General features: G+C 30.2%; 49 protein-coding genes (1 of these 49 running past the window's edge). 32 read left to right on the top strand and 17 right to left on the bottom strand.

The features are described 5' to 3' along the window. The 22 genes from ABIN73_05480 to ABIN73_05585 all read left to right on the top strand — a co-directional run. Positions 1 to 1,247: penicillin-binding transpeptidase domain-containing protein (locus ABIN73_05480; GenBank protein MEO0269172.1), on the top strand; the 1,247-nt coding region annotated here is incomplete at its 5' end. Between the two features lie 43 nt (positions 1,248 to 1,290). Next, positions 1,291 to 1,491: a DUF6800 family protein gene (locus ABIN73_05485; GenBank protein ID MEO0269173.1), complete on the top strand. Its 201-nt coding sequence runs from the start codon at positions 1,291 to 1,293 to the stop codon at positions 1,489 to 1,491. Positions 1,492 to 1,567: 76 nt separating this feature from the next. Beyond that, the gene (locus ABIN73_05490; protein MEO0269174.1) at positions 1,568 to 2,170 is read left to right on the top strand and encodes an isochorismatase family cysteine hydrolase; all 603 of its coding nucleotides are present in this window, start codon (positions 1,568 to 1,570) and stop codon (positions 2,168 to 2,170) included. After that, positions 2,163 to 2,957: a bifunctional hydroxymethylpyrimidine kinase/phosphomethylpyrimidine kinase gene (gene thiD / locus ABIN73_05495; GenBank protein ID MEO0269175.1), complete on the top strand. Its 795-nt coding sequence runs from the start codon at positions 2,163 to 2,165 to the stop codon at positions 2,955 to 2,957. The genes ABIN73_05490 and thiD overlap by 8 nt, the downstream gene beginning before the upstream one ends. Continuing rightward, positions 2,942 to 3,772, top strand: a complete 831-nt coding sequence (locus tag ABIN73_05500; protein ID MEO0269176.1) for an aminotransferase class IV — start codon at positions 2,942 to 2,944, stop codon at positions 3,770 to 3,772. Before thiD ends, ABIN73_05500 begins: the two co-directional genes overlap by 16 nt. 40 nt (positions 3,773 to 3,812) lie before the next feature. Next, on the top strand, positions 3,813 to 5,270 hold the full coding sequence (locus ABIN73_05505; protein MEO0269177.1) for an RtcB family protein: 1,458 nt from the start codon (positions 3,813 to 3,815) through the stop codon (positions 5,268 to 5,270). 20 nt (positions 5,271 to 5,290) lie between these two features. Continuing rightward, a complete protein-coding gene (locus ABIN73_05510; GenBank protein MEO0269178.1) occupies positions 5,291 to 6,157 on the top strand; it encodes a GGDEF domain-containing protein in 867 nt (288 codons plus the stop codon). 67 nt (positions 6,158 to 6,224) lie between these two features. Continuing rightward, positions 6,225 to 8,885 carry a pyruvate, phosphate dikinase gene (gene ppdK, locus ABIN73_05515; protein ID MEO0269179.1) on the top strand — a complete coding sequence of 887 codons (2,661 nt, stop codon included), beginning with the start codon at positions 6,225 to 6,227 and terminating at the stop codon, positions 8,883 to 8,885. Further along, positions 8,875 to 11,757 carry a DUF2723 domain-containing protein gene (locus ABIN73_05520; protein ID MEO0269180.1) on the top strand — a complete coding sequence of 961 codons (2,883 nt, stop codon included), beginning with the start codon at positions 8,875 to 8,877 and terminating at the stop codon, positions 11,755 to 11,757. Before ppdK ends, ABIN73_05520 begins: the two co-directional genes overlap by 11 nt. Next, a complete protein-coding gene (locus ABIN73_05525; protein MEO0269181.1) occupies positions 11,754 to 12,779 on the top strand; it encodes a M42 family peptidase in 1,026 nt (341 codons plus the stop codon). Before ABIN73_05520 ends, ABIN73_05525 begins: the two co-directional genes overlap by 4 nt. Then, positions 12,751 to 13,743: a M42 family metallopeptidase gene (locus tag ABIN73_05530; GenBank protein MEO0269182.1), complete on the top strand. Its 993-nt coding sequence runs from the start codon at positions 12,751 to 12,753 to the stop codon at positions 13,741 to 13,743. Before ABIN73_05525 ends, ABIN73_05530 begins: the two co-directional genes overlap by 29 nt. Further along, on the top strand, positions 13,736 to 14,527 hold the full coding sequence (locus tag ABIN73_05535; GenBank protein MEO0269183.1) for a M23 family metallopeptidase: 792 nt from the start codon (positions 13,736 to 13,738) through the stop codon (positions 14,525 to 14,527). Before ABIN73_05530 ends, ABIN73_05535 begins: the two co-directional genes overlap by 8 nt. A gap of 11 nt (positions 14,528 to 14,538) precedes the next feature. After that, positions 14,539 to 16,644, top strand: coding sequence for a TonB family protein (locus ABIN73_05540; protein MEO0269184.1), 2,106 nt, complete (start codon positions 14,539 to 14,541; stop codon positions 16,642 to 16,644). 15 nt (positions 16,645 to 16,659) lie between these two features. Then, positions 16,660 to 17,760, top strand: coding sequence for a bifunctional diaminohydroxyphosphoribosylaminopyrimidine deaminase/5-amino-6-(5-phosphoribosylamino)uracil reductase RibD (gene ribD, locus ABIN73_05545; protein MEO0269185.1), 1,101 nt, complete (start codon positions 16,660 to 16,662; stop codon positions 17,758 to 17,760). Further along, positions 17,750 to 19,459, top strand: coding sequence for an aspartate--tRNA ligase (gene aspS, locus ABIN73_05550; protein MEO0269186.1), 1,710 nt, complete (start codon positions 17,750 to 17,752; stop codon positions 19,457 to 19,459). The genes ribD and aspS overlap by 11 nt, the downstream gene beginning before the upstream one ends. After that, entirely contained in the window at positions 19,456 to 19,989 is a 534-nt protein-coding gene (pyrR, locus tag ABIN73_05555; protein MEO0269187.1) for a bifunctional pyr operon transcriptional regulator/uracil phosphoribosyltransferase PyrR, read from the top strand. Before aspS ends, pyrR begins: the two co-directional genes overlap by 4 nt. Positions 19,990 to 20,185: 196 nt before the next feature. Further along, positions 20,186 to 21,478, top strand: a complete 1,293-nt coding sequence (locus tag ABIN73_05560; protein ID MEO0269188.1) for a hypothetical protein — start codon at positions 20,186 to 20,188, stop codon at positions 21,476 to 21,478. 33 nt (positions 21,479 to 21,511) lie between these two features. Continuing rightward, the gene (locus ABIN73_05565; GenBank protein ID MEO0269189.1) at positions 21,512 to 22,030 is read left to right on the top strand and encodes a prepilin-type N-terminal cleavage/methylation domain-containing protein; all 519 of its coding nucleotides are present in this window, start codon (positions 21,512 to 21,514) and stop codon (positions 22,028 to 22,030) included. Between the two features lie 16 nt (positions 22,031 to 22,046). Then, positions 22,047 to 22,952, top strand: a complete 906-nt coding sequence (locus ABIN73_05570; protein ID MEO0269190.1) for an ABC transporter ATP-binding protein — start codon at positions 22,047 to 22,049, stop codon at positions 22,950 to 22,952. Then, positions 22,949 to 23,716, top strand: a complete 768-nt coding sequence (locus ABIN73_05575; protein MEO0269191.1) for an ABC transporter permease — start codon at positions 22,949 to 22,951, stop codon at positions 23,714 to 23,716. The genes ABIN73_05570 and ABIN73_05575 overlap by 4 nt, the downstream gene beginning before the upstream one ends. Beyond that, on the top strand, positions 23,713 to 24,534 hold the full coding sequence (locus ABIN73_05580) for a hypothetical protein (GenBank protein ID MEO0269192.1): 822 nt from the start codon (positions 23,713 to 23,715) through the stop codon (positions 24,532 to 24,534). The genes ABIN73_05575 and ABIN73_05580 overlap by 4 nt, the downstream gene beginning before the upstream one ends. Positions 24,535 to 24,696: 162 nt before the next feature. Next, positions 24,697 to 25,263 (top strand): type II secretion system protein, encoded by a 567-nt coding sequence (locus ABIN73_05585; protein MEO0269193.1) that lies wholly within the window; start codon positions 24,697 to 24,699, stop codon positions 25,261 to 25,263. Positions 25,264 to 25,444: 181 nt separating this feature from the next. On the opposite strand, the gene ABIN73_05590 is transcribed toward ABIN73_05585, so the two are convergent. Genes ABIN73_05590 through ABIN73_05605 form a run of 4 tightly spaced genes read right to left on the bottom strand, consistent with a single transcriptional unit; the run spans position 25,445 to position 29,425 of the window. Continuing rightward, positions 25,445 to 26,224 (bottom strand): DUF3782 domain-containing protein, encoded by a 780-nt coding sequence (locus tag ABIN73_05590; protein MEO0269194.1) that lies wholly within the window; start codon positions 26,222 to 26,224, stop codon positions 25,445 to 25,447. Positions 26,225 to 26,273: 49 nt separating this feature from the next. After that, positions 26,274 to 28,175, bottom strand: a complete 1,902-nt coding sequence (gene gyrB, locus ABIN73_05595) for a DNA topoisomerase (ATP-hydrolyzing) subunit B (GenBank protein MEO0269195.1) — start codon at positions 28,173 to 28,175, stop codon at positions 26,274 to 26,276. Between the two features lies 1 nt (position 28,176). Next, the gene (locus ABIN73_05600) at positions 28,177 to 28,464 is read right to left on the bottom strand and encodes a DUF721 domain-containing protein (GenBank protein MEO0269196.1); all 288 of its coding nucleotides are present in this window, start codon (positions 28,462 to 28,464) and stop codon (positions 28,177 to 28,179) included. 1 nt (position 28,465) lies between these two features. Beyond that, the gene (locus tag ABIN73_05605; protein MEO0269197.1) at positions 28,466 to 29,425 is read right to left on the bottom strand and encodes an AAA family ATPase; all 960 of its coding nucleotides are present in this window, start codon (positions 29,423 to 29,425) and stop codon (positions 28,466 to 28,468) included. A 576-nt stretch (positions 29,426 to 30,001) separates the two neighbouring features. On the opposite strand from ABIN73_05605, the gene tsaD reads away from it, so the two are divergent. The 6 genes from tsaD (at position 30,002) to ABIN73_05635 (ending at position 40,215) form a co-directional block, all read left to right on the top strand. Further along, positions 30,002 to 30,997, top strand: a complete 996-nt coding sequence (tsaD, locus tag ABIN73_05610; GenBank protein MEO0269198.1) for a tRNA (adenosine(37)-N6)-threonylcarbamoyltransferase complex transferase subunit TsaD — start codon at positions 30,002 to 30,004, stop codon at positions 30,995 to 30,997. A gap of 2 nt (positions 30,998 to 30,999) precedes the next feature. Then, on the top strand, positions 31,000 to 31,965 hold the full coding sequence (trxB, locus tag ABIN73_05615; protein MEO0269199.1) for a thioredoxin-disulfide reductase: 966 nt from the start codon (positions 31,000 to 31,002) through the stop codon (positions 31,963 to 31,965). Between the two features lie 41 nt (positions 31,966 to 32,006). Continuing rightward, a complete protein-coding gene (locus ABIN73_05620; protein ID MEO0269200.1) occupies positions 32,007 to 33,890 on the top strand; it encodes a cytochrome c-type biogenesis CcmF C-terminal domain-containing protein in 1,884 nt (627 codons plus the stop codon). 128 nt (positions 33,891 to 34,018) lie between these two features. Further along, positions 34,019 to 34,639 carry a hypothetical protein gene (locus ABIN73_05625; protein ID MEO0269201.1) on the top strand — a complete coding sequence of 207 codons (621 nt, stop codon included), beginning with the start codon at positions 34,019 to 34,021 and terminating at the stop codon, positions 34,637 to 34,639. Then, positions 34,626 to 37,265: a hypothetical protein gene (locus tag ABIN73_05630; GenBank protein MEO0269202.1), complete on the top strand. Its 2,640-nt coding sequence runs from the start codon at positions 34,626 to 34,628 to the stop codon at positions 37,263 to 37,265. Before ABIN73_05625 ends, ABIN73_05630 begins: the two co-directional genes overlap by 14 nt. Further along, on the top strand, positions 37,252 to 40,215 hold the full coding sequence (locus ABIN73_05635; GenBank protein MEO0269203.1) for an AAA family ATPase: 2,964 nt from the start codon (positions 37,252 to 37,254) through the stop codon (positions 40,213 to 40,215). The genes ABIN73_05630 and ABIN73_05635 overlap by 14 nt, the downstream gene beginning before the upstream one ends. A gap of 6 nt (positions 40,216 to 40,221) precedes the next feature. Here the strand turns inward: ABIN73_05635 and ABIN73_05640 are convergent, their stop codons facing one another. The 10 genes from ABIN73_05640 to ABIN73_05685 form a co-directional block, all read right to left on the bottom strand. Beyond that, positions 40,222 to 42,564, bottom strand: coding sequence for an OmpA family protein (locus ABIN73_05640; GenBank protein ID MEO0269204.1), 2,343 nt, complete (start codon positions 42,562 to 42,564; stop codon positions 40,222 to 40,224). A 2-nt stretch (positions 42,565 to 42,566) separates the two neighbouring features. Continuing rightward, entirely contained in the window at positions 42,567 to 43,583 is a 1,017-nt protein-coding gene (locus ABIN73_05645; GenBank protein ID MEO0269205.1) for a hypothetical protein, read from the bottom strand. Between the two features lie 102 nt (positions 43,584 to 43,685). After that, positions 43,686 to 44,426: a hypothetical protein gene (locus tag ABIN73_05650; GenBank protein MEO0269206.1), complete on the bottom strand. Its 741-nt coding sequence runs from the start codon at positions 44,424 to 44,426 to the stop codon at positions 43,686 to 43,688. Positions 44,427 to 44,436: 10 nt separating this feature from the next. Further along, the gene (locus ABIN73_05655; GenBank protein MEO0269207.1) at positions 44,437 to 44,712 is read right to left on the bottom strand and encodes a hypothetical protein; all 276 of its coding nucleotides are present in this window, start codon (positions 44,710 to 44,712) and stop codon (positions 44,437 to 44,439) included. Between the two features lie 102 nt (positions 44,713 to 44,814). Next, positions 44,815 to 45,468, bottom strand: a complete 654-nt coding sequence (phoU, locus tag ABIN73_05660; GenBank protein ID MEO0269208.1) for a phosphate signaling complex protein PhoU — start codon at positions 45,466 to 45,468, stop codon at positions 44,815 to 44,817. A 19-nt stretch (positions 45,469 to 45,487) separates the two neighbouring features. Continuing rightward, the gene (pstB, locus tag ABIN73_05665; protein MEO0269209.1) at positions 45,488 to 46,240 is read right to left on the bottom strand and encodes a phosphate ABC transporter ATP-binding protein PstB; all 753 of its coding nucleotides are present in this window, start codon (positions 46,238 to 46,240) and stop codon (positions 45,488 to 45,490) included. Between the two features lies 1 nt (position 46,241). Continuing rightward, on the bottom strand, positions 46,242 to 47,111 hold the full coding sequence (pstA, locus tag ABIN73_05670; protein MEO0269210.1) for a phosphate ABC transporter permease PstA: 870 nt from the start codon (positions 47,109 to 47,111) through the stop codon (positions 46,242 to 46,244). Continuing rightward, a complete protein-coding gene (pstC, locus tag ABIN73_05675) occupies positions 47,108 to 48,001 on the bottom strand; it encodes a phosphate ABC transporter permease subunit PstC (protein MEO0269211.1) in 894 nt (297 codons plus the stop codon). Before pstC ends, pstA begins: the two co-directional genes overlap by 4 nt. Positions 48,002 to 48,063: 62 nt before the next feature. Further along, complete coding sequence (locus ABIN73_05680) at positions 48,064 to 49,785, bottom strand: ATP-binding protein (protein ID MEO0269212.1); 1,722 nt, start codon at positions 49,783 to 49,785, stop codon at positions 48,064 to 48,066. After that, complete coding sequence (locus tag ABIN73_05685; protein MEO0269213.1) at positions 49,782 to 50,471, bottom strand: response regulator transcription factor; 690 nt, start codon at positions 50,469 to 50,471, stop codon at positions 49,782 to 49,784. The genes ABIN73_05680 and ABIN73_05685 overlap by 4 nt, the downstream gene beginning before the upstream one ends. Before the next feature lie 23 nt (positions 50,472 to 50,494). Here ABIN73_05685 and rimO point away from each other — a divergent pair, with 23 nt between their 5' ends. Further along, positions 50,495 to 51,808: a 30S ribosomal protein S12 methylthiotransferase RimO gene (rimO, locus tag ABIN73_05690; GenBank protein MEO0269214.1), complete on the top strand. Its 1,314-nt coding sequence runs from the start codon at positions 50,495 to 50,497 to the stop codon at positions 51,806 to 51,808. Positions 51,809 to 51,870: 62 nt separating this feature from the next. Here rimO and ptsP read toward each other — a convergent pair whose 3' ends face one another. Genes ptsP through fbp form a run of 3 tightly spaced genes read right to left on the bottom strand, consistent with a single transcriptional unit; the run spans position 51,871 to position 54,944 of the window. Next, a complete protein-coding gene (gene ptsP / locus ABIN73_05695) occupies positions 51,871 to 53,601 on the bottom strand; it encodes a phosphoenolpyruvate--protein phosphotransferase (protein MEO0269215.1) in 1,731 nt (576 codons plus the stop codon). Continuing rightward, positions 53,591 to 53,857 carry an HPr family phosphocarrier protein gene (locus ABIN73_05700; GenBank protein ID MEO0269216.1) on the bottom strand — a complete coding sequence of 89 codons (267 nt, stop codon included), beginning with the start codon at positions 53,855 to 53,857 and terminating at the stop codon, positions 53,591 to 53,593. The genes ptsP and ABIN73_05700 overlap by 11 nt, the downstream gene beginning before the upstream one ends. Next, a complete protein-coding gene (gene fbp / locus ABIN73_05705) occupies positions 53,850 to 54,944 on the bottom strand; it encodes a fructose-1,6-bisphosphate aldolase/phosphatase (GenBank protein ID MEO0269217.1) in 1,095 nt (364 codons plus the stop codon). Before fbp ends, ABIN73_05700 begins: the two co-directional genes overlap by 8 nt. 156 nt (positions 54,945 to 55,100) lie before the next feature. Here fbp and cysC point away from each other — a divergent pair, with 156 nt between their 5' ends. The 3 genes in view from cysC to ruvX are tightly spaced (at most 3 nt apart) and all read left to right on the top strand, a layout consistent with a single transcriptional unit that may run on beyond the window. After that, positions 55,101 to 55,712 (top strand): adenylyl-sulfate kinase, encoded by a 612-nt coding sequence (gene cysC / locus ABIN73_05710; protein ID MEO0269218.1) that lies wholly within the window; start codon positions 55,101 to 55,103, stop codon positions 55,710 to 55,712. Next, positions 55,709 to 57,307 carry a hypothetical protein gene (locus tag ABIN73_05715; protein MEO0269219.1) on the top strand — a complete coding sequence of 533 codons (1,599 nt, stop codon included), beginning with the start codon at positions 55,709 to 55,711 and terminating at the stop codon, positions 57,305 to 57,307. The genes cysC and ABIN73_05715 overlap by 4 nt, the downstream gene beginning before the upstream one ends. A 3-nt stretch (positions 57,308 to 57,310) precedes the next feature. Next, positions 57,311 to 57,671, top strand: the 5' portion of a protein-coding gene (gene ruvX / locus ABIN73_05720; GenBank protein ID MEO0269220.1) for a Holliday junction resolvase RuvX. The gene runs 47 nt beyond the window's last position; only the first 361 of its 408 coding nucleotides appear in the window; the start codon lies at positions 57,311 to 57,313; its stop codon lies beyond the right edge, outside the window.

Genomic DNA, 57,671 nt, shown 5'->3' on the forward strand with positions numbered 1-57,671 from the left:
ATTATTTTGAGGAGGTTCGTAAATATATTAATTCTCTTTCCGGAGAAGATTTTCTTTACAAGGAAGGAGTTAATGTAAAACTTTCAATGGATTTAAGATTACAGAAAATAGCGGAGAAAATTGTTGATTCTATTTTACCTATTTATGATAAGAGAGTAAGAGCCTACCATAAAGGAAGATATAAAAAATCTGATTCTTTAAAACTGGAAGTTGCCCTGATTGCAGCTGATGTAGAGACAGGTGATGTTCTTGCTCTTATAGGTGGAAGAAACTTTTTAAAGTCGCAGTTTAACAGGGCAATTCAGGCTAAAAGACAGGTAGGTTCAGCTTTTAAACCTTTTATATATCTTACAGCAATTAATTCAGGAATTTTTCCTGGTGATCCGGTTGAGGATTTACCTTATGTTATAGAAGATGATGGTTCAGGGAAACCATGGAAACCAAGGAATTTTGATGACCAGTTTATGGGTCTTATTACAGTTAGGGATGCCCTTGCTCATTCAAGAAATCTGGCTACAGTTCATATTCTTGAAAAAATAGGTCCAGAATCAGTAATTGAGTTTGCTAACAGACTGGGTATAAAAGATTATATACCTCCTGTTCTTTCAATAGCTCTCGGTTCCCCCAGTCTTTCTTTGTGGGAGATGTGCGAAAGTTATCTTACTATTGCCAATTTAGGAAAAAGGAAAAAGATGCATTTGATAAATGAAATAGAACTTTCTAATGGTAATATAATTGAAAAATTTACATATGAACCAGAAAAAGTTTTTGATGAAAGGGAAGTCTACATTTTGGTAGATATGATGAAATCCACTTTTCAGTATGGAACAGCTTATTATGCAAAAGATTACGGTTTTAAAGCAATTGCTGCTGGGAAGACTGGAACAACTGATAAATATACAGACACCTGGTTTATCGGTTTTACACCTAAAATTTTATGTGGAGTATGGGTGGGTTTTGATTCAGTTATGACAATTTTTGATAGAGCTACAGGAGCTGTGCTTGCTTTACCCATATGGTCCCTTTTTATGAAGAGAGCAAATGAAATTCTTGGAATCCCAGATACTCTTGATTTTAAAAAGCCTGAAGGAATTTTGTATGCTACAATTTGCATAGAAACAGGAGAACTTGCTACAGAGTTTTGCCCTAAGAAAAGAGTTGAAATTTATATTGAAGGAAAAGAACCAAAAGTTTTTTGCTCAAAACATTTGAAAGAAAGGTCTCCTCTCAAAAGAGGAAAATTATAAAAAAATATTGAATTTTTGAAAAAAATTTTTTATAATTTATATTATGAAAGGAAGAATAAAAGAAACTGAATTAAACCGAAAACGACACAGAAAACTAAAGATTAAAAAATTGAGAGAAAAATATTTAAAGGCTCAAACAGAGGAAGAAAGAAAAAAAATTATAGAAAAAGCATTAAAAGTTAATCCCTATTTAAAAAACGCAGAGGATTTTTTAAAGCCAATAAAGGATAAGTTGCATAAATAGATAGTATCTATCTATTTATATTAGATTTGTTTGATTTATCAAAGGGTTCAAATCCCTATTTTAATATATTTTAAATATGAGAACTAAAGAGGTTTTAGTTCCTGAGATTGAGGTAAAAAAGAATATTTTATTAAAATCTGATGAAACTTCTTTAATTATTGTTGATATGCAGAATGATTTTGTGAATGAAAAAGGAGCTCTTTTTGTTCCTGACGCAAAAAAAACTATTCCTGTTATAAATAATTTAATAAAAAAATCAAGAGAGAAAAAGGTTAAGATTTTTTATACACAGGATTATCATGAGGAAGAGGATATTGAATTTCCTATATGGGGAAAACATGCTGTTAAGGAAACATGGGGTTCTGAAATAATCGAGGAATTGAAACCTGAAAAAGGAGATTATGTTATTAGGAAACTTAGATACGATGCCTTTTTTGGAACCCCCCTTGACCATCTTTTAAGGATAAATAATATAAAAAATGTTATAGTAACAGGAACTGTTGCAAATATCTGTGTCTTACATACTGCTGGTTCTGCTGCTTTACATGGTTATAAAGTAATCGTTCCTATGGATGCCATATCAGCAATAAATGAATTTGATTTTTATGCTGCATTAAGACAGGTTTCTTTTTTATATAAGGGTATAATAACAGAGGAAAAGGAAATAAATTTTGAATAAATATCCTGTTGTTCTTACCATAGCTGGTAGTGATAGTGGTGGTGGAGCAGGAATTCAGGCAGATTTAAAAACCTTTGCTGTTCATAAAACTTTTGGACTTTCTGTTATCACTGCTATAACTTCACAGAATACAGAGGGGGTTAAATCCATTCAGGGTATAGACCCTGAGATTGTAAAAGATCAGATAGATATGATTGCAAGGGATTTTGAAATTAAAGCCTTTAAATCAGGTATGCTTTATTCAAAGGAAATAATAGAAGTTGTTGCGGATAGAATAAAATTTTTTAATTTAAAAAATTATGTGCTTGATCCTGTTGTTTTTGCAGGTTCTGGAGATAGATTACTTCTTGAAGATGCAAAAAATGCTTTGATTGAAAAGCTTTTTCCACTTTCTCTTATTGTAACACCAAATAGATGGGAAGCTGAAAATTTTACAGGAATAAAAATAGAAAGTATAGAAAATGCAAAAAGAGCTGCTGAAATCTTAAAAAGTATGGGGCCAGAATATGTGGTTATAAAAGGGGGACATTTTGGTGAAAAGGCTATTGATGTTGTATATGACGGAAAAAAATTTGAACTTCTTGAAGGGGAGAAAATTAAAAAGGAAAAAAAATTTCATGGAGCTGGATGCACCTTTTCTGCAAGTATTGCAGCAAATCTTGCCCTCGGTTTCTCACCTTTAGAGTCTATTTCAAGAGCCAAAAAATTTATTGAGGGGGCAATAAAATATTCCTTTGAAATAGGGAAAGGCTCAATTCCTGTAAATCATATATGGGTTCTGAGCTGATTTTTTATAATGGAAAATTTGTAAAAAGTAAAAATTATTATAATCTTTTAAAAGATAGAGGTTTTAATTTCGGTGAATCAGTTTATGAGGTTATAAAATACAGTAAAGGAGTTTTAATATGTTTTGATGACCACATGGAAAGAATGGAAAAAGGATTGAATGAGATTATGATTAAAAATCCATTAAACAGGGATGAATGGAAAAAAATATGTCTAAAGGTAGCTAAAAAATTCAAAAGTGATGAATGCTCAATTTATATTCAGGTAACAGGTGGTTCAACAGAAAGAGAGCATTTTGTTAAAGCAAAACCAGAGCCCAATTATTTAATTTTTGCGCAAAAAATTCCTGAAATTCCTGAAAAATTTAAGATAATATTTTATCCTGAAATAAGATGGAAAAGGGCTGATATTAAAACGATAAATTTATTACCAAATGTTATGGCAAAGTTCCAGGCAAAGAAAAGGGGATATGATGAGGCGTTATTTTTTGAAGAGGACGGCTCTATAAAAGAAGGTTCATCAACCAACATTTTTTATTTTAAAAATCAAGTTTTTTTCACTCCTCAGCTTAATGGTATATTACCAGGTGTGACAAGAAAAAGGTTTATTGAATTTTTAAAAAATAAAGGTTTTAAAGTTATTGAAAATAGAGTTTATTTATGGGATTTATTTGATGCTGATGGTGTTTTTCTTACAGGAACAACAACAGAACTTAAACCTGTGGAAGTTATTAATGGAGTTGAAATTAAAGTTTTTAAAGATTATAAAAATTTAGAGAGAGAATTTATTGATTTTCTTTTAAAAATTTCAAGTTAGTGCTTTATAATTAATTCCATAATTAAAAAGGAGGTGAAAAATGTCAGAAGTCTGGAAAGGACCTTTAAATCAAATTGATGATGTTACATTTGAAATTCCCAAAAATTACAAACCTGGAATGAGGGTTCCTGGAATTATTTTTGCTACAAAAAAACTAATGGAAAGTATAGTTCAGGATAAAGCTCCTGAACAGGTTGCAAATGTAGCCCACTTACCCGGAATTTTAAAGGCTTCTCTTGCAATGCCTGATATTCACTGGGGATATGGATTCCCAATAGGAGGTGTTGCTGCAATGGATGAAAATGAAGGAGTAATTTCACCGGGTGGTGTTGGTTATGATATAAATTGCGGAGTAAGAGTATTAAGAACAAATTTAAAAAAAGAAGAAGTAGAACCATATCTTGATAAATTACTTGATACTCTTTTCATCAATGTTCCTTCAGGAGTCGGAGCTAAAGGTAAATTAAGGGTAAGTGAAAGAGATCTGGAAGATGTGATGGTTATGGGAGCAAAATGGGCTGTTAAAAAAGGATTTGGAACAGAGGAAGACTTAAAAAGAACTGAATCATATGGAGCAATGCCTGGAGCAGATCCTTCGCCGGTTTCAAAGAAAGCAAGAGAAAGGGGTATGCCACAACTTGGAACTCTTGGCTCAGGGAATCACTTTCTTGAGCTTCAAGTCGTGGAAAAAATTTTTGATGAAGAGTCTGCAAAAAAGATGGGTCTTTTTTTGGGGCAGGTATGTTTAATGATTCACTGTGGTTCAAGAGGGTTCGGTCATCAAATAGCTGATGATTTTATAAAAATAATGTTAAATGCCATGAGGAAATATAATATTGACCTTCCTGATAAACAGCTTGCCTGTGCTCCGATTAATTCAAAAGAAGCAAAGGATTATATAAAGGCAATGACAGCAGCTGCAAATTTTGCCTGGTGTAACAGACAGATGATCGCTCACTGGGTAAGGGAAAGTTTTGAAAAAGTTTTTGGAAAAAGTTCTGAAGAACTTGGAATATATATGGTTTATGATGTTGCCCATAACATAGCAAAAAGAGAAAAACATGTTATAAACGGAAAAGAAAGATGGGTCTGGGTACACAGAAAAGGAGCCACAAGAGCTTTTCCTCCTCATCATCCTGAAATACCCGAAATTTATAAAGAGATAGGTCAACCGGTTTTAATTCCAGGAAGTATGGGGACGGGTTCATATATACTTGTAGGAACAAAAACTGCGATGGAAAAATCCTTTGGTTCAACCTGTCATGGTGCAGGAAGAGTTCTTTCAAGAGCAGCAGCAGTAAGAGCTTCAAAAGGGAGGAATATAGAGGCTGAACTTTTAAAAATTGGAGTTAAAATAAGAGCAGCATCAAGAGATACAATGGAAGAGGAAATTCCTGATGCTTACAAAGACCTTGATATTGTGGTGGATGTTGTTGATAGAGCAGGAATTTCAAAAAAGGTTGCAAGATTAAAACCTTTTGGAGTTGTAAAGGGGTAGAGGTTATTTAAAACAATATAATGGGAAAGTCCTTTAATCTGATTATTAAAAAAGGAGAAGAAATTTTAAAAATTTTTCCGATAAAAAAAAATGAGATTTTAATAGGCAGAAATCCAGAGAATGACCTTGTTCTTGATGATTCCCTTGTTTCAAGAAAACATTGTAAAATTTTTTTAAAAGAAGATTCTATTTTTATAGAGGATCTTGGTAGCACAAATGGAACATTTTTAAATGGTCAGAGAATAAAAAGGGAAAGATTAAAAATTGGAGACGAAATTGGAGTTGGAATTTATAACTTGATTTTTACCACTCAAGAAATAACACTTGATGAAAGCACAAAACAGATTTTAAATGTAAGCAAAAGACTCTATTATATAGCAAAAGAGGAGAGAGAAAAAATTTTAAAACTTGAAGAAATGGCTTTAAGAGATGAGTTAACTGGACTTTTTACAAGAAGAGCTTTCTATCAGAAGATAAAGGAAGTTCTTTTAAAAGCAGAAGAAATTTTTATTCTTTTTATTGATATTGATAACTTTAAAAGATTCAATGATATTTATGGTCATGATACAGGAGACAGCCTTTTGGTTTTTATTTCAAGGATATTAAGAGAGTTAGAAGATAGGGGATTTGTTATAAGATGGGGAGGAGAAGAATTTTTAATAATTTTACCAGATTTTAAAAAAGAGGAAGTTATTAAAATTGCAGAGGATATATTGAATAAAACAAGAGAAAGTTCCCAAAAGGAAATAGGAGAGAGAGTCACTGTATCAATAGGGATAAGTTCCTGTAAAGAAAAGGAGAATATTGAAGAATGTATAAAAAGAGCAGATAAAGCACTTTTTTCAGCAAAGAATAAGGGAAAAAATAGATTTGAATTTAAAGAGTAAACCGTTTTAAAATTAATTCTTAAAAATTAAATTCGGTTCAACTCCGAAGGATTATTTAATTTAACTTATGAAAAAGTTTGTTTATTCTTTTGGAGATAATCAAGCAGAAGGAAATGCTAAGATGAAAGACCTTTTGGGTGGAAAAGGTGCAAATCTTCATGAAATGACAAGAATAGGAATAAGTGTTCCGCCTGGATTTACAATATCAACTGAAGCCTGTGTATATTACTTTAAAGAGGGTAAACTCCCTGAAGGTTTAAAAGAAGAAGTAGAGAATGCTTTAAGGCTTCTTGAAAAAAGAACAGGAAAAAAATTTGGAGACCCTGAGAATCCTCTTCTCGTTTCTGTAAGGTCAGGTGCAAGGGCTTCAATGCCAGGAATGATGGATACAGTTTTAAATCTTGGTCTTAACGATGAAACAGTAAAGGGACTTGCAGAAAAAACGAAAGATGAAAGGTTTGCCTATGATTCCTATAGAAGGTTTATTATGATGTTTTCAGATATTGTTTTAGGCATAGACAGGAAAAAATTTGAGGAAATAATAGAGGAGAAAAAAAGAGAAAAAAATGTTAAATATGATAATGAATTAAAAGCTGAGGACTGGAAAGAAGTTGTAGAAAGTTTTAAAAAACTTGTAAAAGAGGAGAAAAAAATAGATTTTCCACAGGATCCATATGATCAGTTATGGAAAGCAATTATTGCAGTTTTTGAATCATGGAATAATAAAAGAGCAATTGAATACAGGAGAATATACAAAATACCCGATGACTGGGGAACTGCATGTAATATTCAAGCAATGGTTTTTGGAAATATGGGTGAAGATTCAGGAACTGGAGTTGCCTTTTCAAGGAATCCTTCAACAGGAGAAAAGGAAGTTTTTGGTGAGTTTTTGTTTAATGCTCAGGGTGAAGATGTTGTAGCAGGAATAAGAACTCCTCTTCCCCTTTCAGAATTAAAACATAGAAAACCTGAAATTTATAATCAATTAGTGGAAATTTTTGAAAAACTTGAAAGACATTATAAAGATATGCAGGATATGGAATTTACTGTTGAAAAAGGTAAAGTTTATTTTCTTCAAACAAGAGTAGGAAAAAGAACACCGAGAGCAGCGGTAAAAATTGCAGTAAGTATGGTTAAAGAAGGAATAATTGATGAAAAAACAGCTCTTAAAAGGGTTTCTCCAGAAGACCTCGAAAAGCTTTTACATCCGCAAATTTCACCAGAATTTGAAAAGAAGAATTCAGCAATTGCAGTGGGACTTCCCGCATCTCCTGGAGCAGCAGTAGGAAAAATTTATTTTACAGCTGACGATGCAATGGAAATGGCTGAAAAAGGAGAACCTGTTATACTTGTAAGGGTTGAAACTTCTCCTGATGATATCCATGGAATGGTTAGGGCAAAAGGTATTTTGACAGCAAGAGGAGGTATGACTTCACATGCAGCAGTTGTGGCAAGGGGAATGGGAAAACCTTGTGTTGTTGGTTGTGAAGCCCTTCATGTTGATGAAAAAGGTAAATTTATGGAAGTTAATGGAAAAATTTTGAGAGAAGGTGATTATATAAGTATTGATGGAAATACTGGAAAAGTCTATGAAGGAAAGGCTGATCTTATTGAACCTGAAATTTTTCCTGAACTTGAAGAGCTTTTAAAATTTGCAGATAAAATAAGAAGATTAGGAGTAAGAGCAAATGCTGATACTCCTCGAGATGCAAGGAAAGCAAGGGAATTTGGTGCAGAGGGTATAGGTTTATGCAGAACCGAGCATATGTTTTTTGAAGGAGAAAGAATATACGCAATGCAGGAAATGATCCTTGCTGAAAATGAAGAAGAAAGAAAAAGAGCTTTGGAAAAGCTTTTACCTCTTCAGAGAGAAGATTTTTATTTAATTTTCAAGGAAATGGACGGTTATCCTGTGACTATTAGAACACTTGACCCCCCTTTACATGAATTCTTACCAAAAGATGAAGCATCAATAAGAAAATTAGCAAAAAGAACTGGAAAAACTGCTAAGGAAATAAAGAAAATTGCAGAAAGTTTAAAGGAAATGAACCCAATGCTTGGTCACAGGGGTTGTAGACTTGGTATAACCTATCCTGAAATTACTGAGATGCAAGCAAGGGCAATTTTTGAAGCAGCAGCTAAGGCAATAAAAGAAGGAATAAAAGCAATACCTGAAGTTATGATTCCACTTGTAGGTATAAAAGAAGAGTTAGTTTTACAAAAGGAAATTGTGGATAGGGTTGCAAAGGAAGTTATGGAAAAGGAAGGTATCAAGATTGATTACAAAGTTGGAACAATGATTGAAATACCGAGAGCATGTATAACAGCAGATGAAATAGCACAGGTTGCTGAATTTTTCTCCTTTGGAACCAATGATCTGACACAAACAGTTTTCGGTTTTTCAAGAGATGATATAGGAAAGTTTTTGCCCTATTATATTGATAAAAAAATTTTAAAAGATGATCCCTTTAAAACTCTTGATCAAGAAGGTGTTGGTGAGTTTATGAAAATTGGAGTTGAAAAAGGTAAAAAAGCAAATCCAAATTTAAAAATAGGAATTTGCGGAGAACACGGAGGAGACCCTGAGTCAGTGAAGTTCTGTCATAGAATAGGTCTTACTTATGTTTCCTGTTCACCTTTTAGGGTTCCTATTGCAAGATTATCGGCAGCACATGCTGTAATTGAAGAAGAAGATAAAAACCTTGTAGAGGAACATTATGGAAAATAAAAATTTAACAAAAAAAATTTTTTTCTCTTTATCTTTTATAATAACTTTTGTTATCTATCTTAAAACAACGGCTCCAACAATTGTTTTCTGGGATGTAGGTGAATTTTTGGCAACTTCCTTGATTCTTGGAATACCTCATCCTCCAGGAACACCTTTTTATGTTATTGTAGGAAGATTCTTTTCTCTGCTCCCTATACCCTTTTTAAATGTAGTCCAGAAAATTACTCTTGCTGCTATTCTTTCAGGAGCATTTTCAGCAGGGATCGGTTATTTACTTTTATATAAAATCTTTAACAGGGTTTCTAAAAAGCTACCTGATATTTTAAAGCATTTCTCTGCTTTTATGGGTTCTTTATGTGCACCCTTTACCTTTACAACCTGGTGGAGTGGAATAGAAGCTGAGACTTATGTTCCTTCAACCTTCTTTATTGTTCTTTCAGTGTATTTACTTTTTCTCTGGTGGGAGAAAAAAGATAAAAATGATTCCCTTAGGTATATTATAACAGCCTTTTACTTATTATCCTTAAGTTCTGGAATTCATTTACTTTCTCTTATTATAGTTCCTGTTTTGCTTATTTTCATTGCAGTTATCAAAAAAGAAGAAATTTTTAATATAGAATTTTTATCCAGTATAGGAATTTTCTTGCTTCTTGCAGGAGCTTTAAGGTCAACATATGAGCCTTTCAGTTTGAAGGCTATTCTTCTTTTTGTAATTACAGGTTCTTTATTTTCTTATACTTCCATATGGAAAAAGCATAATAAAAAATTTCTTTTTAATTCTTTTGAAATAATTTACTTTATTCTATTTATTTTATCTCTGGTTTCAGTATTTCAGCAGTGGAAAATTTTAATTTTTATTTCCACAACACTTTTATTACTTTTTACTTTCCTATATACAAAACTCTTTCTTGATGCAAGGGGTTTTGCTTTAATTTTCATAATTATTGGAGCTACACCTGAATTTTATCTTTTGATAAGGTCAAGATTTGATACCCCTATAAACCAAGTAGAACCAAAAACATGGCAATCCTTCTGGGATGTTTTATCAAGGAAACAATACGAACCTATGAATATTTTTCCAAGAAGGACAAGTAATGTAAGACAGGGAGAGTTTTTTTCAACTCCTGTTTATAATCAATTCTGGTCCTTTATAGATCAGATATGGGGATTTTTTTATTATTTTTCCTGGCAATTTATTCCCTTAATTGTAATACTTGGAATAATAGGTATAATTTCGCATATATATTCTGACTGGAAAAGTTTTGTTCTGTTCGGTGGAGCTTTTATAATAGGAACTCTTGGTTTAATAGTTCAATTAAATTTAAATTATCCTTCGACTCTAATAGATTTTTTAAATTTCATAAGGCAGTTTCCAAAATTTTTATATTCTCCAAGAATAAGAGAAGTTTTGTCAATATTTGATTTAAATAATCCGAGTTTCTTACAACTTTTAAACTCAATTCCTACAGAGGTTAGAGATAGGGATTACTTTTTTATTCCTGGATATTTTTTCTTTGGTCTTTATGCTGGATTTGGACTTTTTGAAATAATAAGACTTTCTTTTGAAAATTTAAAAGAAAAATTCAGTGTTTATTTGAAATATATTTTTATTATTTTTTCAATTTTTATTCCAATCTGGCAAATAAGTGCCTTTTATCATAAAGTTGATAGAAGTAAAAATTATATTGCTGAAGATTACTCTTATAATTTACTTTCCTGTGTTGATGATGGTGGAATAGTATTTACAAATGGTGATAATGATACATTTCCTTTATGGGCTTTACAGATTTTGTTTGGCTATAAAAAGAGTGTTATTGTTGCTAACCTTTCTCTTTTAAATACTGACTGGTATAACATTCAACTCAAGAGATGGGGAGTTCCTATTCATTTTACAGAGGATGAAATAAGAAAACTTATTCCTTTCAGAACAGAAAAAGATATTGTTCTTGTCAGAGATATAATGATAAGGGATATTATTGCTGGTGTATTTGGCTATGAATTTAATGAAAATACGAAAACAAGAACATTGCCAACAGGGGTTTCAATACCTGAAATTTTCTTATGGGATGGAAGAGAATTTATGAAGGAAGTAATTGAAAAAGGTAAAAACAAAATACCTAAACCACCTTTATTTTTTTCCATGACCTGTGAAAGAAAATCTTACAAGGATTTTCAAGATTATCTTTTACTTGAAGGTATGGTTTATAGAGTTACACCTTTCAAACAGGAAATTACATCACCTTTTGGAACAGGTATGGATGTTAGTAAAACAGAGGACTTTTTACATAATAGGTTTAGATACAGAGGGATATTGAAAGATGGTAAAAAAGATGAGAGTGTTTTTAAGGATTTAACTCATGATAGATTGCTTGGTCAGTATCGTTCTCTTGCGATAGTTCTTGGTCTTTATTATCAGAGTATTGGAGAAATTGAAAAGGCTATTAAAGAGTTTGAATTTTCTGAACTTTTCCAGGGTGATGTTCAATCAGGAGAACCTGAGGAAAAAAGGGCTTGGATTGCAGTGAAACTCACTCTTGCTGATCTTTACAATAGGATAGGTAAATACGAAAAAGGTTTATTGAAGGCTCAGGATATTTTAAAAGAAGCTCAGGCTCCTGAGATTTACAGGGTAATTGGTGAAAGTTATTTAGGACTTAAAGACTTAAATAAAGCAGAGGAGAATTTTAATAAAGCTTTGAGTTTTAGATTTGCTGATCCCTTCTTAATAATGGACTTTTTGACCCTATATAATCTGAAAGGTGATACACAAAAATTGAGAGAAATTATAAAACTTACCGAGAGGATGCGTAATCTACCTGAGCCTTTTAAAAATAAGATAGATTCTTTAAAAAAAACTTTAAAAAATAAATGATTGAGTATTTAAAAGAATTATCAGAATTAAAAGGTCCTCCTGGAAGAGAGGAAGAAGTTAGAAATTTTATTAAAAAAAGACTGGAGGAAAAAGGAATAAATTTTGAAGAGGATTTTTTTGGTAATGTTTATGTATATAAAGAAGGAAAAAATAAGACAGATTTAAACATTGCGATTATAGCTCATATTGATGAGGTTGGTTTTATAATTACGGGTTATACCCAGGACGGTTTTTTAAAATTTAAACCTCTTGGAGGACTTGAAGCTGAAATATTACCAGGAACTGAGGTTGAACTTCTAAATGGTGTTAAAGGTGTGGTCTCAAGTATACCACCTCACAAAAAAAGTGGTGTAGAGTATACTTTTGAAAAACTTGTAATAGATATAGGTGCTTACTCAAAAGAGGAAGCAAAGGGAAAAGTAGATATAGGTGAAGAAGGTGTTTTTTTGACTAAATTTGAAGAAATTGGAAAAGGAGTTTATAAGGGAAAAGCTTTTGATGATAGAGCAGGGAGTTCTATTCTTCTTTCTTTAATCCTTGATGATACTTTACCCTGTGATTCTGCTTTAATTTTTACAACTCAGGAGGAAACAGGTCTTATGGGTGCAAGGATTGCTTCGAAAAGAAAAAATATTGATCTTGCATTTATTATTGAAGGAACTTTTGCTTTTGAACCATATCACCCAGAGGAGGAGTATTACCCGAAGATGGGAGGGGGACCTGTTGTAACAAAAATGGATAGATCTCTTATAGTTGATGAAGTTTTAATTAAATATATAGAAAAGGCAGCTTTAAAAAATAATATTAAGTTTCAGTGGAAAATACCTTTAACCGGTGCAACGGATGCAGGAGTTATTTCTTTGACAAATAAAGGAGTAAAATCTTGTGTAATAGCTGTTCCATGCAGATATATTCATTCAAAAGCTTCACTTTTATATGAAGAGGATTTAATAAGTGCTAAAAAACTTCTTTTAAAAACTTTGGAGGAAATTTATGGAGAAAATTTTAAAGGAATTGTGTGAAACTTTTGGTCCATCTGGATTTGAAGAAAAAGTAAGGGAAAAGATAAAGGAATTAATAAAGGATGAAGATTTGGAATTTATTGAAGATAGATTTGGAAATCTTATTTTTCATCATAAGGGAAAGAAACCATCTCTTGCTTTTAATGCTCATATCGATGAAATAGGACTTGTATGTATAGATGCTGATAAAAGGGGATTTCTAAAATGTTCTCCTTTAGGAGGGGTTTATCCGCATCTTTACACAGGACACAGAGTAATTTTCAGAAATGGTGTGATAGGAATTTTTATTGGTAAAAACTGGAAAAAAGAGGAAATAAAAGGATTTGAGGAAATAATCATAGATATAGGTTGCTCTTCAAGAGAAGAAGCTTTAAACCTTGTTCCTGTTGGTGAACCTGCTGTTATTTATTCTAACTTTATAGTGCAGGATGATAAAGTGATAGCAAGGAATTTAGATAATAGAGCAGGTGTAAGTTTGTTAATAAAATTAATAAAGGATATAAAAAATTTAGAACAGGACATATATTTTGTATTTAATGTTCAGGAAGAACTTGGTTTGAGGGGTGCAAGAGTTTTTGCTGATTACTTAAATGCTGATTTTGTATTTACTATCGATGTTTCAACTACAGGTGATACTTATACTGAACCTGAAAGATCATTCAGACTTGGTGAAGGAGCAGGAATACGGGTTATGGATTTAAGAACTGTTTTTCCGTTAAAACTTGTAAATTATCTTGAAAAACTTGCTGAAAAAAGAGGTATTAAGGTTCAAAGGGATGCCGGGAGCTGGGGAATGACAGATGCTTTCTCAATTCAAACTGCAAGAGGTGGGATTCCATCAATAGCAATAACAATTCCCATAAGATACACACATTCTCCTTCTTCTTTAATTTTGTTGAAAGATTTAAAAGAAACATATGCTCTTTTAAAAGCTATAATTGAGGAGCCTCCTTCACTTGAATAAAAAAGAAAGAGGGATTTTTTTAAAAATAATACCTGATGGTGCTTCTCAAGTTAAAGACTTTTATTTATCTCCCTCTTTAATAAAATTTTTAAAAGTTATATCAATATTTATTTTAGTTGTTTTAAGTTCAATAACACTTTTTTCCTTATGGATGCTTGGAAATTTTGTAAAGATGAAAATGCTTGAATATGAAGCAAATAAAGTAAAAATTCAAGAAAAGAAAATAAAAGAACTTGAATCAAAACTTGAAAAATTTATACTTTTTTCAAAAAAGCTTGAAAATCTTTTAAAACCTGAAGAAGTTTTAAAAACTGAATTAAAAAATATTAAGGAAAACTTAGATTTTGCGCAATCTGAAATATCTGAAAATAAAGATAAGGAACCAAAAAGGAGTGCCTTATCTTTTGATTTACCTGTTAAGGGTATTATAAGTAATTTTTATTCACCTCTTCATCCTGGTATTGATATAGTTTCTTCATCTGGAACACCTGTTAGAGCACCTTTTGATGGAATAGTTAAGGAAAAAGGAATTGATGAAAATTATGGACTCTATTTATGGATTGAACACAGTGGGGGTATAAAGACTTTTTATGGACATTTAATGGAAATAAAAGTTAAAAAGGGAGAATGGGTAAGAAAAGGTGAAATAATAGGGAGGGTCGGGAATACAGGTAAAAGTACAGGACCACATTTACATTTTGAGATATGGAGTGAAGGTTTTCCTGTTAATCCATTAAATTTTACAAATTATAATATATTTGCTTTAAAATATAGGAGTAAATAAGGAGGTGTAAAATGAGGAGTTTTATATTTTTTTTAATTTCAGTTTATTTTACATTAACGTATTCGTGCGTTAGGATAGGTAGGGAAATACCACAGAATCCTGAAAAGGGAGGTGTTCTTGCGATTGGTATTACACAGGATTTTGAATCACTTATTCCCGCATTTCCTTCAACAAGACAGGATAATTCAATTTTTGATTTAATTTACTATCCCCTTATAAGAGTTGAGAAAAATAAAGTATATCCCGGTATAGCTTCAGAATGGGAATTTTCAGAAGATCTTAAAACGATTACTTTTTATATAAGGAAGGATGCAAAATGGCATGATGGACAACCTGTGACTGCTTCAGATTTTATATTTGCCTATAACTTAATAACTTCACCAAATTCAAATTCTTTATTAAAAGGCAATTTCAGATTTGTAAAGAACATAGAAAAGATTTCTGATTATGTCCTCAAAATTGAATTCACTCATACTTACTCTTCCCAATTAATTGACTGTGAAATATACCCTTTACCTGAACACATATTAAGGGATGTTCCGGATATAAGAAACTCTGAATTTTCTATTAAACCTATCGGTAATGGTCCCTATAAAGTTGTTGATTACATAAAAGGTGATAGACTTGTTCTTGAGAGGTTTAATGGATTTTTTGAAAAAACAGGTTTTGTAGACAGAATAGTTTTTAAAATTTATGATACTCCAGCCGATGTGGCTGAAGCATTAAAAATGGATCTAATTGATATTGGTTTTTCTTTGATTCCTGAAGTTATATTACACGGGTTAAAGGATTTTGATAAAGGGAAGATAAAGAATTATGAATCAAATAGGGTTATTTTTATAGGATGGAATTTAAAAAAAGAGCCTTTTAATAATCTTGAATTCAGAAAAATTATATCAGGCTTATTAAATGTTGATTCTATAATTAAAAATGTTTTTAAGGGATATGCTTCAAAAGCAAAATCAATTATCCCTCCTTCAATCTGGGCTTATGATAGCACCTTAAAAGACTTAGAAAAATCAAACTCTCATGAAGTAGTTTCTATTTTAACAAAATATGGATATACAAAAAGAAAACCTTTTCAGATTAACATTTTGTATGATAACACACAGGAATTATATATGAAAATTGCTGAAAATATAAAAAGAGACCTGGAAAACACAGGCGTTGTGAAAATTAATCTCCTTGCACTTCCACCTGTTGAATTTGTATCAAAACTTATATCTTCAGATTTTGATGCTTTTATACTTTCCTATCCTCTCAATGAAAAAGTAGATCTAAGTCCTTTATTGGAGAGTGGTGGAATTTTTAATTTTATGGGTTATAGCAATAAAAAGGTGGATTCTCTTTTAAACCTATCAAGGATGACTTTAAATAGAAAAAATGCAAAAAAAATGCTATCCTCTCTACAAATGATACTTCAGAAAGAGTTACCTATCACCCCCCTTATAATTCCTCAGGAAATCTTTGCATTTTCTAACAGGATTAAGAATATAGAGAACTATGCTTCCGGTATTCTTATTTCTAACCTTGACCTTGTATGGATTCCCTCAGCAAGTAGAACTGAAAGGGTGAGTTTTGAAATAAAAAGGGAAATGCCAAAGCCTGAAACTGAGGTTATTTCTGAGAGAAAAATAGAAAAAGAAGAATTAAAAGCTATACCTGAAGAGCCAAAACCAGTAAAAGTTACTCAACCTGAGATAACGGCTGAGGAACTTTTACAAAAAAGAATAGCAGAGGAAGCTGCAAAAAAAGTAGAGGTACCTCCAGTTGAGGAGAAAAAAGAAGAGGTGAGTGAAGCACCAAAAGAAGAAAAAATAGAAGAGACTCCACCGCCTCAAACTCTTATTCCAGCTGTTATGCCAGTGGTGAAACAGGAGGTAAAACCCAGTTATCCGGATATTGCAAAGAAGCTGGGTGCAAGGGGAGTTGTGTATTTAAGGGTTCTTGTTGATGAAACCGGAAGAGTAAAAGATGTAAAGGTTACAAGGAGTAGTGGTTATGATTTTCTTGATAATTCTGCTGTTGAAGCAGCAAAGGGTTACATATTTGAACCTGCAAAAGACCAAAATGGAAATCCTATAGCTGTATGGGTTCCTCTAACCATAAGATTCTAAACTAAAAATTAAATTGTGAATATTTTTGATTTTATAGAAAGAAAAGATGAAAATTTTTCTACTGATGAATTTTATATGAAAAAAGTTTTAGAAATAGCAAGATTAGGTGAGGGTAGAGTATCTCCAAATCCTTTAGTAGGTGCCATTGTGGTAAAAAAAGGAAGAATTATATCAATTGGTTATCACATGGGACCCGGAACAAAACATGCAGAGAGAATGGCTCTTGATTATTTACCTTCAGATATAGAAGGTGCAACTCTTTATATAAACCTTGAACCCTGTGTTCATTATGGTAGAACACCTCCCTGTGCTCCTTATATTGTTGAAAAGAAAATTAAGGAAGTTATTATAGGAAATGTTGATCCTGATGAAAGAGTGAATGGAAAAGGAATAGAATATTTAAAAAAAAATAATATAAAAGTAAGAACAGGGATCTTGGAAGAGGAATGTAGGGATCTTAACAGGTTTTACTTTACTTATAAGATTAAAAAGAGACCATACATAACTTTAAAATTTGCAATGACATTAGATGGCAAAATTGCCTTGGCGGATGGAACATCTAAATGGATTTCAAGCGAAGAGGAAAGGGAATTTGTTCATTATTTAAGAGGAAATTATGATGCTATAGTTGTAGGTAAAGGAACTTTTTTAAAAGATAACCCTTTTTTAACTCCAAGAGAAGTTTTTTCCTTCAGAAGACCTTTCAGATTTATCTTATGGGGAAAAGAAAATTTTGAGTTTAAAAATCAGAATTTCTTTAAGGACGAAAAAGGGTTTATAGTTGTTTCAGAGGATTATGAGGGGAATAATTATGATTTTTTACTTAAAATTAAAGGAAAAGGAAGAGTTAATTTAAGAAATTTTATTAAAAAACTTTTTAAAATGAATATAACTTCATTACTTGTTGAAGGTGGAAGCAATATTTTATCAGCCTTTTTAAAAGAAGGACTCTTTGATGAGATTCATACATCTTATTCTGGAAAAATAGCAGGTGATGGAATTTCACCATTAACAGGGTTAGGTTTTAAAAAATTTATGAAAAATTTTGAGATAAAAGATATAAAGATTTTTAAGTCAGATGTTTATATAATATGGAGGAAAAAAAATGAAAACTGAAATGAGAGTTTGTTACTGCGGTGAAGTTGATAGTAAATATGTAGGAAAAAATATCACTTTATGTGGATGGTTAAAAAGAAAAAGAGAAATTGGTAAGATTTCATTCTTTGTTCTTGAGGATAGAGAAGGAGAAATTCAGATTGTAGTTGAAAATGAAGAAATAAAAAATAAAATTAAAAATTTACCCCTTTATTCAACTTTAAAAGTAAAAGGAATAGTAAGAGAAAGACCAGATAAGGATAAAAATCCGGAAATGAAAACAGGCGATGTTGAGGTTCTTGCTCAAGAAATTGAATTTTTTTCAAAATCTAATATACTTCCTTTTTTACCTGATGAGGATAAAGAAGTTTTTGAGGAAACAAAATTATCATATAGATTTCTTGACTTGAGAAGCAAAAAGAAGAAGGAAGTTTTTAAACTAAGAAGCCAGGTTAAATTTATAATGACTAAAACTTTAATCGAAATGGGATTCATTGAAGTTGAAACTCCATACCTTTCAAAAAGCACACCAGAAGGAGCAAGGGATTTTTTAGTTCCATCAAGACTACATAAAGGAAAATTTTACGCCCTTACCCAATCACCACAGATGTATAAACAGATTTTAATGGTATCTCAGTTTGATAGATATTTCCAATTTGCAAGATGCTTTAGAGACGAAGACTTCAGAAAAGATAGACAACCAGAATTCACACAACTCGATATAGAAATGAGTTTTATAACTGAAGAAGATATTTTTTACTGTGTTGAAAAAATATTTTATGAAGTTTTTAAAGAAATTTTTAAAAAAGAATTAAAAATACCCTTTGAGAGAATGACTTATGAAAAAGCTCTTGAATTATATGCCTCTGATAAGCCGGATTTGAGGTATGATTATAAATTTGAAGATTATAAAGATATTCTGGGACAATTAGAAATTTTCAAAAATTATAAATATGTTAAAAGTATATTTTTTCCTTACAAATTTTCAAGAAAATTTATTGATGATTTAGAGCAAGAGCTTAAAAAAGAGGGACTTCCTGGATTGGGTTGGGTTGTTTTAGAAGGAGGGGAATTAAAAGGTCCATTTAAGAAATTTTTTAATAAGTCGGATTTTTCTTCAGAAGGAGTAAGGTTTGTAATTGCGGGTGATGAAGAGAAGATTTTTAGGTGGTGTTCTTTATTGAGAGAAAAAGTTATTGAAGAGTTAAAAAATATTGATTCAAAAGATGAGTTTAAATTTTTGTGGGTAACTGATTTTCCTCTTTTTGAAGTGAATGAAGAAGGGGTTATAGTTCCCGCACATCATCCTTTTACCATGCCGAAGGATGAAAACTGGAAATTTGAGCCTTTAAAGGCAAAATCAAGGGCTTATGATCTTGTTTTGAATGGTTATGAGATTGGTTCAGGAAGTATAAGGATAAGTGAACCAGAGTTGCAAAGAGAAATTTTTAGATTTCTTGGGTATAGTGAGGAGGAGATAGAGGAAAGATTTGGGTTTCTTTTAAAGGCTTTATCTTATGGAGCACCTCCCCATGGTGGTATAGCACTTGGTTTTGATAGAATAATAATGATTTTAGGAAAGGAAAAGAGTATAAGGGATGTTATAGCTTTTCCAAAGACAGCACAGGGTATAGGTCTTCTGGAGGGTTGTCCATCATCTGTTTATAAAGAGCAGCTTGATGAACTTGGTATTGAAATAAAGGAGGTAAAAAACAAATGACAGAAAAAAAACTTGTTGATTCTAATGAATTTTCAAGGATAATTGAGAGGTTATGTTCTGAAATTCTTGAGAGGCATTCTGAGGGTGATATTGATATTGTTGGTATACAAACAAGAGGGGTTTATATTGCAAAAAGGATTAAAGTTTTGCTTGAAGAAAGGTTGAATAAGGAAATAAATATGGGGACAGTGGATATAACATTTTACAGGGATGATTTAATGAAGTTATATGAGCAGCCGGAGGTTAAGGAGACAAACATTCCGTTTTCTGTTGAGGACAGGAAAATTATACTTGTAGATGATGTTATATTTACAGGAAGAACAATAAGGTGTGCAATAGATGTTTTACTTGATTATGGAAGACCGAAAAAGATAGAGCTTTTAGTGATGGTGGATAGAGGTCATAGGGAGCTTCCAATTCATCCTGATTATGTTGGGAGGAAAATACCAACTTCAAGGGATGAGATAGTGGATGTAAGGGTTAAAGAGGTTGACGGTGAGGATTCAATTATTTTGAGAAAGAAATCTTAAAGTAAAGATATGAAAGAAATCTTAAAGTAAAGATAATGTATCTTATGTTAACTTGATAAAATTCTTGAATTGTTTTATATTTTTTTCTCAATGAGTTAATTTTATTTTTAAAGCCGGGATAAAAGATTTAATTCACTCTTTTATTAACTGCTATGTTATATTATCAAAATGGTTCTTCTTTTTCTTAAAATAAAAAATGTTAATTTTTCTTTTTTCCTTTTATCTTTCTACACATGAGCCTGATATTTTTTCAGGTACTCCTCTATCTATTTTTAATCCACTTTTTTTACCCTATGTTTATACTGATTCAGTAAATGATTTTTCTCCTAACTATTTTTATAAAAACCTTAATTATAAATTTATTGAGCCTGACTCAGATGGAATTATGACAAGATTTTTACTTTACAGAACCATTTTGAGTACTGAACAAAACAGTATTTCAAGTTTTTTACCATTTTTTAATGGAAACATAAAATCTCTTTTTTATTTTTCCCTTTTTAGAAATAGAGAAAATTATAATTTTTCAAAACATAACTATTATATAGCTTTAAAATCAAAATCAATCCCCTTATACTTTGAACTTGCCAATTTTGACGCAAACCCATTTCAAAAAGAATATTCTTTAAAAAATTACTCTATCTCCCTTAAATTACTTTTCTTTTATATCTTCTTTTCTGAAGAAAAAGGATTTTTCAAAAGAAATAAATACAGTATAAAATTCTATAATCTCTTTAAAAATCTATATTACACTTTTGAATTTTCTAATTATAATTTTTATTTTCAGAATAAAAGGAATTTTAAAAATTTTAAAGTTAATTTATCTCTGCCTTTTGCTTTCACAAATATTGAACAAGGTAAAGAATCACAGGATGGAGAAAGATATGTTATTGATGCAGGATTAAATATAAAATTTGTAAAATTTTCTTACTTTATCCAGAAATTAATATTTCCTTTACCTTTTGATAGTTTAAGAGAAACATTAAATTATAAAAGTCCTGTTAGAAAAAGAGGCTTTAAAATCTCCCTAAATTACAAAAACAAAATAACAGGTTTAAATTTAGAACTTGAATACTTTAATACAAAGGACCTTTTTATCACTTTACCCTTTACTATAAAACCTCTCCTCTACTCTGGAAACTTTCTATCAATATTTACCTGTGATTCAATTGAATTATTTGATAAAATAAGATTTTTTTTAAAATATAAAAATTTAAAATCAAGTTCTTTTAATCATAAGCTTTACAGTTTTTCTTTAAAATTATTTCTTTTAAAGAATCCTGAAAAAAATTATTTAATCTATTTAAAAGGAAGTTTTAATTCCTTTGATAAAAATTATTTATTTAATTTAAGTCTTGAAGGTAATTTTTATTCCTATTTTATGATTTCTTTTTCTTACAATCAGCCTATGGGGGGAAATTTCTTTTATCCTCAAAATTATTCTCCCTTTCCCTTTTATTCCATCAAAATTTTGGCAAATGTTCCTGATTGAAATTTTTTTATTAATATTCATAGAATTTAAAGAATGAAAAAGGGATTTACCCTTGTTGAGCTTTTAATTGTAGTTGTTATAATTGGAATACTTTCAAGTATAGGAATAGTAAATTATATAAGACTTGTTAATAACGCAAGGGAAGCCTCTTTAAAAAATAATATGCATATACTTCATACTGTTGTTGAAATTTTTTCTGTTACATCTCTTGGTCAATATCCAGGTGGTATTGATACAAAGGTTAAGGATGTTAATCCTTCTTTAGTAAGTCATCCAGATGGAGAAAAATCAATTGCTGATGGTAGAAGAAAGCCGCCTTTTTCTCAAAATGCTCTTCTTCTCCCCCATGAGAGTTTTAGAAATCCTTTTTTTCCCTATGAAAATGCAGTAGAAAATCTTTTTTCAGGTCCGCCTCCTGTTCCACCAATAGGGTGTGTTTATTATACAGGATTTAAGGAAGATGGAAATATTGCAACTGAAGGAGAAGCTGCTTCTAAATATGTGATAACCGCCTATGGATTAAAAGGTCCCCTTGATTTAACTCTTCCTTAAAATATAATAATTTAAAATGAATATTGTTGAGGTAAAAAATTTAACAAAATATTTCATAACCGGGTTTAAAAAAAGAAAAGTTTTGAATTCTATATCCTTTAATATAGAAAAAGGGGAAATTGTTGGTTTTTTAGGACCAAATGGTGCTGGTAAAACAACTACAATAAAAATTTTAACAGGACTTTTGAAATATAATGAAGGGGAAGTAAAAATTTTTGATTTAAAACCAGGGGACAAAAATGTTAGGAAAAAAATAGGTTTTTTGCCAGAACAGCCTTATTTTTATGACCATCTTTCAGGTTATGAATTTCTTGAATTAATTGGTGAGCTTTACGGAATTAATAAGAAAGTATTAAAAGAAAAAATAAATGAACTCCTTGAAATAGTTGGTTTAAAAGGAGATGGACATAAAAGGATAAGGACTTATTCAAGGGGAATGCTTCAGAGAATAGGAATAGCAAGCAGTCTTATAAGAGACCCTGAATTTTTAATTCTTGATGAGCCTTTAACAGGGCTTGACCCGATTGGTAGAAAAGAAATAAAAGAACTGATTTATGAGCAAAAAACAAAAGGTAAAACTATATTTTTTTCCTCCCATATTCTTTCAGATGCTGAGGAAATATGTGACAGGGTAATTTTAATTTTCAGTGGTGAAATAATAAAAGAGGGTCCTTTAAGTGAAATATTAAGGGAGAGAGTAAAAAGTTATGAGATAGTTTTAAAAAATGTTAATGAAGAGAATTTAAAGGGCAAAAATTTTGAAAAAAAGGGTGATGAAATTGTTTTGAAACTTCTGGATGAGAATATAGAAAAAGTTTTAAGAGAACTTTTTGAGAAGGAAAAAAATTTAAAAATTATAAGAATTACTCCTGAACTATATACCCTTGAAGAGTGGTTTGTTGAAATGGTGAAAGGGAAATGAAGGGAGTAATTGCAATTGCAAAAAATACTTTTAAGGAGTTAGTAAGACAGAAGATATTTTTTATAATTGTAATTTTTGGTTTTTCAATGCTTTTTATTTCCTTTTTTCTTTTTCCCTTATCAGTAGGTGAACAATCAAAAATAATAAGGGATTTTGGGCTTTCTGCAATCACATTTTTTAATACTATACTTGTTATAATTGTAGGTGGTTCTCTATTACATAAGGAATTTGATAAAAGAACGATTTATCTTATTGTTACAACACCTGTAGAAAGAAGAGAGATAATTATAGGAAAATTTTTTGGTTTTTTAGTTCTTATATTGATAAATATAATAGGTATGTCAATTTTTCATCAAATATTAATATTTTTAACTGATGGAAAATTTGATTTAAAGATTTTTATAGCTCTTTATCCTTTTATTTTTGAAATTTCTATAATAATTTCAATACTTATTTTCTTTTCAACTTTTACAGGTGTTATTTTTTCTGCTTTTATGGGTTTTATTTTTTATGTTATAGGACACCTAATTGAGTCCTTAAAGCTTTTTTCAGAGATTTCTAAATCGCTTTTTTTGAAAATTATAAGTTATTTTCTATATTACTTTTTACCCAATCTTGAGCATTTTAATATAAAAAATAATATTGTTTACGGTGAGATTCCTGGAAAAGAATATTTCCTTTTTTCCACTTCTTATGGACTTATTTATATAATTCTTTTACTTTATATTTCATCTCTTATTTTTGAGAAAAAAGAGTTTAGATGAAAAATTTTTTTTATGTTTTTCTTTTATTTTTAATTGTTATAAACCTTTCATATAGACTTGATGAAATAAGAGGTGTAAAAGAAAAAGTAGAGGAAATTCTTTATCTTCCAAAAGGTGAAATTTTAAAATATATAGCCCTTGACCACAGGAATACTGTATCAGATTATTTCTGGTTGCTTTTTATTCAATATTATGGACATCATCTTCAAACAGACCTCCAATTCCCCTATTTATATCCCATTACAGATATTATCACAGACCTTGATGAAAAATTTCTTCATGCCTATACATTTGGTTCTGTTAATATTGCTCATCATTTAAAGGATAAATTAAGTGTTACAAAACTTCTTATGAAAGCTATGTATAAGAATCCTGAAAAGTGGGAATACCCTTTCTGGATGGGTTTTTTAAATTATGTTTTTTTTAAGGATTATAAAACTGCTGGAATATTTTTTAAATTATCAACATTTAAAAAGGATGCTCCACCTGTTTGTTATAGATTTTATGCTTTTACTTATTATAAAAAACTTAAAAACCTTGAGGTGGCTCTTAAATTATGGGAATATATGTATAACAATGTAAAAAGTGAAGTGGAAAAGGAAATTGCAAAGGATTACATAAAAAGAACAATAATGAAAATACATATGAGAGATTTAAATATTTTAATAAAAAAATTTAAAGAAAAAGAGGGATACTCACCTTTATCTCTCAGGGAACTTGTGGAAAAGGGATATATAAAAGAAATACCAAAACACCCTTACGATGGTTATTACATAATAAGAGGCGATACAGTGGAATCCATTATTCCTAAAAAATGATTTGCAAATTGCAAAAATTATTTGCAAAATGCAAAAAAAAATCAATGAAAATTAAAGGAAAAATAAAAGATATAATTCTGGAATGAATTTTGCTTTATTATATAATTGAAAATTGAGTTTGTTTGGGTTCGAATCCCAGTGAAATAAAAGGAGGTAAAAAAAATGAAAAGAGGTTTTACCCTGATAGAGCTACTCATCGTGGTGGTGATCATAGGTATACTGGCTGCTATAGCCATACCTAACTTCATAGGAATGGTTTCAAGGGCAAAGGATGCTGCAGTAAAGGCAAATATGCATACTTTACAGCTATCACTTGAAGATTTTTCAACCCATTCACAGGGGCTATATCCTGGAGGTCTTGGTAATACGGTAAATGATATTGTAGAACCTGATCTACCTGATAATCCAGGAAATTATTCAATCACCGGTGGTGTTGATGCTGCTACAGGGGCAGACCTTGCAAGTGCAAATGCAGATCCGGGAGCAGGTGAAGCTAGATTATTGCCTGGTAATATGAAGAATCCAGTTGTTGCAAGTAATAATGTAGTGTCAAGTCCTGGTAAAGTTACATATAATGCTACAGACCAGACTACTTATGGTGTTGTTTCTTATGAAGGTTATGATGCTGCGGGGAACTCTGTTAGTACAGGAGCTCAAGCTTTCAGATATGTGATATGGGGTTCAGGTTCAAAAGGTCAGTTACCTGATTCTCTTACATCAGGACAGTAATCCTCTTTTTTTTAAAATACTCAGGAAGAAGGGGGGGAATTTCCTCCCCTTCTTATTTTTTTAATGTGATTTCACTTTTAAAATTTAAATGAAATCTTTTCCTTAAAGTAGGTTAGAATATAAAAGTAAAACAGCTTGCTTTTACGGGGATGGGTGCTTCAAGGCTCACTTTTCCACATCTCTAAATGAAAGAGTAAAGGTTTTCAAAGTATTCTCTTCCTTTTTCAATTCCCTTAATTAACTTTATATTTAGATTTCTTGCATATTCTTCTGTTTCTGGATAAGGAAAAATTGCAACAATTATCTTTTCATCAATTTTTTCCCTTTCTTCCTTTTCATAAAATCTCACTGATCTTTCAAAACTTTCAATATCTCCGAGGGTTAGAGATGATTTTACCTCTATTGCTATTTTCTTTTTATCTTTTATTAATATATCTATTTCAGCTGTCCTTGGATATATAAAAAATTCAGAATTTTTGTCAAATCTTCTCCATTTTATAACTTTATAATCAAGTTTTGAAAGAACTTCTTCAAATCCCTTTCTAAAAGCTTCCTCAGCTCCTACTCCCCACCTTGAACCAATAGCTGAGATTGTGTCTCTCAAAACCTTAAATCCATTCTCCATTTTTAATGTAAGAACTTCAAATCTTTTATCAATTTCTTCAAATCTCTTATTAATTTCTTCAAATCTTCTTTCAATTTCTTCAAATCTCTTATTAATTTCCTCAAATCTTTTATTAATTTCTTCAAATCTCTTATTAATTTCTTCAAATCTTTTACTATTTTCTTCTCTTTGTGCTTTTAGTTCAAGAAGTATTTCTTTTATTTCCTCTTTTGTGGCAGCTTTTTTTTCAATCAATTCTTCAATTTTTAATCTTACAGAAGGATATTTCTCTATAATTTCTGGCAATTTCTCCTCAATTATCCTAATTATTTCCTCTTCAGATAAAATTTTTTTCATCATAAAATTATAAAAAGAAAAAGTAAAAATTTCAATAATTAGATGGTAATTATATGTCTAAATTCTGGACCTTCTTTGCATTTTGCATTATAAATTCCCTTCTGGGTTCTGTTTTTTCACCCATTAAAATTGAAAATAATCTATCTGCTTCTGCTGCATCTTCAAGGGTTACCTTTTTTAAAATCCTTCTTTCAGGATCCATTGTTGTTTCCCATAACTGCTCTGGATTCATCTCACCAAGACCCTTGTAACGTTGAATATTTACCCCATCTTCTCCTCCGATCTTCTTTAAAATTTCCTCCTTTTCTTCCTCTGAATAAGCATAATAAACCTTTTTTCCTTTCTGTAATCTGTAGAGGGGAGGCTGTGCTATATACAAAAATCCAAGTTCTATAAGTGGTTTCATATACCTGTAAAATAAAGTTAAAAGAAGTGTCCTTATATGACTTCCATCAACATCAGCATCAGTCATTATAATTATTCTGTGATACCTTATTCTTTCAGGTTTAAAATCTTCTTCATCAAAACCTATACCTATTGCCTGAAAAATTGTCTTAATCTCTTCATTTTTTAAAATTTTATCTATGGAAGCCTTTTCTACATTTAAAATTTTACCCTTTAAAGGCAAAATTGCCTGAAATTCCCTTGCCCTTGCCTGCTTTGCTGAACCACCTGCACTTTCACCCTCAACCACAAATAACTCTGCCTTTGAAGGGTCTTTAATAGAACAATCAGCAAGTTTTCCTGGAAGAGAAACTGATTCTAAAAGAGATTTTCTTTTTGTTAATTCCCTTGCCTTTTTTGCTGCTTCCCTTGCCCTTGCTGTTGCTATAACAAGTTTAACTATTTCCTCAGCAACAGAAGGATTTTCCTCAAGAAATCTGTAAAACCTGTCGTAAAATACTGATTCCACAATACCTTTTACATTTGAGTTTCCAAGTTTTGTCTTTGTCTGACCTTCAAACTGTGGTCCTGGCATTTTAACATGAATACAGGCAGTTAAACCTTCCCTTGTGTCTTCTCCCTGAATCTCAATATCGTTTGATTTAAGCAAATTGTTCTTTTTAATATAATCAACTATTACCCTTGTAAGAGCTGACTTAAAACCAGTAACATGAGTTCCACCTTCATGGGTATTGATGGTATTGACAAAACTTAAAATATTTTCATATTGATAATCTGAGTTATATTCAAGAGCTATTTCAACTTCAATATCTTCCCTTTTTGCTTCCATCCAGAAAGGCTCATGAATTGGTTTCCTGGCCTCATCAAGGAATTTTACAAAGTCTTTTAATCCACCTTCTGCATAAAATTCCCTTTCCCTTCCATCTCTTTCATCAAAAACTTTAAGTCTTAAACCCTTAACAAGAAAAGAAAGTTCTTTTAATCTTCTTTCAACAATTTCAAACTCAAATTCTGTTTTTTTAAAAATTTCAGGGTCAGGCTTAAATCTCACCTCTGTTCCACTCTCCTCTGTTTTACCTATTTCTTTGAGTTCAGTAATTTTTTTTCCTCTCGAAAATTTTTGGTAATAAATTTTTCCATCCCTTTTTACTTTTACTTCAAGAAATTCTGAAAGGGCACATACAACTGATGCCCCAACTCCGTGAAGACCACCTGAAATCTGATAGATTTTCTGATCAAACTTTCCTCCAGCGTGAAGATAGGTGAATACAATCTCAACTGCTGGTTTTTTTTCTGTTGGGTGGAGATCAACCGGTATTCCTCTTCCATCATCTTTAACAGAACAGGAACCATCAGAATGAAGGATTACTTCAATATTTTTTGCATAACCGGCAAGAGCTTCATCAACTGAATTATCAAGGATTTCAAAAATTAAGTGGTGAAGTCCCCTTTTTCCAACATCTCCTATATACATTGCAGGTCTTCTTCTAACACCTTCTAAACCTGGTAAAATTTGTATTTTAGATGCATCGTATCTTTCTGTCATATTATTCCATCCTCCTTGTAAATTTTATTTCTTTTACAATTTTTCTCTTAAAAAAATTATTTATTTCTTTTATAATCTCCTTCTTTAAATTATATATTTCTGACCTCATAATTGAATCACTTGAAAAAAGATAAAGAATTCCATCCTTGCAATTAACTGCCTTTACTTTTAAAGCTATACCCTCCCCTACAATTTTCTCCCATTCCTTTATAACCTGATATTCATAAAATCTTTTTTCAAGCCCTTTCTTTCTAAAAAATTCAAAAAGAATATTGCTTAAATTTTCCATTTTACAAAACTATTTTATTTTTTATATCAAGATCCTTCAGGGATGTAATAATAATCTGACCTTCCCATTTTCCAATAAAATCTTTCACCAGATTAAAATCAAGAATTGAAAAAGGGTCATCTAATAAAAGTAAGGGTAAATTTCCACTTTCTTTCATCATTTCAGCAATAGCAATATAAAAATAAAATAAAAAAATCCTTTTTTCACCCTCCGAACACTGCGTTTTTAATTCAAAACCATCTTTTAAAAAAGTAATTTTATCCCTTGAAATACCAAAAAGAGTAAAACCTTTTTCTTTCTCCTTTTCAAAATCATACTCCAAAACCGAAGGTTCATAATTTATAAAAACATTTAAATAGTTTTTCATAACTTCCTCTATTTTTTTAATATATATTATACGTTTACTCTGCAATATTTTTCCATTATCTTGAAGCAATTTCTTAAAAGGGTCTATATTTTCTTTAATATTTTTAAGATATTTATTTCTTTGTTCAAGAATCCTGTTGTAATTAAGTAAGATTTTAAAATATTCATTATCCAAAAGGGAGAAAAGGTAATTTATTTCTCTGAAAAGTTCGCTTTTATTCCAGAATATTATTTCTTTTTTTGAATGAAAAAAAATAGTGGGTAATTTTTTAAAAACATAGGAATAGGATGGAACTTTTTTATTATTAAAGTAAAGATTTTTTTTATCCTTTTCTATCTCAAGTTTTATTTCGTATTTTCCATTTTTGGAATTTCCTTTACAGAAAATTAGGGAAAATTCTTTACCTTTTTTAATAATTTCAGAATTACTTGCTCCTTTCAAGTTTCTCGGATAGCTGAGAAGGTGTATTGCTTCAAGAATTGTTGTTTTCCCTGCTCCATTTGGTCCTGTAATAAGGTTTACTCCTTCTTTAAAGAAAAATTCTTTCTTTTCAAATTTTCTGAAATTTTGCAAAAATAGATAGTTTATTAACATGCATTTTAAAAATTATAAGCTAAAAAATATTGATTTTCAAATTCAGTGTAGAATTCCATAAGAATACCATAACAATATTGAATTTTTCCGGCTCAATAAAATTAAAAGAAGTGCCTCCTACAAAATATTCTTGTATAGTGTATTTTGCGCACCATAAAATTATAGAACCTTTGTTTTTTGGAAAATTAAGGGTGAAGATAATATGAGGGATAATAGAAACAATATTCTAAAAAACTTGTTACTTTATACCTTAAAAGGTGTAGCTTTCCATCTAAAGATTTTAAAAAATTGGTAGCGAAATATAGCGCAACCTAAAGGTTGCGGCTACAATAAAATTATGGTAATAAATGTTTAAAAAATTTAAAAAATTGGTAGGAATATAACGCACCCTAAAGGGTACGGTTACCATAAAATTATAGAATATGGTAATAAATGTTAAAAAATTTAAAAAATTGGTAGGCGCAGGCTTTAGCCTGCGAATTTTTACCTTTTCCCATTATCTAATATTTCTTTAAAATTTTTCATCAGTGGAATTTTAAATATTGATTTTTAAAATTTTTACTTTTATATATAAAAATGTTTATTCTTTCCTTTGAAACCTCCTGTGATGAAACTTCGGTTGCTATTTTACAAAATAAAAAAGTAAAATCCCATATTCTATCCTCTCATATTTCAGGAATTGAGTTTGGGGGTGTAATGCCTGAATTTTCTTCAAGAACTCATATGGAAATAATTGTCCCATCACTTAAACTTGCAATTGAAATTGCTAAGATTGATATAAAAGATATAAATTTAGTTTCAGCAACTCAGGGACCAGGTCTTATAGGTTCTCTCCTTGTGGGTTATGTGTTTGGTAAATCCCTGGCTTCTTCTTTACAAGTTCCCTTTTACGGAATAGATCACCTTGAAGCACATCTTTTTTCAGTATTTATCGATAGAGATCCTGATTTTCCAATACTTTCTCTCCTTGTTTCAGGAGGACATACAGAACTATTTCTCCTTGAAGGCATAAATGAAATAAAATATCTTGGTGGAACACTTGATGATGCAGGAGGTGAATGTCTTGATAAGGCTGCAAGGCTTTTTGGTTTTAAATATCCAGGAGCAAAGAGACTTTCTGAACTTGCTAAAAAAGGTGATAAAAATTTTGTTAAATTTCCTCTTCCACAAACTAAACCTTTTACTTTCAGCTTCAGTGGTTTAAAAACTGCATTAATAAGGTATATTGAAAAGCTAAATCCTGAGGAATTTGAAAATTTAAAATCCCATATTGCAGCCTCTTTCCAGGAAACTGTGTTTCAGCATATACTGGAAAAAGTCAAAGAAGCTATACATGTTCTTAATTTAAAAAATTTAACAATTTCAGTTGTAGGAGGTGTAGCAGCAAATGAGAGATTAAGAGAGTTGTTCTATGAAAATTTTGATAAAGTTTTGTTTCCTCCTATAGAATACTGCGGGGATAATGCTGTAATGGTTGGGATTAGAAGTTATTATCTTCATAATAACAAAAAAAATACTTTGGAATTTTATGATGTTTATACAAAATATCCTTTTCAAACAAAAGGAGGGTAAAAATGCTTGAAATAAAATTTGGTGAAGTTTCTGAACAAATAAAAGATAGAGAGGCTGACATAATTATTCTCGGAGCAGGTCCTGCTGGGCTTTCAGCTGGTTTATACGCAGCAAGAGCTAACCTTAAAACAATAATTCTTGAAAAGGAAACAATCGGAGGGCAACTTTCCCTTACCGAATGGATAGAAGATTATCCAGGTTTTCCAGATGGAATTAATGCAAGCGAACTTATAAATTTAATGAGAAAACATGCTGAAAATTTCGGAGCAAAAATACTTATAGAAAAAGCTAATAAAATTGAATTACTTGATAAAGGTTATAAAAAAGTTATCACTGATAGAGGCGAATGGATAACAAAGGCCATAATCGTAGCAACAGGAGCACATCATAAAAGACTCGGTGTAAAAGGTGAATTAGAACTTATGGGAAGAGGTGTTTCAAATTGTGCTGTATGTGATGGTCCGTTTTTTAAAGATAAAGAGATTGTTGTAGTCGGAGGAGGAGATTCTGCTGTAACAGAAGGTATCTATTTAACAAGATTTGCTAAAAAAGTTTATATTGTCCATAGAAGAGATAAATTCAGAGCACAAAAGATTTATATTGAAAGGGCTAAAAATAATCCTAAAATTGAATTCATTCTTAATACTGTTGTTGAAGAAATAAAAGGAGAAAAAAAAGTTGAGGGTGTTGTTTTAAAAAATGTAATAACCGGAGAAGTATGGGAAATGCCTGTTTCTGCTGTTTTTATATTCATTGGACTTTTGCCAAATTCTGAAATTCTTGAAGGCTTAACCCCCCTTGATGAAAGAAAAGCTGTGATTACAAATGAGAAAATGGAAACTTCTATTCCAGGAATTTATGCAGCTGGAGATGTAAGGAATACGACTCTGAGACAAGCAATTACAGCAGCTTCAGATGGAGCAATTGCAGCAATGATGGCTGAAACTTATATAAATGAAAATTTCTAATTTTAAATTGAATTTTAATTTAAAATATATTATAATTTTATATGATTGAACTTGGATATTCTTCTTTATTTGGATCCTTTTTATCCTTTCTTTTAGCAGTTATTTTATTTATAACCGGAATAAAAAGAAAGGATTTGCTTTTTTATGAATCAGGTAAAAGGGCTATTTTTTTAGGTTCTTCCTTTATAATTTTATCTTCCCTTTGTCTATGGTATCTTCTTTTAATTTCAGATTTCAGGGTAACATACGTGGCGAATTACACTTCAAAAAATCTACCTTTTATCTACAAATTTTCTGCTTTCTGGGCTGGAATGGATGGTTCAATGCTTTTCTGGGTTTTAATACTTTCAATTTATTTTTTGATTTATATCTTTTCAGCAAAATCAGAAAACTTACATAGATTAATTTCTTACACTGTTATTTCAATTGTCATTCTTTTCTTCACATTTATAACTTTCTTTTTAACAAATCCATTTAGAACACTTCCTTTTACTCCTCCAGATGGAAGAGGTTTAAATCCTCTGCTCCAGAATATATGGATGCTTATTCATCCTGTTGCCATATATTTTGGATTTGTTGGTTTTACCATTCCTTTAAGTTATGCAATAGCAGTTTTTCTCAAAGGTGAAAGAAAAGACTTTTCTTTGGAAATAAGAAAATGGACTCTTATATCTTGGCTCTTTTTATCCATAGGTATTGTTCTTGGAGGAAGATGGGCATATGTTGAACTTGGATGGGGTGGATACTGGGCATGGGACCCGGTTGAAAACGCATCTTTTCTACCATGGCTTACTGCAACTGCCTTTGTCCATACGCTTTTTATTCAGGAAACAAAAAAAATGTTAAAATTATGGAACCTTTCTTTAATAATAATTACTTTTATACTTGTTGTTACAGGAACCTATATTACAAGAAGTGGGGCTCTTTCGTCAGTCCATGCTTTTGCAGAAAGTGAACTTGGACCATATTTTGGTTCTTTTGTTCTTTTGAATTTATTCTTTCTATTTTTTGCTTTATTTAAATATAGAGGAAAATTAAAAGATGAAGGAGAAAAATTCAGCATTTTTGGGCTCGAAGGTTTGATTTTAATTTTACTTTTTTCCCTTATTGCTATAACCATAATAACCCTTATTGGAACCTTTTATCCAATTATTACAGGCTTAATTCTCGGTCAAAAGATGGAAGTTACTCCTCTATTTTTTGTAAGGGCTACAGGTCCATTTTTCATCATAATTCTTATACTTTTAGCTATTTATCCCTTTACATACAAAAATTCTTCAAAATTTTTCTTTTTAATTTCCTTTTTAGCTTTCCTTTTAGTTTCATTTTTTGTATTTATAAAAATATCAAAACATCCAGGAGCCTTTCTTGGATACGGAGTCTCAGCCTTTGCCTTAGTTTCAAATATTTACCGTTATATACATGATATTAAAATTGGAGGATTAAAATTAAATGAATATTTTGTAAGAAAGACTGGCTCTTTTTTTATTCATTTTGGTATTGTTCTTTCAGCAATTGGTATTATTTCTTCTTATGGATTTAAAGAAGAAAAAGAATTTGTAGTTAAAAAAGGAGAAAGGGTTAATTTTAAAAATTTTGAAATTGAGTATATTGAATTATCAATGGCTTCGGGACAGAATTATGATGAAGTTAGAGGAGATTTTTTAGTTAAAAACTCTGGAAGAATAAAAGGAAAACTTTCACCTGCTTTAAGGTTTTATCATAACTGGGAACAACCATCAGCTGAGATGGATGTATTGCCACTTTTAAATGGAGATATTTATGCAGTTATTCAGGGATGGGAAGAAGATGAGACTGTCTATATTCAAGTTTTTTATAATCCGCTTATACAGCTCGTTTGGTTTGGAACATTTTTATTATTCATAGGTGGTGTTTTTGTAATTATAACAAAAAGGAAAAAATAATGATAAAAATTTTTTACATAACCTTTTTTATTTTTATAATCTTTTATTTTGTTTTTGAGCCTTTATTTAGAAAAAGATAAAAATTTTATAATTGATTTTTTTTGTAAAAAACTTTAAAATTTTAATTAATGCACTATGAGGTGTGTTTAAGATGCGGTTCAGAAATTGATAGAAAGGGATTTTTTTGTCAAAATTGTGGTTTTTTCATAAGTAAAGATTTTACAGAAAAGGAACTTCTGGTTTTTAGAATGGATATAATAGGATTTACTCATCTAACAGAAAAAATAGAACTTTTTGACTTAAAAATAAATCTTTCCCTTTTATTTTCCAATTTAAGAAATATAGCAGAAAAAAATGGAGGATATGTTAACCAATATATAGGTGACGAGATTGAAATTTTATGGGGACTTGTAAAAAAATTTGAAAAAGCTGAATTTTTTAGCTTTTTAAAAGATATAAAGGATTTTTTTAACTCAAAACTTTTGAAAGTAAATTTCAGAATACGTATGTTTGGTGGATATGGTAACACAATAGTTTTTCCAGTTAAAACAGGAGAAAAGGCATATTTAATACTTATTTCTGATTTTATTGATAAAATTAATGATTTAAAAACAATTGTAAAAGAAGGAGAAATCGGTTTAATAGGAGAACCAGAGAAAATTTTTGAAGGAGATATGCTTGAAAAAAGAAGCTTTGATAATTTTACTTTTTATATTTTAAGGGAGGTAGTCTTACATGGAGCAAATTGAAAATTTATTAGTAGAACTTTTAAAACAAATGGGGGTAGGTTTAAATTATTCAAAAATGTATCCACCCGGACACCCTGCTTTTACGAGATTAGCAGAACAGTTTTTAGAGGTTATAAAAAAATTTCCAACCAAATACAGAACAATATCAATTTATTTCTTTGAAAATATAATTCTATTTGAGGACACAAGAATGGATATAAGTAAAATTCCTGCAATCCAATCTCTCTCAAAACAACTGTCAAAATATAAAATTGAAAGTATCTCAATTGATAGAGATGTTACCCAAGAAGATGTAAAAGGATTTTTTGAAGTTTTTACTCTTCCGGCAAAAAAATTTTTAGAAACACAGGATCCAACAGAATTTCTGCTTCAAAAAAATATTGAAAAAATAAGATTCAATGAAGTTAAATTTGCTTTAACTTCATCCACCACTGAGAAGGAAATAAAGTTTGATCTTGATTCGGTTTTGAGAGAAATAGAAAATACTGATGACCCTCTTCATTTTATTAACTCAATACCAGGTGAAGATATTCTTACTAAGACTAAAACTCTTGTTAAAAATGCAAAAAAAATAAATCCTCTACAATTATCAAAGGTTTTTTCTTCAATAATGATGGAAGGGGGTGAAAATCTCCTTTCTGAATTTTTGAAAGATGAAGAAATCAAAAATAAAATCAGAGAGATAATGGCTTCTATGGATGAAAGTGATTTTTTACTTATTCTTTCTGAAATACCAAGGGAAAAAAGAAGTGATATTTTATCATTTGTCCCTGAAGATAAAAGGAAAGAAATTTTGAATAAAATTCCGAGTTTTTTAATTCCCCGTGAGGAAGAAGGTGTAAGTTATGTAAAAAAAGAGAAAACTTATGAAGGAACTATTTCACCTCATATTTATGAAGAAGTTCGGGCTGGTTCTGAAATTGAAGAAAAAATTGATAAAATTTTTAATAAAATTGAGGAATTAAAGGATGAAGAAAAAGAAAAGGAAATAAGAGAAATCTTTTTAAAAATGGTTGGAATTGATCTTAAAGAGGATTTTGAGAGTTCTAAAATTTTAAGTGTTGTTTCTGCTTTAAAAATAGTTGCCTATTATTTACTTGAAAAATATGGAGAAGAAGGTTTTTCGGGCCTCTCACTTATTGTTTCGCAGATTCTTAAAATTTTATCTCCTTCTTTAAAAAGAAGGTTCCTTCAAGAATCAGAAAAACACAGGGAAATTGCCCAATCAATAAGAAAAGTTCTTGAGGAAATGAAGGATGAAGAACTTATTTCTCTTTTATCTGGTATAAAAGAAGGAGATACGGATGTTCCAGACACAATTAAAGATATTCTTCAAAAAAGGAAAGTCTTCACAAAGGGTGATATTTCTTATCAGGATAAAGAACTCGAAATGCTCGAAAGAGTGACGAGGGAAAAAAGGCTTGTTATAACAGGTGAAAAGAAATTGAAATTTATGGAAAAGGAACTTGAAGAGGGAATTGGTGCCTCTGAAATGGATCTTGTCCTCGAACCACTCTTAGAAAAACTGAACAAAGGAGACGAAAATGAAAGAAGTTCAGCTGTTAGTGCTATTGCTGCTTTGGCAGTTTCCTTTATAAAGTCAGATAAATTTGGACCACTTGAAAAATTAATAAATCTTATAAAATCAAAAATACAAGAAGAGGAACATCCAGCTGTTATCTTTTCATATATTGATGGTCTTGAAAAAATTGTAGAAATTGCAAAGATAAAGGGGAAAGATTTTATTGTTGAAGATATACAGAAAACTTTTAGAGATTTACTTGATTCAGAATCAAAGAAAAAAATGGCAATAAGAGCACTTGGAAAAGTAGGTACTCAATTTGCCTTAAGGATGCTTCTAACAGCTCTATGGGATGAAGATACAGAAATAGAAGTGAAAGAGGCACTTCTTTCTTCAGGTAAGGAAGGATTTAATGCGCTTAAAGAGATTTTTCCAGAAATTGAGAATATAAATATCAGAAGAAGAATAGCTAAAATTCTTGCAGCTTTTCCACCAGATTATAGGAAGGAATTTTATGAAGCTCTTGAAGAAGAAAACTGGAAAACACAAAGAGATATAGTGTTTATACTCGGGGAAAGTAAAGATGAAGAAGGTTTACCTCTTTTAGTAAAATTTTTAAAAACCGGTCAGGATATAGTAAGATTAGAGGTGCTCAGAGCTTTATCAAAAATTAATAATCCAAAAGTTGAGGATGATATTATTGAGGTTTACATTGAATATCCTGGAAAGGAAGTCAAAATAGAATGTATAAGAACACTTTTAAAAATAGGGACTGAAAAAAGTGTGGATGTAATCTCTAAGTTTATTAAAGAAGCAATTGAAAAAGAAGATTTTAACGAACTTGTAATTCCTGCTTTTAATTTTGTAATGAAACATTCACCTGAAAAGGTATATCCTTTTATAGAAAAGATTTTATTTGAAAAAACATTTTTAAAGAAACCTAAATATCCTTCTGGAATAAGAACAGAATTAGTAAGAGTTTTATCAAAATATAAAACAGAAAAAATCAAAAGTTATTTAGAGGAACTTATTAAGGACCCTGATTCTTCTGTAAAACTGGCAGCAACTATGGGATTAAGGAGATTTGAAAGTGATAGAAACTGAAAATAGAATTCAATGTAAGAGATGTAAATCTTATGTTAGAGATATCTATAACTTTTGCACATATTGTGGTTTAAAAGTAAAAGATGTAAAAGTTATTGTTCCTGATGAAGCAAAGATTGCAATTTCTCTTAGAAAAAAATATGTTATTTCTTTCTTTCTGAGTCTAAAATGGAAAACCAAAATAAATGCTCTTTTAATTTCTAAGTTCCACTATTTTTTAAAAAAAATTGATGAACTATGTGTTAATTATGATGGTTTTTTTGAGAAATTCAATCATTTTGAAGGCGGACTTGTTATATTTGGTTATAATGAATTTGAAAGAGACCTTATTTTTAAAGTTCTTGATTTTTCTTTTAAAGTTGAAGAGTTAATTAAAAAAAATTTTTCCGATTTATGTGAGTATGGTATAGGAATATGTTCTGGATGGGCATTCTTTGGAGAAATTGAATCAGGAAATAGCATGTCTATAACAGCTCTTGGTGATTGTGTGAATACCTCTGCAAGACTTTCTACTCTATTTAATAATAGAAAATATGTTTGTGTTGATATATACGAAACTGCTATGAATTTTTATGAATTTGAACATATGGGAAAAATCAAGTTAAAAGGAAAATTTGATAGAATTGATGTTTATGCTTTAATTTCCGAAAGAAAAGAAATTATTTATGAGGAATTCCGAGTTCCCTATATAGAAAGAAGTGATGTTAAGGAAAGATTAGAAGCAATTATAGGTGAATGGGAAAAGGGAGAAACTAAAAGTGTAATAATAACAGGTGAAGCAGGAATTGGAAAAACATTTCTTGCAGAAAATTATCTAAAAAAATTAAAAGATAAAGGTTTTATTATAAAACTTAAAGGAAGTGAGATATATTCTAACGAACCGCTCTACCCTTTCAGGTTATTTATTGAGAATTCCTTAAATAAAGAGGAATTTAAATTTATAAAAAGATATCTTGAAACTTTTTTAAAAAGCTTTTCTTATTTTTTTGAGAAAATAGAAGAAAAACCCAATAGAGAAAAACTTAAATATCTTTTATTTGATCTTTTAAGAGTTATATGCAATAAAAAAGGTAACCTTATTATATTTTTTGATGATATAGATAGAACTGACCCTTTTACCATTGAATTTATAAACTTTTTAAAATCAAAAATTGAAAAAACCCTGATTATTTTAACAGGGAGAGTCTTACCAACATCTTTAGACCCTAAAAATGTTTATAGAATCAATTTGAGAGCTTTTGATTATGATGAAACAAAAGAATTAATATTAAAATACTTTCCTGATGTAAGTCCAGAGATAATTCTTGAAATTCACCCCAAAACCGGAGGTATCCCTCTATTTATAACTCAGTATTTGAAAAGTTTAAAAATAAGAAAAAAAGATATTAAAGAAAAACCTGAACTTCCACTTTCTTTAATAAGTTTTGTTCTCTCACCGATTCAGGAACTTACTGAAGGAGAGAGAGATCTATTGGAAATATTAAGTGCTGTTACTGAACTTGACCTTGATTCTCCTCTTTCAAAATACTTCTCTCACAAAATAGAAAAAAATTTAGACAAACTTATTTTAAATGATATTTTAAGAATTGAAAATAATAGAATTGTATTTGTTAATCCACTTGTTAGAGAGGTGATTTATGAGTCTCTTCCGGATTTAATTAAAGAAAGGATTCATAAAGAAATTGTTGATGCTGTTTTAGATAGTCCCTGGGCTGAAGAGAACCCTTACTTTGTTTTTATAAACTCTTTAAAGGCGAGAGAATATGATAAAGCATGGAAATACGGTATAAAGAGTTTAAAAAAACTTTTAAGAGAAGGAACGGGTTTTATACCGAATTTTATTTTTGAAAAAATAGATGATGAGGTTTTAAAAAACTATAAAGTAAAACCCCTTGATATGGGTGATTACTTTTTCCTGAAAGGAGTATATTCTTTTCTTGCTAAAGATTTTGAAAAATCTATTCAACATTTTCACAAGGCACTACTTCTTACAGAGGAAAAAGATGAAAAATGGAATGAAATTAATCTTTATCTCTCAAAGTCTTATATTGAAAGGGGAAGTCTTGAATCTGCAAAAAAATTTTTGAGGGATATAAAAGTTAATGATGAAATTACCTCAGCTAAAGTTAATATAACATGGTCTTTTCTTTACCAGAAAGAAGGTCTATTCTTCGATTCGCTTATTTTTATGAGAAGAGCAAGTAATGAACTTAAAAAGAAGGGAGTTTTTCTTTCTGAATTTAAATTAAAACTTTCTGACCTTTTATTCTGGACAGGGAATCTTGAAGATTCTTTAAACACTATTCTTGATGCTGAGAAATCTTCCTATATGGAAATGAACTTTGAAAATTTAGTTGATGTTCTTAAAATAAAAGCTTTCCTGGGGATATTTTTGAAAAATGAGAATTTATTCAATTCTGCTTTTAAAACAGGACTATCTTTTTCTCAAAAATTTGAAAACCTTCCATATCTTTTTTATTTTAAAAATATTAAATCTCTTCTTGAAGGAGATGTAGCAACTACTTTAGATTTAAATCTTTCATTCCTAAGGGATCCTTATATATTCTTTTCGATTTTTCTTAATACAAATGAAGAGTTTTTTAAAAAAATAGATATAGAAGAAATAGAAGAAAATCCAAATTTCCCCTTTTACCAGAAGCTTTACATTAAAGCAATTAAGAAAATTAAGGAAAGCACAAAATTAAGTGAGGATTTGAAATTTCTATTTGAAGAAATTTTTAAATACCCTATACCAATATTACATATTATCATATTAAGAGAACTTTTAAAGATATGTAAAAAAATTGAAAGATACGATGCGGTGAGGTTTCTTCTTAAAAATTATATATATATATTTGAAGACTTGAAAAATAGAATCAAAAGTGATATTTATCGGACTGGATTTGAAGAAAACTCCTTCTTTAACCCTGAAAAAATTTTAAAAGAGTAATTTAAATTATTTCTTTTCTCCCAGTATTTTAAATTCAACCCTTCTATTCATCTGGTGTTCATCTTCAGTTTTTGCATTTCTTATAACAGGTCTATCTTCTCCGTAACCAATTGCTATTAATCTTGATGGATCTATCCTATGTCTCTCAATAAAGTAAATCCTGACAGCATCAGCTCTTGCCTGACTTAATTTTTTATTGTATGCATTTGAACCCCTTTCATCAGTATGACCACCTATTTCAACAATTATTGTAGGATTATCCTTAAGCATTATAGAAATTGAATCAAGTATTGGATAAGATTCGGGTCTAATTGTTGCTTTATTAAAATCAAAATATATATTTCTAAAGGTAAATACCATTTTTTCCTTTAACATAGGAAAATCTTTTATTAAAACAGCTCCACCTTTAACCTGAACATAAGCTGCCTGTGGTATATAATTGGGAACTTTTACTTTAAATAGATAAATACCTTCAAGGAGTTTTACCTCATAAGTTCCATCAGATTTAGATACAATTTTTTGAATTAAACTATCTTTATTTTCAGGGTAAATTTCTATATCACCTGAAAGAGTTTCCATTGTTTGAGCATTAAAAACCTTACCCTTAACAATTCCCCATTTTGTTGAAAGGAAAACATCTACCTCTTTCACTGTTCCCGGTTCTATGGAAATTCTTTCACTTTTGAGAACATAATCAGGGTGTTCAAACCTGAATGTATATTCTCCTTTTTCCAGTTTAAATTTTAGAGTTCCTGTTCTATCTGTTTTTAACTTTGTAATTTTTTCTTTATATTGAATAGTAACATCCACATCACTTAAAGGCTCTTCATTATCTTTATCCTTAACATAAAGCGTTAACATTCCAAATTTTGTTTTTAAAAGAATCTTTTCTTCTTTTTTTTCTCCTGATTTTATTTCAAAGAGTCCTGATTTTGTATAGTAATCCTCTGCTTCAACCTCATATTTATATCTGCCACCTTTAATTTCACCACTTATTTCACCTTCAGCATTACTTAAACCCTCAAAAACTTTTTTATCTTTTGTATCAATTAATTTTAAAATAACATTTGCTATAGGCTTATTTGTAAGAGAATCAATAATTTTGAATTTAAATTTTCCTTTAAAGGGTGAATGAAATTCAGTTAAAAATGAAAAAGAAATCCCCCTACTCCCTGTAAAAATTCCTCTGTGCTGTGAGATACCTATATTTATTGATGAAATATCCCTGCTTATTATACCAAATCCAAGGGAAAACCCAAAAGCTTCATAACCTCCAAAAGTAAATCCTGCTCTTAAAGGTATTCTTGGATGAACAAAATACTCACCTCCAAAAGAAATTCTCGGTGTTTTTGTAGAAAGGGCTGTGTTTTTAAAACCCTGTTCATAGGCAAAAAACAATCTGTATTTATCCTCTGGATGCCTGTAAAAACTTGAAAATTTTAAAATCAAGGGTAATTTTACACTGAAAGCTCCGGGTATTGTGTCCACATCATCGGTTGCAATTGTGTCTAAATCTATTCCTTCACCTATATAGAGGGAATCAAGATTTCCCCTGTGATTGTAAATTACGCCTTTTGAAAAATTTAAATTTGATATTATATTGGAAAATCCAAAAGAAAAATTAAAAAGTTTTTTATATTCAAAACCAAAACCAAGATCCATTGAATATCCAAAGTTAAAAAAGTTTGTATCTGCCCTTATACTTAAAAAATCATTTCCTGTTAATGCATCACTTGAGGAATTTAATTTAACATTAATATCACTTAATTCAAGATAGGGTCCTGAAATATAGAAAGAAAAAGAAAGCCCATAAAGTAATCTCAATTTTTCACCGGGATCAAGAAAAATACCGTTTCCAAAACCCGTTTTTATTTCAAAAAGATTAAGAACCTGAAGTGCTGTATTATTCTTATTCGCTTCATAAACTTTATTAAGTTCATTTCCATATAATAATAGTCTTAACCACGGTTCAGGAATCATCATAAAAGACCCTTGAATTAATCTAAACCCCATAGCAAACCTTCCTATTGAAAATGAAAAAGGAGAAAAATAGGAAAGGTGGTTCAATTTCCATGCATTACCTGAGTATTTTAAAATTTTATCCTTTAACTCCCTATTTAGTGAATCACCGTTAGCAGACATTATATCATTATATAGGGATATTGATAATACGTTATTAGTAAGGGCAAGGTTTGTTCCAAGAAGTGAAAGAGTATAAGAAGGGTTAAATTCTGAACCAATTATAGCAGGGTTGAAAAAGATGCTCTGACTTCCAAAGGGGTAACTCACAGGGATATTCTCCCCTAAAGTATTATAAAGAGGATAAAAAATCAGTAATAATTTAATCATAATTATCTCTCCAATGTATATACTGTAATTCCAAGATAACCCTTTAATTTTAAAAAGTCAAGAGGCTTTATATAGGCATTTCCCTGACTGTCCACAATAGCAAATGCTTTGTAAAAAATAAGTGAATCCCTGGCAAGATCTATAACTTCCTTTGGGATATCAATTTCAAATGAAAACTTTGTGCTATCAATAGATACACCATCTATATTTTTAGGGGAAGCCCTGAAAAGCAAATTATTAACAGGCATAAATGTGTCGCTGTTTTCTGTAAAAACTTGAATGGATAAATAAAATTTTACCGGTAAAGAATGAGTAACATCTGCATGAAGGAAAATTCTTTGAATTCTGTTTTCTTTTGCTAAATCTCTTACATCTTTATTGGTATTTTTAATTGTATCAGTAAATGTTACAACATTATCACCAAGAATTCTTGCACCAAAAAGAGCCTCTTTGAAAGTTTCTACTGTATCAAAATTTGCGGTTCCTTTTAAAATCTGTGGTATGATAACAAAACGATGAGGACCGGCTGGAAAATCATTAAAAGGCAATCTGTGAATTATATTGAAATTACCTGATATTTCTTGTTTTACACTATCTTTTCTAAAAAGTTCAAAAGTGTCTGAGATATCATTCCAGCTATAGGCTAAAATTTTAGTTTTGAGAGTGCAGGGTGAATTTAAAACATTACCTTTATATTTTGTTCCTGCATATATAAGAAATAAAAGCGAACCAAATTCACTATTTGTTGTATCTATAATCTTGGGCATAAACCTTCTTAAAGTGTCTCTTGCCAATACTTCAAAACCTGAATAATTGTTAAGATTTGGGTGAATAATTTTCTGTATATTAAAAACTGAATCAGCAATAACTCTATATTTATCACTTTTAGAAACCTCATCAAAAACAGTTGTTTTTTTCAATTTTCCAGGTATTCTGAGAGTTAGAAACCAACCCACCTCATGGGGTGATTTTATACAAGCATAAAAAAATAAAAAAATAATTAAAAATAATTTTTTCATAATTTAATGTTAAGAAAAACAAAAATAATTTTTCACTTATTTAAAATAAAAAAACCCCCTCATAAGGAGGGGGTCTACCTCAAAAATAAAATTAAAACTAATTTACTGTGTTTTTAACCAGCGAAGACCTGGATACTTCTGGAAAGCAATTGTAACATTATACTGGGTACCGGATATTGAATTTATTTTAATCTTAGCAAAGTAGTCATTGGCTCCTATATTGCCATCAATTGGAGAAAATTCAAACCAAATGTAGTAGGCTGAACCTGCTACTGCAGGTTGGCGTGTAAGATAATTTCCTTCTGTTGGGGCAAGATTTGCAGCATCAAAAGTTCCTGAAATTTCAGCAAAAGCAGCATCTACATTGGAATTATTGTGATAATTACTACTTAAGCTATCGGCAATGAAAAACATCCAGGCTTCTCCTTTCTGAGAAGCATTAACAGCACTTGCTGTGCCGTTTGTAAATACAACATAACTTGGATGGTTGGTATCAGGATCTGTAGCATCGTAAACAACAAGATTTGAAGTTATAACAGGAGTAAAATCAAATCTCTTAGGTGTTGACTCTTTATCACCCGCATAAGCAACTATTTCTATTATTTTAGCAGGATTTGTCCATTCAAAATATGTATTTGTTCCCTGATACTGTTGTGTTCCATCTACATAGACTCTATATCCATCAGCACCATCAACTGGATCCCATTCAAATCTTAATCCTTCACCCTGATTTAGAATCTGTGTTATTCTTGCATTTGGAGTAGCAATTTCCTCATCACCTCCACAGGCAGCAAAATATATTATGGCAATGAATAACCCTGAAAGAATTAAAATCTTCTTCATTTTTACCTCCTTATTTTTTCCTTACCGGTGGGAGCTTTGGTTTAGCTTCACCTTTTGTCCCAGTTTGAGGTTTTGTTTCTTTTGACCCTTTTTCCTGTTTTAACTCTTCTACCATTGTCTTTAATTCATTAACTCTTGATTCAAGATCAGAAACTTTACTCTCCAGTTCCTGAACTTTTGTTTCCAGAGCACTCACCTTATCAGGTAGTGCCTTTATATTTTCAGGGACCTGGCAGGACATAAATAAAAGTCCTGCTATTGGTAGTATGTATAAGAGCTTCTTCATTAAATTGCTCCTTATTTTTTAAAGGGGGATTCGGACCCCACACTTATTTGTATTTTTTATTATATTTTTTTTATTATAATACTTTTTTTAAAAATTTTCAACTTATTCTTCCTTATGATGTTTTATAACTTTCCCTTCAACCATAAAGATTACATCTTCACTTATATTTGTTGAAAGGTCTGCTATTCTTTCTATATTATTTGAAATTCTTATTATATGGATTCCCCTTTCCACTGTGGAAGGGTCTCTGGTCATATAATCTATAAGCTCTTCAAAAATTTTTTTGTTAAGATCATCAACTATATAATCCCTCTCACATACACTTTTAGCTTTTTTTGGATTTTCTTCAATAAAAGAATCAACGCTATCTTTAAGCATAGTTATGGATTCTTTTGCTATTTTAGGTAAATCAATATAGGGTTTTACCTGAGGTCTTTCTATAAGAAAAAGAGCACTTTCACATATGTTAACTGCATGATCTGCCATTCTTTCAAGATCATTATTTATTTTTAAAATCATTAATACCATTCTTAAATCTTTTCCCTTAGGTTCATATTTTGCAATTATAGTGACAACAAGTTCATCTATTTTTATTTCAAGTTCATTAGCAGAAATTTCGTCCTTTTCTATTACCTCTCTTAAAAGTTCTTCTCTTTTTTCAAGGAGACCTGTTATGCTTTTTTCTATCATTTTTTCTACAAGGAAAGCATAATTTATTATTTCTTTTTTTAGTTCTTCTAATTTCTGTTCAAACATTTTAAATTACCTCCTTCTTTCATCCAAACTTTCCACTTAAATACTCCTGAGTTTTTGGGTGTTTTGGAACTGTAAAAATTTTATCTGTTTCATTAAATTCTATTAATTCACCCATATAAAGAAAAGCAGTGTAATCTGAAATTCTTGAAGCTTGAGATGGGTTATGAGTCACAATTACAATTGTTAAAAATTTTTTTAACTCCTCAAGTAATTCCTCTATTTTATTTGCAGCAACAGGGTCAAGAGCTGAAGTCGGCTCATCAAGAAGCAAAACCTCAGGATTCACAGCAAGTGCCCTTGCTATACATAATCTCTGCTGCTGTCCACCTGAAAGATTTAAAGCATTTTCCTTTAATTTATCCTTAACTTCGTCCCATAAATATGCTTTTTTCAATGACTCTTCCACAATAAAATCAAGTTTCGATTTGTCCCTTATTCCTAAAATCTTTGGACCGTAAGCAACATTTTCATAAATGGATTTTGGAAAAGGATTCGGCTTTTGAAAGACCATTCCAATTTTTGTTCTTATTTCTGAAGGCTCAACCCCATTATCATAAATATTTAAACCTTTAAACAAAACTTTACCTTTTAATACAAAACCATCAATTAAGTCGTTCATTCTATTAAAACACCTTAAAAGGGTTGTTTTTCCGCATCCTGAAGGACCCATTATTGCTGTTATTTTATTCTTCTTTATTTCAAGATTTATATTTTTTAGAACAACTCTATCACCGAAAGAAACCGTTAAATTTTCTGTTTTTAAAACTATCATTTTATAACCTGTATTTTTTTCTATAATAATTTCTTAAAATTATGCTTGTTAAGTTTAACATAAAAGTTAAAAAAAGTAAAACTATAATAGCACCTGCTGCATTATGATGAAAGGCTTTCTGAGGTCTTGAAACCCAGTTAAATATTTGAATGGGTAAAACTGTAAAGGGTGAAAGAGGAGTTGTCGGCAAAAAGGCAATGTATGTCAAGGCTCCAATTGTTATAAGAGGTGCTGTTTCACCAATTGCTCTTGAGATGGCTAAAATAATTCCTGTTAAAATTCCAGGCATTGCAAGAGGCAAAACCTGATTTTTAATTGTCTGCCATTTAGTTGCACCAAGAGCTAAACTTGCTTCCCTTATAGAAGATGGCACAAGTCTTATTGATTCCCTTGTAGCCATTATTACTATCGGTAAAACAAGGAGAGAAAGGGTTAAAGAACCAGCTAAGATAGACCTACCAAGTTTAAAAAATCTGACAAAAATTTCAAGTCCAAGAAGTCCATAGATAATTGATGGAACACCAGCAAGATTTGCTATATTAATTTCAATTAAATTTGTTAAAAAATTCTTTGGAGCAAATTCTTCAAGATAAATGGCTGCTCCTATTCCAACAGGAACAATAAAAATTATCATAACTGCCATAACATAAAGTGAACCTACAAGAGGTGATAAAATACCTGCTTCCTCAGGTTTCCTTGAGGGATAACTAAAAAGAAATTTAAGACTTAAAACCGGTAAACCATCTATAAAAATATCTGTAAGTAAAAGAATAAGAGTTAAAAGTGCAAAGGATAAAAATAAAAGAGAAGTTAATATAAAAATTTTTTCATTAAATTTTTTTTGTAATATTAATTTTTTTAAATCATTCATATTCTAAAAGATTTTATAAATTTCATTCTTAAATTATGACTCAAAATATTAAATATTAATGTGATTACAAATAATACCATACCAACAGCAAATATTGTTTTATACTCCAGTGAGCCTGCTGGGGTATCACCAAGTGAAACTTGGACAATATAGGCAGTAATCGTCTCAATAGGAACAAAGGGATTTAAAGTTAAAATAGGTCTTTGACCTGCTGCTATCGTTACTATCATGGTTTCACCAATTGCCCTTGAAAAGCCAAGAATAACCGAAGATATAACTCCAGAAGATGCAGCAGGTAAAATAACCTTTAAACTCGTCTCCAGTTTGGAGGCCCCCAAGGCATAGGAAGCTTCTCTTAAACTCATTGGAACAAGGGAAAAAGCATCTTCACTCATCGATGCAATAGTTGGAATTATCATTATACCAAGAACTATTCCTGGTGAAAGAGAATTAAAACCAGAAATTTGAGGTATTATCTTTTTTAAAATGGGGGTGACATACAAAAGAGCAAAGTATCCATAAACAACTGTCGGAATACCTGCAAGAATTTCAAGAAGAGACTTAATAATTCCTTTCAATTTAGGAGGTAAATATTCACTTATAAATATTGAAATAAAAATTCCCATAGGGAAGGCTATTAAAAGAGCTATAAAGGATGTTAAAAATGTGCCAGAGAGTAAAGGCCAGATTCCAAATTTTTTAATAACAAAAAGTGGAGTCCATTCCTTTTCTGTAAAAAACCTTATTATTGAAACCTCTTTAAAAAAAGAAATTGTCTCAAAAATAAGTATAAATATAATTCCAAAAGTTGTTATTACTGAAAGAAAAGCAAATAAAAAAAATACTTTTTTTACTAATTCTTCTTCAAATTTTTTTCTTTTAAAGTTCATTTTGTATTTTTATACTTTAAATGTTAAAAAATCCTTAAATTTCTGTTAAATTTCTGTTAAATTTAAAACTTTAAGGGAAGTTCTATTATAAACTTTGTTCCTTCACCTTTTTTACTTTCAGCACTAATTTTTCCATTGTGTAAATTTATTATGTGTTTAACAATTGCTAAACCAAGACCTGCACCAGATTTTTCTTTTTCCCTTCCCTTTACACCTACATAAAACCTTTCAAAAATCCTTGGTAAATGTTTCTCATCAATACCTTCACCTGTATCATTGAATTCAATTAAAATCCTGTCATCCTTTTTTATTGCCCTTATATTTATTTCACCCTTAAATGTAAATTTTATAGAATTATCAAAAAGATTTATAAAAACCTGTTCCAATTTGAATCTGTCTCCTTCAATAAAAGGTAAATCAGAAGGTATATTAACTTTTACTTCAATTTCCTTTTCCTTTAAACGCCTTTCAAAAATAGGTAAAACTCCGTCAATTATCTCTCTCAAATTAATTTTTTCAATTTGAAGAGCCTTTTCTTCACATTCTATCTTAGAAAGATAAATTATTTTTTCCGTCATATCTATAAGCCTTTCAATGTGTCTTTTAATTATTGAAATATACCTTTTATTTTTTATCTCTTCCTCTTCTTCAATCGTCTCAATATAACCTTTTATTAAAGTTAAGGGCGTTTTAAGTTCATGGGAAAGATTTAATGTAAAATCCCTTTTAACTTCTTCAAGTTTTTTCATTTCAGTTATATCAGTCAAAACTATAACAAAATTCTCTGTTTCAGGTATTTTTTTTATTTTTAAATAAAAAATTTTATGATCTAAACTGATTTCACCTTCTGCTTCTTCTTTTTCAAGTGCTTTTTCAAATTTATATAAAAATTCCGGCTCCTTTATAAACTCATAATAAAATTTACCTTTTTCAATACTTTGAAAATTTTCCTTTGCTTTTTCATTAAAATAAAGAATCTCTCCTCTTTTATCAAGCAATAAAACTAAATCAGGAAGTGCCTTAAAGAGTGAGTCAATAATTGATTTTTCTTTTTCAATTTCATTAAGCGATTTCTTTATGTTAACTGCCATTAAATTAAAATTCTTTGTTAATTCACCCAATTCATCTTTTCTTTCAGAAAAAATTCTTATATCCGTGTCTCCAGAAGATATTCTTTTGAATGCCCTTGTTAAATCCCTGATCGGAAGAGTAAAATTTCTTGAAAGTATTAATGAAATTATGGAAGAAAATAAAATAAGAATTAAAATTACAAGTCCTATTCTTCTATATAAATTCGTAATAAAATCATCTATCCTTTGAGCTTTTAACCCTATTCTCAAAACCCCTATTATATTATCATTTTCATAAAGAGGAACTGCTAAAAAAATCATATTATCCTTATAAATTTCACTTCTTCTTATAGAAAATCCTTTTTCTCCCTGGAAAGCAATCTCTATTTCAGGTTTTTTATTTTCCATTATTTTTATTTCTCCCTCAATATCAGAGTCTAAAATTAAATCTCCGTATTTATCATAAATGCTAATTTTTAAAGCTCTCTTATTACTGAATTCTTTAATAAATGAACTTAAGGTTTTGATATCATTGTTAATTAATAAGTATTCTGTCCTATCAGATAAAGAAAAAATAATATCATCAAGGTGACTTTTAAGTTCCTCTATATATCTATTTCTTATTACTCCTAAAATTGAAATTAGAATAAAAAGGGAAAAGAAAAAAAGAATTAAAAAATAGCTCAAAAAGAGTTTATAAAAAATCTTTTTCATTCTTCAAATTTATAACCCATTCCTTTTATATTCTTTATAAACTTTCCTGCTTCACCAAGTTTTTTTCTCAAATTCCTTATATGAACATCAACAGTTCTCTCATAAACAAACTTACCTCTCTTTGATATATGCTCAAGGATTTGTTCCCTTTTTAACAAAACTCCCCTTTTCTCAAGAAGAAGTTTTAAGATTTTAAACTCAGCAGGTCTTAAATCAACTTTTTTGTCATAAACATAAACCTCAAACTTATCAATATCCATCTTTAAAATTTTACCTGCTTCTAAAATATTTTTTTCTTCTTGTTTTTCTCTGTATCTTCTTAAAACAGCATTTACCCTTGCAACAAGTTCCCTTGGTGAAAAAGGCTTTGTGACATAATCATCTGCACCTATTTCAAAACCAAGAATTTTATCTTCAAGTTTTGTTCTTGCTGTAAGCATTATAACTGGAATATTCTTATAATTTTCCTCTTTTTTTAACTCCTTACATAATTCAATTCCATCATAATCAGGAAGCATAAGATCTAAAATTATTAAATCAGGTTTTTTTTCTCTTAAATGGTGTAAAAAACTTAAAGCATCATAAAATCCCTTAAACTCGTATCCTGCTTTTTCAAGATGATGCTGCAAAAGTTCTATTATATCAGATTCATCATCCACCGCATAGATAAGACCTTTATTTTTCAATTAGAATATAGTATATTATAAGGATGAAAAAAATTTCTATTATCACACTTGGGTGCCCGAAAAATCAGGTTGATAGTGAATATCTTGCAGGGAACCTTTTAAAGAATAATTTTGAATTAGTTCCACCTGAAAAATCTGAAGGTGTCATAATAATGACCTGCTCCTTCATAAATCCTGCTGTTAAAGAAACGGAAAATACTATAAGAAAATTTATTGAACTAAAAAGAAATAAAAAAATTAAATTCCTTGCAGTGGGAGGATGCTATATACATAGATTCAAAGAAAAAATTAAAGAAAAATTCCCTGAAATTGATCTTTTATTCGGGTTTGATGATATAGAAAATTTTGAGAAAATACTCAAAAAAAATAAAGAAACAAATTATAGTTCAACAAGATTTATCCATTCTGATAAAATTCCAAGGCTGATTTCTACAAGGAATTTTGCCTATTTGAAAATTTCAGAAGGTTGTGATGAATTGTGTTCTTTCTGTATTATACCAAAAATAAGGGGGAAATTTCGTTCAAAGCCTATGGAGAAGATAATTGAGGAGGCTAAATTGCTTACAGATTCAGGTTTTTATGAAATAATTTTAATTTCCCAGTCAACCGGTTTATATGGTGTTGATCTTTACAAAAAGAAAATGTTAAAGGAACTTCTTAAAAATCTTTTAAAAATTAAAAAATTAAGATTACTCAGAATGTTTTATCTTCATCCAGCAGATCTTAATGAGGAAATTATTAAATTAATTGTGGATAATGAAAAAATGGCACCTTATCTTGATGTTCCAATTCAACATGTTTCAGAAAATGTATTAACTTCAATGAGAAGAAGAGGAAAAAAGGAAAAGGTTTTGAATGCTTTTGAATTGATCGATAAGTACAAAAATATGAGAAATTTAACAGTTAGAACTGAAATAATTGTAGGATTTCCAACTGAGAGAGAGAAAGATTTTGAAGAACTTTATGAATTTTGTAAAAAGGATAATTTAATAAAAAGGTGGGCTCTTTTTAGATATCATAATGAAAAGGAAAGTTTTGCTTACGAGAATTATAAGCCTTTGGCTCGTAAAATTATTCAAGAAAGGTATAAAAAAATGTTAGAGGTAATAAGAGAAAAAAATTTAAAATCTGCGAGAGAACTAATTGGACAAGAGGTGATTTTTATTCCAGAATATAAGGAGAATGGAAAAGTTTTTGGTCATACTGAGTATGATGCCCCTGAAATTGATATAAAATCTTTTGTGGAAAGTGATGATTATGAGAACTTTGTTTTCAGAAAATTGAAAGTTAAAAGCATTTCTAAAAAGGGGTTTAAACTGGTTAATATTTATTCATAGAGTCCACGGAAACCTTCCTTCCTGCTTCTGCTATTGAAGTTGTGTTTTAAATTCGTTAAAATTTATTCGTAGAATATAGCGAGGGGTGGTATATTTTTCTTTAAAAATTCTATTGTTTTTTCCTTAACGGTTTTTGAATCAGGCATTTCAAGAGTTTTTCTTGCGAATTCTTTAACTTTTTTATATTCAAGCCACTGGAAAATTCCGTATAAAAGGGGTATTGCATCTGGGTGAACAGATAATTCATCAACTCCTAAACCCATCAAAATAATTGCTCCAAGAGGGTCAGATGCCATTTCCCCACATACAGCAACTTTTTTTCTGTAAGGATGAGCCCCCTTAACTACATGGTTTATAAGGTTCAAAACAGAGGGATGGAATTCACTGTAAAGAGGAGCAAGAAAAGGATGTGTTCTATCAACTGCAAGTGTATACTGGGTTAAATCGTTAGTTCCAATTGAAAAGAAATCTACCTGAGATGTAAATTCTTTAACCATTAAAGCTGATGCTGGTGTTTCTATCATTATTCCTACAGGAATATAATTATCAAAGGGAACATCTTCTCTTGTAAGTTCCTTTTTTGCCTTTTCAAGAACACTTTTTGCTTCCTCAACTTCTTTTACTGTTGTTACCATTGGAAGAAGAATTCTTATATTTCCAAGATTTGATGCTTTTAAAATTGATCTCATCATCATTTTCATGATTTCCTTTTCAAAAAGGAGAAATCTGATACCCCTTAATCCAAGAAAGGGATTTTTCTCCTCAAATCCTGGTATGGATGGTTCACCTGCTATATCTATCAATCTGACTATAAGTGGATCAGGGAAAACCATTTTTGAACTTTTCTCAAAAACCTCTGCAAGTTTATCCTCATTATGCCATATTCCAGGGTCCCACATTAAAAGTTCAGTCCTAAAAAGACCTACTCCAAATCCTTTATTTTTTACAATTTCTTCAACTTCTTCAAGTCCTGCAGCATTTCCCATTACAGATACTCTTTTTCTTTCCTTACCCTTTCCTACCTTTGGTCCTTTTATTATCTTTTGAATTGCTTCTGTGTAAAGTAAAGGTTTTCTTTCATATTCTTTTTTTGTTTCTTCATCTGGATTTATTATTACTTTTCCTGACCATCCATCAATTATTACTTCGTCTCCATCTTTAACCGCCTCAAGTATTCCTTTAACAGCACATACCATAGGAATTTTCAGGCTTTTTGCCACTATTACACTGTGAGAGGTTGGTCCACCGTATTCTATAACTATTCCAATATCCAAAGTTTTAGAAATTGAAAAAACATCAAGGGGAGAAACATCGTCTGAAACTACAATTGTTCCTTTCTCAACATCAATAAAACTTGGCTTGCCAAGAAGTATTTCAAGGAATTTTCTAATAAGATGATTTATTTCTCTTGCCCTTTCTTTAAAAATAAAACTTTCACTTTCCTCAAGTTTTGATAAAAAATTTTTCATTGATTCAATAAAACTATTCTCTGCTGAAAGTCCTTTTTCTATATTTCTTTTAACGCTCTCCTCTATAACAGGGTCGTTAATTATAAGTATTTCACTTTCTATTATTTTTCTATAACTTCCTCTAAAATGCTCAAGAACAAGCTCGAGTTCCCTTGTAATTTCCTTTTTGGCTTTTTCAAATTTTAAAATTTCTTCTCTTTTACTTTTCGCTTCTCTTCGGGGAATTTTTAATAATTTGAGGTCAAATTTTTTTACTTTTCCAATTGCAACACCTTTTGATGCGGGTACACCCTGAAAAACCTTACTTTTTAATTTAGTCTTCACCAAAACCCTCCTCAATAAGATTCACAAGTTCTTTCAGAGCCTCTTTTTCATCAGGACCTATACATCTGATTATAAGTTTACTTCCTTTGGTAGCAGTCAAAATTAAAAGGCTCATTATACTTTTCCCGTTAACTTCAATACCATCTTTGATAACGTAAACCTCACAGTTATATTTTGAAGCAATTTTAACAAACTGTGTTGCCGGTCTCGCATGTATGCCGAGTGTATTTTTTACAATGACTTCTTTTTCAACCAACTTCCTGGAATCTATCTTTTAATTTCTCAAGAACTGATGGTAAAGTGGTATATTCCATTTCTTCAAGTCCAAGTCTCTGTGGCTCAAAAGGACCCATTCTTCTTATATAATCAGTTATTTCTTGAGCTCTTTTTCTCGTTAAATCAAAAGCAGGGTCATCAAACATATCCTTTGGACCTATCAATTTCCCATCCTTTAACTGAAATCCAAGTGCTACAACTCTTGGTGGACCATCAAACCTGGTACAAGAGGCATCCTTCATAGAAACAGGCATAAGAGGTCCCCAGTGAGAGCCCCTCATCCATCCAGCTACAAGATGGGCAAGAGAAAAAGCTTCAAGAACTTCGCCAACTGCAGGAAAACCACTTTGAGTTCTAACAATCATAACAGGATCATCTTTTCCCACATATTTACCTGCTATAAGAGAAAGTCTTTGAGTTGAAGCAGTTGCAGCAATTACACCATCTTTTCTGTAAACATTTTTAATTGCATAAGTTTCAACAGCTCCTATTAAAGCTAATAGGCTATACATTTCCTCTGGACAAGCAAGTTTTACAACTTTACCCTCTTTCATATGAAGAACTTCAAATATAAACCCATCATGCAACTTTGGGTCAATTACAAGACCTGCTGTATTAAAGGGATCCGCAAAAATTTTAAATAAAGGTAAATTCCATGCACCAGGTGATGTTTTATCAGCCATAAAAACAATAATGGGCTCTGAAGCTCTCTCCTCTATCTCCATCTCTGCTACTCCTGGTCCCATACCTTTTACATTCCCTGAAAATGCATCAGACAAAATATCCTGCCCTGCTCCATAAAGCCCAAGTTCCTTTGCTTTCTCTGACCCTTTTTTAAAAATTTCCCAAGCAAGCTTATGTATTTCTGAATTATCAACCCCTTTATTATGAGTCATTATAAGTTCAAGATCATCTCCTGCATGAGCAACAAAATAATCTATTATTACTCCACTCTTTTTCGCCTCCTCAAGCTCGTCCTCAGCTAAAGCCATTAAAGCTGGATGCATACCAGAATGACCCACATACCCGCCAATATCTGCTTTTATCACACTTATTGTAACTTTCATTAAAAAAGTCCTCCTTTTACCATTTACAGGAATTGAACCCTTTGAAATTTAAATATTTTTATTATATAATATTTTATAAATTTTGTCAAGTTTTTTGTTTTTTCCTGTGAGAGAGTAAAATAGGGTTCCACTCCCTTTAAAATTTTTAAATAAAAAGTGAAAAAAAGAGGAATATGTATCTGGTTAACAGGTTTACCCTGTTCTGGTAAAAGTACAATAGCAAAAGGTTTATCAGAAAAACTTATTGAAAGAGGAAGGGATGTTGAAATTCTTGATGGTGATATTGTCAGAAATTTTTTGAATAAAGACCTTGGATTTACGAAGGAAGATAGGCTCGAAAATATGAGAAGAGTTTCAGTTCTGGCTGATTTACTCACAAAACATGGTGTGGATGTCATAGTTGCTCTTGTTTCACCTTATAGAGAAGGAAGGGATAAAGCAAGAAAGCTTTTGCCTTTATTTGTAGAGGTTTATGTTAAGGCAAGTCTTGAAACATGTGAAAAAAGAGATGTAAAGGGGATGTATAAATTGGCAAGGGAAGGGAAAATTAAGAATTTTACTGGTGTGGATGACCCATATGAAGAGCCTTTAAATCCTGAAATTATATGTGATACAGAGAGAGAAAAAATAGAAGAAAGTGTGAACAAAATTATTAAATTTCTTGAAGAAAGAAACTTCATAGAGGTAAAGGAATCAGAGGAAAGTGGATACACAGAGGAAGAGGAAGAAGAAATTAAAAAGAGGCTTGAGGAATTAGGTTACATTTGATAGGAGAATTTATTTTAATTTCTTTTTTAAAGTTAAAAATTTTAAAAAATATATTAAAATCATTTTCTTTCTGGAAAAGGATTTCAATACCCTTTGTGCTCGGCACTATTCTTTTTGTTTTAATATATTACATTTTGTTCAGATTTTTTAATTTTATGTCTAAGATTCCTGTTCTTGGGACAATTGTTTCACAAAAATTTCTTGACTTTACACTTATGGGCACCTTTTTTTTCCTTACTCTTTCTAACACAGTTGGAAGCTTTTCTTTATTTTTTGAAGATGATGAACTCCCCTTTTTATACAAGTTTCCTTTAAAAAGAGAAAGTATATTTTCTTTTAAATTTTTAGAAATAATTATTTACTCTTCCTGGGTTCCTTTAATATTCCTTATTCCTTTAATACTTTCTTATTTGAATGTTTTTAAACTAAAAGGTATTAACTTGTTTTTTTTATATTTGAATTTTTTACTTTATATTCTATCATCAGGTTTACTTGGTATTTTTCTTTTTTATTTATTTGTAAAATTTTCACCTTTTTTAAAAAGAGAACTATTGCCCCTTTTTTATGGAGCATTATTTTCCATTTTCATATTCCTTTATTTTAAATTTTTAAAACCAGAGAGTTTCAAAATTTTTGATGCTAAAAGTATAGATGAGGCAATTCAGATTTTGAAAAAAGCTGGAACAATGTCTCCATATTTTTTGCCTTCTAACTGGTTTTTTTCAAGCTTTATTCTTATTAAAAATAACCTTTTAATTCTTTTACTTTTTTTAATTTTTAACTTCCTTCTATTCATTCTCCTTATTTCTTTGCCATTTGATGAGATATATCATAGAAAACTAACCCTAAAAGGGGGGAAAGGTGGAAGAAAATCTAAATTAATTTTCCTTCAGAAGGAATTAAAAAGTTTTTACAGAAATTACACCCAATTATCACAATTTCTTTTTCTAATTTTGCTATTTGTTTTATATGTTATCTCTGTTAGAGGTAAGGGAATAGGAATTGATTATCCTACTTTTCATATTTTAATAATTTACGCCAACTTTACTTTTGTTATATACCTTCTAATTACAATAGCAATTAGATTTATATACCCTGCGCCTTCTCTTGAAGAAAAAGGAATAACTATTTTTTATTATTCAGGACAGAATCTTTTTAAATTTTTTTACCTCCAACTTCTTTTATACTTCTTTTTATTGATTATTTTAGGTTATACTATATTTTTCTTAACGCATTTTTCCTTAAAAGTTAAATTTTTCAAGGATTTAACTTTACTTTTTATTATTATTTTGCCTTTGTTTGTTTTTATTTTAACCTTCATTTCACTATCAACCGGTTATATTTTACCCCAGTTTACTGAAAAAAATCCTACAAAAATTGCTTCAGGACCTGGTGCTTTTTTAACAGCGATAAGTTTAATCCTTTATCTTTTAGTTTCCATTTACATTCTCATACAAAAACCCCTTCATGGTTTCTATTATGTTTTAAAAAGTAATTTCTTTTTTGAAATTTTGCTCTTTTTAATTTTATCTTTTTTCCTGTTTATGATTTTTAAAATTATTTTAGAAGTAAAAATTAAAAAAATGGAGTTTTAAATTTTGGGAAGAATATTAGGAATTGATTATGGTGAAAGATTTGTTGGTTTTGCAATTTCAGATGAGAAAGAATGCATATCTTCTCCACTTTTTGAAATTGATAAAAGAAAAAAAAGTTTTAAAAAAACTATTAAAGAATTAATAGAGAAATATAAACCTTACTTAATTGTTTTTGGGGAACCTCGTTCTATTAAAGGAGAAGGTTTGAAACTTTCTGAAGAAATAAAAAAGGAAGGTGAAAAAATTGAAAAAGAATATCATATAAAGGTAGTTTACTGGGATGAATGGGAATCCTCTAAGCTTGCAAGGAAGCATAAAAAAAAGGAAATTCACTCAATATCAGCAGCCTATATATTGCAGGATT

It is taken from the genome of candidate division WOR-3 bacterium (genome assembly GCA_039804025.1).
GTDB lineage: Bacteria > Hydrothermota > Hydrothermia > Hydrothermales > JAJRUZ01 > JBCNVI01.

Coding starts and splice junctions, on each gene's coding strand:
- ABIN73_05585 (MEO0269193.1), top strand. CDS start 24,697: ATGAAAAGAGGTTTTACCCTGATAGAGCTACTCATCGTGGTGGTGATC.
- ppdK (MEO0269179.1), top strand. CDS start 6,225: ATGAAAAAGTTTGTTTATTCTTTTGGAGATAATCAAGCAGAAGGAAAT.
- pstA (MEO0269210.1), bottom strand. CDS start 47,111: ATGAATGATTTAAAAAAATTAATATTACAAAAAAAATTTAATGAAAAA.
- ABIN73_05565 (MEO0269189.1), top strand. CDS start 21,512: ATGAAAAAGGGATTTACCCTTGTTGAGCTTTTAATTGTAGTTGTTATA.
- phoU (MEO0269208.1), bottom strand. CDS start 45,468: ATGTTTGAACAGAAATTAGAAGAACTAAAAAAAGAAATAATAAATTAT.
- fbp (MEO0269217.1), bottom strand. CDS start 54,944: ATGAAAGTTACAATAAGTGTGATAAAAGCAGATATTGGCGGGTATGTG.
- ABIN73_05625 (MEO0269201.1), top strand. CDS start 34,019: ATGCACTATGAGGTGTGTTTAAGATGCGGTTCAGAAATTGATAGAAAG.
- pyrR (MEO0269187.1), top strand. CDS start 19,456: ATGACAGAAAAAAAACTTGTTGATTCTAATGAATTTTCAAGGATAATT.
- ABIN73_05500 (MEO0269176.1), top strand. CDS start 2,942: ATGGGTTCTGAGCTGATTTTTTATAATGGAAAATTTGTAAAAAGTAAA.
- ABIN73_05580 (MEO0269192.1), top strand. CDS start 23,713: ATGAAAAATTTTTTTTATGTTTTTCTTTTATTTTTAATTGTTATAAAC.
- ABIN73_05620 (MEO0269200.1), top strand. CDS start 32,007: ATGATTGAACTTGGATATTCTTCTTTATTTGGATCCTTTTTATCCTTT.
- rimO (MEO0269214.1), top strand. CDS start 50,495: ATGAAAAAAATTTCTATTATCACACTTGGGTGCCCGAAAAATCAGGTT.
- gyrB (MEO0269195.1), bottom strand. CDS start 28,175: ATGACAGAAAGATACGATGCATCTAAAATACAAATTTTACCAGGTTTA.
- ABIN73_05650 (MEO0269206.1), bottom strand. CDS start 44,426: ATGAAGAAGATTTTAATTCTTTCAGGGTTATTCATTGCCATAATATAT.
- ABIN73_05490 (MEO0269174.1), top strand. CDS start 1,568: ATGAGAACTAAAGAGGTTTTAGTTCCTGAGATTGAGGTAAAAAAGAAT.
- ABIN73_05485 (MEO0269173.1), top strand. CDS start 1,291: ATGAAAGGAAGAATAAAAGAAACTGAATTAAACCGAAAACGACACAGA.
- ABIN73_05590 (MEO0269194.1), bottom strand. CDS start 26,224: ATGAAAAAAATTTTATCTGAAGAGGAAATAATTAGGATAATTGAGGAG.
- ABIN73_05530 (MEO0269182.1), top strand. CDS start 12,751: ATGGAGAAAATTTTAAAGGAATTGTGTGAAACTTTTGGTCCATCTGGA.
- ABIN73_05640 (MEO0269204.1), bottom strand. CDS start 42,564: ATGATTAAATTATTACTGATTTTTTATCCTCTTTATAATACTTTAGGG.
- ABIN73_05655 (MEO0269207.1), bottom strand. CDS start 44,712: ATGAAGAAGCTCTTATACATACTACCAATAGCAGGACTTTTATTTATG.
- ABIN73_05540 (MEO0269184.1), top strand. CDS start 14,539: ATGAGGAGTTTTATATTTTTTTTAATTTCAGTTTATTTTACATTAACG.
- ABIN73_05560 (MEO0269188.1), top strand. CDS start 20,186: ATGTTAATTTTTCTTTTTTCCTTTTATCTTTCTACACATGAGCCTGAT.
- ABIN73_05510 (MEO0269178.1), top strand. CDS start 5,291: ATGGGAAAGTCCTTTAATCTGATTATTAAAAAAGGAGAAGAAATTTTA.
- tsaD (MEO0269198.1), top strand. CDS start 30,002: ATGTTTATTCTTTCCTTTGAAACCTCCTGTGATGAAACTTCGGTTGCT.
- ABIN73_05605 (MEO0269197.1), bottom strand. CDS start 29,425: ATGTTAATAAACTATCTATTTTTGCAAAATTTCAGAAAATTTGAAAAG.
- ABIN73_05505 (MEO0269177.1), top strand. CDS start 3,813: ATGTCAGAAGTCTGGAAAGGACCTTTAAATCAAATTGATGATGTTACA.
- pstB (MEO0269209.1), bottom strand. CDS start 46,240: ATGATAGTTTTAAAAACAGAAAATTTAACGGTTTCTTTCGGTGATAGA.
- ABIN73_05570 (MEO0269190.1), top strand. CDS start 22,047: ATGAATATTGTTGAGGTAAAAAATTTAACAAAATATTTCATAACCGGG.
- aspS (MEO0269186.1), top strand. CDS start 17,750: ATGAAAACTGAAATGAGAGTTTGTTACTGCGGTGAAGTTGATAGTAAA.
- trxB (MEO0269199.1), top strand. CDS start 31,000: ATGCTTGAAATAAAATTTGGTGAAGTTTCTGAACAAATAAAAGATAGA.
- ABIN73_05525 (MEO0269181.1), top strand. CDS start 11,754: ATGATTGAGTATTTAAAAGAATTATCAGAATTAAAAGGTCCTCCTGGA.
- ABIN73_05680 (MEO0269212.1), bottom strand. CDS start 49,785: ATGAAAAAGATTTTTTATAAACTCTTTTTGAGCTATTTTTTAATTCTT.
- ABIN73_05630 (MEO0269202.1), top strand. CDS start 34,626: ATGGAGCAAATTGAAAATTTATTAGTAGAACTTTTAAAACAAATGGGG.
- pstC (MEO0269211.1), bottom strand. CDS start 48,001: ATGAACTTTAAAAGAAAAAAATTTGAAGAAGAATTAGTAAAAAAAGTA.
- ABIN73_05600 (MEO0269196.1), bottom strand. CDS start 28,464: ATGGAAAATTTAAGCAATATTCTTTTTGAATTTTTTAGAAAGAAAGGG.
- ABIN73_05575 (MEO0269191.1), top strand. CDS start 22,949: ATGAAGGGAGTAATTGCAATTGCAAAAAATACTTTTAAGGAGTTAGTA.
- ABIN73_05645 (MEO0269205.1), bottom strand. CDS start 43,583: ATGAAAAAATTATTTTTAATTATTTTTTTATTTTTTTATGCTTGTATA.
- ABIN73_05520 (MEO0269180.1), top strand. CDS start 8,875: ATGGAAAATAAAAATTTAACAAAAAAAATTTTTTTCTCTTTATCTTTT.